Annotated in this window: 43 protein-coding genes; 16 read left to right on the top strand and 27 right to left on the bottom strand. The window is 58.9% G+C overall.

What is annotated here, in order from left to right:
* The coding region (locus PL640_RS24390) for an AGE family epimerase/isomerase (RefSeq protein WP_271363778.1) at positions 1-502 on the top strand (502 nt) is incomplete at its 5' end.
* Positions 503-554: 52 nt separating this feature from the next.
* Here the strand turns inward: PL640_RS24390 and PL640_RS24385 are convergent.
* The 5 genes from PL640_RS24385 to PL640_RS24365 are packed head-to-tail and all read right to left on the bottom strand — an operon-like array spanning position 555 to position 6,000.
* A complete protein-coding gene (locus PL640_RS24385; protein ID WP_269699414.1) occupies positions 555-1,517 on the bottom strand; it encodes a glycoside hydrolase family 26 protein in 963 nt (320 codons plus the stop codon).
* A gap of 13 nt (positions 1,518-1,530) precedes the next feature.
* Positions 1,531-2,034 (bottom strand): DUF995 domain-containing protein, encoded by a 504-nt coding sequence (locus PL640_RS24380; RefSeq protein ID WP_271363777.1) that lies wholly within the window; start codon positions 2,032-2,034, stop codon positions 1,531-1,533.
* Between the two features lie 15 nt (positions 2,035-2,049).
* The gene (locus PL640_RS24375) at positions 2,050-3,996 is read right to left on the bottom strand and encodes a glycosyltransferase family 2 protein (RefSeq protein ID WP_271363776.1); all 1,947 of its coding nucleotides are present in this window, start codon (positions 3,994-3,996) and stop codon (positions 2,050-2,052) included.
* Positions 3,993-4,976, bottom strand: coding sequence for a UDP-glucose 4-epimerase GalE (gene galE, locus PL640_RS24370; RefSeq protein WP_271363775.1), 984 nt, complete (start codon positions 4,974-4,976; stop codon positions 3,993-3,995). The genes PL640_RS24375 and galE overlap by 4 nt, the downstream gene beginning before the upstream one ends.
* Position 4,977: 1 nt before the next feature.
* The gene (locus PL640_RS24365) at positions 4,978-6,000 is read right to left on the bottom strand and encodes a UDP-glucuronic acid decarboxylase family protein (protein ID WP_142842695.1); all 1,023 of its coding nucleotides are present in this window, start codon (positions 5,998-6,000) and stop codon (positions 4,978-4,980) included.
* A gap of 396 nt (positions 6,001-6,396) precedes the next feature.
* Here PL640_RS24365 and PL640_RS24360 point away from each other — a divergent pair, with 396 nt between their 5' ends.
* The gene (locus PL640_RS24360) at positions 6,397-6,747 is read left to right on the top strand and encodes a hypothetical protein (RefSeq protein ID WP_271363774.1); all 351 of its coding nucleotides are present in this window, start codon (positions 6,397-6,399) and stop codon (positions 6,745-6,747) included.
* Between the two features lie 59 nt (positions 6,748-6,806).
* On the opposite strand, the gene PL640_RS24355 is transcribed toward PL640_RS24360, so the two are convergent.
* Complete coding sequence (locus PL640_RS24355) at positions 6,807-7,577, bottom strand: helix-turn-helix transcriptional regulator (protein ID WP_271363780.1); 771 nt, start codon at positions 7,575-7,577, stop codon at positions 6,807-6,809.
* A 905-nt stretch (positions 7,578-8,482) separates the two neighbouring features.
* Here PL640_RS24355 and PL640_RS24350 point away from each other — a divergent pair.
* From PL640_RS24350 to PL640_RS24330, 5 genes are all read left to right on the top strand, one after another.
* Positions 8,483-9,442, top strand: a complete 960-nt coding sequence (locus PL640_RS24350; RefSeq protein WP_142842692.1) for a fibrinogen-binding protein — start codon at positions 8,483-8,485, stop codon at positions 9,440-9,442.
* A gap of 150 nt (positions 9,443-9,592) precedes the next feature.
* Positions 9,593-11,611 (top strand): hypothetical protein, encoded by a 2,019-nt coding sequence (locus PL640_RS24345; protein ID WP_271363773.1) that lies wholly within the window; start codon positions 9,593-9,595, stop codon positions 11,609-11,611.
* Positions 11,612-11,692: 81 nt separating this feature from the next.
* Positions 11,693-13,900: a type I secretion system permease/ATPase gene (locus PL640_RS24340; RefSeq protein WP_271363772.1), complete on the top strand. Its 2,208-nt coding sequence runs from the start codon at positions 11,693-11,695 to the stop codon at positions 13,898-13,900.
* Between the two features lie 8 nt (positions 13,901-13,908).
* Positions 13,909-15,267 carry an HlyD family type I secretion periplasmic adaptor subunit gene (locus PL640_RS24335; RefSeq protein ID WP_269699406.1) on the top strand — a complete coding sequence of 453 codons (1,359 nt, stop codon included), beginning with the start codon at positions 13,909-13,911 and terminating at the stop codon, positions 15,265-15,267.
* Positions 15,268-15,352: 85 nt separating this feature from the next.
* On the top strand, positions 15,353-15,847 hold the full coding sequence (locus tag PL640_RS24330; protein WP_142842688.1) for a hypothetical protein: 495 nt from the start codon (positions 15,353-15,355) through the stop codon (positions 15,845-15,847).
* On the opposite strand, the gene PL640_RS24325 is transcribed toward PL640_RS24330, so the two are convergent.
* The 4 genes from PL640_RS24325 to PL640_RS24310 form a co-directional block, all read right to left on the bottom strand.
* Positions 15,844-17,112 (bottom strand): O-antigen ligase family protein, encoded by a 1,269-nt coding sequence (locus PL640_RS24325; RefSeq protein ID WP_271363771.1) that lies wholly within the window; start codon positions 17,110-17,112, stop codon positions 15,844-15,846. The two genes, PL640_RS24330 and PL640_RS24325, sit on opposite strands and share 4 nt — an antisense overlap.
* A 7-nt stretch (positions 17,113-17,119) precedes the next feature.
* Positions 17,120-18,379 (bottom strand): polysaccharide biosynthesis/export family protein, encoded by a 1,260-nt coding sequence (locus PL640_RS24320; protein ID WP_271363770.1) that lies wholly within the window; start codon positions 18,377-18,379, stop codon positions 17,120-17,122.
* 185 nt (positions 18,380-18,564) lie between these two features.
* A complete protein-coding gene (locus PL640_RS24315) occupies positions 18,565-19,245 on the bottom strand; it encodes a sugar transferase (protein WP_142842685.1) in 681 nt (226 codons plus the stop codon).
* Positions 19,246-19,864: 619 nt separating this feature from the next.
* Positions 19,865-20,413: a cupin domain-containing protein gene (locus PL640_RS24310; RefSeq protein ID WP_142842684.1), complete on the bottom strand. Its 549-nt coding sequence runs from the start codon at positions 20,411-20,413 to the stop codon at positions 19,865-19,867.
* Between the two features lie 146 nt (positions 20,414-20,559).
* Between PL640_RS24310 and PL640_RS24305 the strand changes: the two genes are divergently transcribed.
* Both PL640_RS24305 and PL640_RS24300 read left to right on the top strand, forming a co-directional pair.
* Positions 20,560-21,894 carry an aspartate aminotransferase family protein gene (locus PL640_RS24305; RefSeq protein ID WP_271363769.1) on the top strand — a complete coding sequence of 445 codons (1,335 nt, stop codon included), beginning with the start codon at positions 20,560-20,562 and terminating at the stop codon, positions 21,892-21,894.
* Positions 21,895-22,039: 145 nt separating this feature from the next.
* Positions 22,040-23,860: a methyl-accepting chemotaxis protein gene (locus PL640_RS24300; protein ID WP_271363768.1), complete on the top strand. Its 1,821-nt coding sequence runs from the start codon at positions 22,040-22,042 to the stop codon at positions 23,858-23,860.
* Between the two features lie 73 nt (positions 23,861-23,933).
* On the opposite strand, the gene PL640_RS24295 is transcribed toward PL640_RS24300, so the two are convergent.
* The 4 genes from PL640_RS24295 to PL640_RS24280 form a co-directional block, all read right to left on the bottom strand.
* Entirely contained in the window at positions 23,934-24,719 is a 786-nt protein-coding gene (locus tag PL640_RS24295; RefSeq protein WP_046801347.1) for a L,D-transpeptidase, read from the bottom strand.
* 19 nt (positions 24,720-24,738) lie between these two features.
* Entirely contained in the window at positions 24,739-25,794 is a 1,056-nt protein-coding gene (locus PL640_RS24290; RefSeq protein WP_161991425.1) for a L,D-transpeptidase family protein, read from the bottom strand.
* 175 nt (positions 25,795-25,969) lie between these two features.
* Positions 25,970-26,755: an SDR family oxidoreductase gene (locus tag PL640_RS24285; protein ID WP_271363767.1), complete on the bottom strand. Its 786-nt coding sequence runs from the start codon at positions 26,753-26,755 to the stop codon at positions 25,970-25,972.
* Positions 26,752-27,135, bottom strand: coding sequence for a hypothetical protein (locus PL640_RS24280; protein WP_271363766.1), 384 nt, complete (start codon positions 27,133-27,135; stop codon positions 26,752-26,754). The genes PL640_RS24285 and PL640_RS24280 overlap by 4 nt, the downstream gene beginning before the upstream one ends.
* A gap of 97 nt (positions 27,136-27,232) precedes the next feature.
* Here PL640_RS24280 and PL640_RS24275 point away from each other — a divergent pair, with 97 nt between their 5' ends.
* Positions 27,233-27,823 carry a DNA-3-methyladenine glycosylase gene (locus PL640_RS24275; protein ID WP_271363765.1) on the top strand — a complete coding sequence of 197 codons (591 nt, stop codon included), beginning with the start codon at positions 27,233-27,235 and terminating at the stop codon, positions 27,821-27,823.
* On the opposite strand, the gene PL640_RS24270 is transcribed toward PL640_RS24275, so the two are convergent.
* The 3 genes from PL640_RS24270 to PL640_RS24260 all read right to left on the bottom strand — a co-directional run bounded on the left by PL640_RS24270 (position 27,820) and on the right by PL640_RS24260 (position 29,588).
* Positions 27,820-27,978, bottom strand: coding sequence for a hypothetical protein (locus PL640_RS24270; RefSeq protein ID WP_080842802.1), 159 nt, complete (start codon positions 27,976-27,978; stop codon positions 27,820-27,822). The two genes, PL640_RS24275 and PL640_RS24270, sit on opposite strands and share 4 nt — an antisense overlap.
* Positions 27,979-28,202: 224 nt before the next feature.
* The gene (locus tag PL640_RS24265) at positions 28,203-28,400 is read right to left on the bottom strand and encodes a hypothetical protein (protein WP_035243556.1); all 198 of its coding nucleotides are present in this window, start codon (positions 28,398-28,400) and stop codon (positions 28,203-28,205) included.
* A gap of 174 nt (positions 28,401-28,574) precedes the next feature.
* A complete protein-coding gene (locus tag PL640_RS24260) occupies positions 28,575-29,588 on the bottom strand; it encodes a substrate-binding domain-containing protein (RefSeq protein ID WP_269699397.1) in 1,014 nt (337 codons plus the stop codon).
* A 267-nt stretch (positions 29,589-29,855) separates the two neighbouring features.
* Here PL640_RS24260 and PL640_RS24255 point away from each other — a divergent pair, with 267 nt between their 5' ends.
* The 6 genes from PL640_RS24255 to PL640_RS24230 all read left to right on the top strand — a co-directional run bounded on the left by PL640_RS24255 (position 29,856) and on the right by PL640_RS24230 (position 35,928).
* Positions 29,856-31,121 carry an ABC transporter substrate-binding protein gene (locus tag PL640_RS24255; RefSeq protein ID WP_271363764.1) on the top strand — a complete coding sequence of 422 codons (1,266 nt, stop codon included), beginning with the start codon at positions 29,856-29,858 and terminating at the stop codon, positions 31,119-31,121.
* Positions 31,122-31,185: 64 nt separating this feature from the next.
* Positions 31,186-32,160, top strand: coding sequence for a carbohydrate ABC transporter permease (locus PL640_RS24250; protein WP_137004722.1), 975 nt, complete (start codon positions 31,186-31,188; stop codon positions 32,158-32,160).
* Positions 32,157-32,990: a carbohydrate ABC transporter permease gene (locus tag PL640_RS24245; RefSeq protein ID WP_003523786.1), complete on the top strand. Its 834-nt coding sequence runs from the start codon at positions 32,157-32,159 to the stop codon at positions 32,988-32,990. The genes PL640_RS24250 and PL640_RS24245 overlap by 4 nt, the downstream gene beginning before the upstream one ends.
* A gap of 10 nt (positions 32,991-33,000) precedes the next feature.
* Positions 33,001-34,029 (top strand): ABC transporter ATP-binding protein, encoded by a 1,029-nt coding sequence (locus PL640_RS24240; protein WP_142842676.1) that lies wholly within the window; start codon positions 33,001-33,003, stop codon positions 34,027-34,029.
* A 57-nt stretch (positions 34,030-34,086) separates the two neighbouring features.
* The gene (locus PL640_RS24235) at positions 34,087-34,872 is read left to right on the top strand and encodes a ThuA domain-containing protein (protein WP_046801358.1); all 786 of its coding nucleotides are present in this window, start codon (positions 34,087-34,089) and stop codon (positions 34,870-34,872) included.
* A gap of 6 nt (positions 34,873-34,878) precedes the next feature.
* Positions 34,879-35,928 carry a Gfo/Idh/MocA family protein gene (locus tag PL640_RS24230; protein ID WP_142842675.1) on the top strand — a complete coding sequence of 350 codons (1,050 nt, stop codon included), beginning with the start codon at positions 34,879-34,881 and terminating at the stop codon, positions 35,926-35,928.
* Between the two features lie 242 nt (positions 35,929-36,170).
* On the opposite strand, the gene queE is transcribed toward PL640_RS24230, so the two are convergent.
* The 10 genes from queE to PL640_RS24180 all read right to left on the bottom strand — a co-directional run.
* Positions 36,171-36,926: a 7-carboxy-7-deazaguanine synthase QueE gene (queE, locus tag PL640_RS24225; RefSeq protein WP_271363763.1), complete on the bottom strand. Its 756-nt coding sequence runs from the start codon at positions 36,924-36,926 to the stop codon at positions 36,171-36,173.
* On the bottom strand, positions 36,923-37,279 hold the full coding sequence (gene queD / locus PL640_RS24220) for a 6-carboxytetrahydropterin synthase QueD (protein WP_271363762.1): 357 nt from the start codon (positions 37,277-37,279) through the stop codon (positions 36,923-36,925). The genes queE and queD overlap by 4 nt, the downstream gene beginning before the upstream one ends.
* Entirely contained in the window at positions 37,279-37,989 is a 711-nt protein-coding gene (gene queC, locus PL640_RS24215) for a 7-cyano-7-deazaguanine synthase QueC (protein ID WP_271363761.1), read from the bottom strand. The genes queD and queC overlap by 1 nt, the downstream gene beginning before the upstream one ends.
* A gap of 143 nt (positions 37,990-38,132) precedes the next feature.
* Positions 38,133-39,266, bottom strand: coding sequence for a Gfo/Idh/MocA family protein (locus tag PL640_RS24210; protein WP_271363760.1), 1,134 nt, complete (start codon positions 39,264-39,266; stop codon positions 38,133-38,135).
* 23 nt (positions 39,267-39,289) lie between these two features.
* Complete coding sequence (locus PL640_RS24205; protein ID WP_269699390.1) at positions 39,290-40,054, bottom strand: sugar phosphate isomerase/epimerase family protein; 765 nt, start codon at positions 40,052-40,054, stop codon at positions 39,290-39,292.
* A gap of 56 nt (positions 40,055-40,110) precedes the next feature.
* Positions 40,111-41,199 (bottom strand): ABC transporter ATP-binding protein, encoded by a 1,089-nt coding sequence (locus PL640_RS24200; RefSeq protein ID WP_271363759.1) that lies wholly within the window; start codon positions 41,197-41,199, stop codon positions 40,111-40,113.
* Between the two features lie 5 nt (positions 41,200-41,204).
* Positions 41,205-42,146: a carbohydrate ABC transporter permease gene (locus PL640_RS24195; RefSeq protein ID WP_003525110.1), complete on the bottom strand. Its 942-nt coding sequence runs from the start codon at positions 42,144-42,146 to the stop codon at positions 41,205-41,207.
* Positions 42,139-43,041, bottom strand: a complete 903-nt coding sequence (locus PL640_RS24190; RefSeq protein ID WP_142842667.1) for a carbohydrate ABC transporter permease — start codon at positions 43,039-43,041, stop codon at positions 42,139-42,141. Before PL640_RS24190 ends, PL640_RS24195 begins: the two co-directional genes overlap by 8 nt.
* A gap of 143 nt (positions 43,042-43,184) precedes the next feature.
* Positions 43,185-44,417: an ABC transporter substrate-binding protein gene (locus PL640_RS24185; RefSeq protein WP_142842666.1), complete on the bottom strand. Its 1,233-nt coding sequence runs from the start codon at positions 44,415-44,417 to the stop codon at positions 43,185-43,187.
* A gap of 270 nt (positions 44,418-44,687) precedes the next feature.
* Positions 44,688-44,832 (bottom strand): hypothetical protein (locus PL640_RS24180; protein WP_271363779.1); only part of this gene is annotated, 145 nt, incomplete at its 5' end.

Here is a 44,832-nt window from a genome sequence, read left to right as displayed (position 1 = left end):
CTTCGAGCATGACTGGACGCCGCATAAGAGCGACAAGGGCCGGATCATGGAGCCGGGCCACCAGTTCGAATGGGCATGGCTTCTGGTGCGCTGGGGCAGCCTGCGCAACAACGCTGAGGCGATCGACAAGGCCAAACGCCTGTTCGAGATCGGTGAAGAGCATGGCATCTGCCCGCGCCGCAAGGTGGCGGTGATGAGCCTCTACGATGATTTTTCGGTGCATGACGGATTGGCCCGGCTATGGCCGCAGACGGAATGGCTGAAGGCGGCCGTGCGCCTTGCCAGCGTCACCTCCGGCGAGGAACGGCAGCGTTACCTCGCTTCGGGCCTCAGGGCCATCGGCGCGCTGCAGCCTTTCCTCGACACGCCGGTGAAGGGTCTCTGGTTCGACAAATGGCCGGCCAACAGGCCGATGCTCGACGAGCCGGCACCGGCCAGCACGTTCTATCACATCGTCTGCGCCATCTATGAGGCTGAGGCCGTGCTGGCGGTCAGTGGATAATGTCCGGGCGGGCGAGCGGGCCGGGCGTCCGCTCGGCCCGCTCCGGCCTCAATCAAGCCTTGGCCGGGCGCACCACGCGCCAGTCGGGCTTGCCGAGATTGTGCGGCCAGGGGTGCACGTCCTTGTCGTTGAAATAGACGACTTCTTCCAGCCTCGGAAAATCCGCCTGTTTCAGCGTTACGTCGTTCATCCATGGACGGACATAGGAATCGCCGCCTTCATAACCGAGTTCTGCGACCCAGACCGGTCGGTTGAAGGTTTCGACAAGTCCGTATCCCTTGCGCAGCAGATCGGAGAACGTCTTCGGTCCGCCATATTCGATCTTGTCGTAATCTTCGAGACCGAAGACCGAAAGGCCGACGAGATCGGCGTAGTTATCGCCGGGATAATAAGCCCGAAGGCCATCAAGCCCCTTGGGCGACCACATAACCTTGACACCGGGAACCGCCCTGCGGGTCATGTCCACCATGCGTTTATAGGCGGTGATGTAGTCCCGAGGGTTCCAGCCGGACCATGAGAAGCGGCCGGACGTGTCTTCCATTTCCTGACCCCAGCGCAGGATCAGCGGGCTCTTCATCGCCGACATGCGTGCGGCTATCGCCTGCATGTTCTTGTCGTAGTCGCCTCCCAGCACCTTGCGGCGCAACTCGTCGGAGGAAAGCCGCCAGTTGACGTCCCATGACCACGGTTCGACGGTGATCAGCACATTGCGCTTGCGCTCCAGGGCATAGGCGTCCGCGAGCGCAAGACTGTCGAGATCCACGTCTTCCCAGGGCAGGAACAGATGCTCCGTCGCCACCCCGGCCTGTCCAGTGAAATCACCATGCGGATCGTAAGCGCCGAAACGGATACCATCCGCATGCAATGTCGGACGTTTGTCGGCAAGCGTCTTCATGCCCGTGGCGCCCATGGGTGCAACACCCTGCGCATCCAGTTTGAACATGGGGTACATGCTGGCCGAAAAAGCCACTGCCGCCCCGCTTGCAAAGAGAAGTTTTCTTCTTGTTATCTGCATGACACTTTCCTCCCTACCGCGTCGCCGTCATCGCCTTGCCATAGGCGGCGATCTGCGGGGTGACGTCGTCCTTGCGGACAAGTTTCAGGAATTCATCGCCGGGCCTTGCCGGGTTGTGCCGGAACACGTACCACTGGCCGCCCTGCTTGCGCTGATAGAGCACCTTGCCGATGCGGCCATGGTCGAAGCAGGTATCGGCCTTGCCGCTGCCATTATCGGCTTTCCAGGTGGCGCGCATGCACAGCGTGCCTTTGGCATCGACGGTCCAGATGCCCTCACCGACGGATTTTTTGCCTTTTTCTTCCGTCAGGGCGATGAATTTGCGGCCATCGGCAATGAAGCGTCCGCCGCCCGTATCCCATTTCCAGGTCTTGTCGAAGTACATTTCCACGACTTCGCTGGTTCTGAGCGGTTTCGGCGTCTTCGTGCCGCCTGCGGCGTGGACGGCACTGGGCGCGATCACCGCAAGGCAGAGTACGAAAGCGGAGAATCCGCAGTTGCTTATTGTTGTTCTCATCACAGCCTCCTCCTTCTATTGTCCGACCCTATTGTCGGCCAGCATGATTTCTCCGGTTGCCACTGTCGGCGACGGTGCGACGGCCGGTTCCGCCTGCATTTCCCGATGACCGGGCAAGCCCGGCAGGGTGATGCGCAGCTTCACGCGCACCGATCTCGCGCCCTCCACACCCGCACCGGCAACCGTAAAACGCGTTTCGGTGAAGGTGACGTAAGGCTGTCCGTGCGACAGGGCTTCAAGCCCACCGATCGCATGCGAGCTGAGTTCCGCGGCGCTGCCGGCGACGAGCAACAGTGAACAGGCCGCAGCGGTTGCGCCGCCGCGCATGGCCGGCAATCGCGGCAAGCCGTTTTCCATCGCGTGGCGGATGAGCAGGAACACGGAAAGTCCCGCATAAATCGCCACATTGATCGCCCCGAAAATGAAGAAGCCTTCCGCTCCGCTATCACGTGGCGCCAGCACCATGGCGAGAAGGCTGACCGCCGCCAGAACCATGTACGGCACGATCACCCGCAGCGGCAGCGGCGGTTTGGCCTGCGTGCCCTTGGGCGTGATGCGGAAGTCGACGAAGTCACCGCGGATGGTGTCGCGGATCGCCGCCAGCACACCCATCAGCGACCAGGGCCAGCGCAGGAACAGGAACACCATGGCTTCCCAGCTGAAAAGCTTCGCATCATGAGGGCGGAAAGCCCCCGTTGCCCGCCAGAAGAAGGCGAACAGGATCATGATCAGCGAAATGGGCAGGAAATGCGCCAGGAACGCCGGATAGGACGCATTGACCAGCACTTGCCCACGCAACAGGGCAACGACGGGAAGCACGAACATCAGCGCCATGAAGCCGGAAAACAGCGGATACCAGAGCTGCGAAAACAGGAACTGGAATTTCAGCCGCAAAGGCAGCTTCGGCACATAATGCCGTGAATATTGCAACAGGATTGTCATCAGGCTGCGTGACCACTGGAATTCCTGCACGATGAGATCGGCAAAGGTCGCCGGCCCGTCGCCATGGGCTATGGCGTTGACGGCATGGACACCGCGCCAGCCACCGGCATTCATCAAAAGCGTGGTGGAATGATCCTCGGCAAGCTCGGGGCCGAGACCGCCCACCTCACGCAGCGCTTTCGTGCGCACGGCGTAGTGAGAGCCGATGCAGAGCGGCGCCCAGCTATTGTTGTAACCGAGCTGCAGCGCGCCGTGCAGGCTTGCCTCCGCATAAAGCCTGCCGCGCGCGGCCCAGCTCTCGCCGGCATTGGCGTCGCAGATGCTTGGGGCGGAGACATATCCAACCGACGGATCGGTAAAGGGACGGATGATCTCGCTCAGATAATCCGGTTCCGGCACATGATCCGCGTCGAACTGTGCGACGAAATCATAACGCTCATAGCCATAATGATCGTAGAAATAAGCGAGATTGCCTTCCTTGCAGCGGGTGCGGCGCGGCCAGGTCTTGCGGTGATAATCAGCGACACCCTTCCGGGTCGAGACGAAAACACCATGTGCCCCACACCAGGCAAGCGTCTGCGCATCCGGATCTTCATCCGCAAGCCAGACGTCGAATTCCAGGCCCTTCTGTTCCATGCCCCTTTGATCCAGCATGGCCAGCAGCGTCTTGCGCACCACGGCGAAAGGTTCCGACGGGGCCTTGGTAACGACCATCGCCACCCGGCCCTTGGGCAAAGGGGAGCGCCGGTCGACCACGCGGGCGTTGAGGAATATGAAGATGAAATAGGACGGCAGCAGTGTGATCCACGCCAGCGTCAGGGTAACGACGGTGTAATAGGGCCAGTCGATCACCCGGTCACGGTCGAGCCACCAGACCCAGAAATAGCCAAGCGTCACCAGCCAGCCGCCGATGCCCAGACGATAGGCCATGCGGTTCCAGCCGGTGAAGACCGGTCGCATCCGCAATGTGCCTGTGGCAGCACGTACAGGTTGGACGGAAGGAGTGGAGCGCGCCGTCATGATCGCACCTCCAGTCCGAAACCGGGACCGGCCGTGCGGATGATCGTGTCGATATCGGAATGTTTCGGCGCAAAGCCGAGCGTCTGCCTTGCCCTTTCAATATCGGCGAACAGCGCCGGCGGATCACCTTCGCGCCTTGCGCCGAAATGCACTGGCACTTCCTGACCCGTAACGCGATGGATAGCCCGGATGATATCGCCAACCGAGGTGCCGTGGCCCGAACCAAGATTGACACGCAGCGTCTCCCCGCCATCCGCCAGATAATTGACGGCGGCCACATGGGCATCGGCGAGATCGCTGACGTGAATATAGTCGCGAATGCAGGTGCCGTCCGTGGTGTCGTAATCCGCGCCGAAGATATCGAGTTGCGGCAACCGCGCCGCAGCCGCCATCAGCGCCCGTGGGATCAGGTGGGTCTCCGGCTCATGGCGTTCGCAAAGCTCGCCATCCGGATCGGCGCCGGCCGCGTTGAAATACCGCAGCGCCACGAAACGCAGGCCATAGGCCGCGGCGTAATCATCCAGCGCCATTTCGAAAATCAGCTTGGTGCGCCCGTAAGGATTGACCGGCATCTGCACGGTTTCCTCGCGGATTGGCAATTGTGGCGGCACGCCATAGGTGGCGCAGCTGGAGGAGAATACCAGCCCGCCAATATTCTGGTCGAGACAGGCATCCAGCAGCGAAAGGCTGCCGCCGACATTGTTGCGGTAATATTTGCGCGGATCTTCGACGGATTCGCCGACATAGGCGTTGGCGGCGCAATGGATGACGAAGGCCGGCTGGAACTCCCTGAGCGTGGCCTTCAGCAGGTCACGATCAAGAATGTCACCCTCGATGAAAGGCCCCCAGCGAACCGCATCCGCATGGCCGGTCGAGAGATTGTCATATGCGATGGGCTTGAAGCCGGATTTTGCCAGCGCCTTGCAGATGTGGCTGCCTATGAATCCGGCCCCGCCTGTGACGAGGATTGCGCGGGCCATCTCATACGGCCTCCGCCACTTTCCTGCCGGACAGCAAAGCATCGAAGTAGACGATGGTTTTTTCCAGTCCGATTTCGAGCGGCACGCGCGGTTGCCATCTCAGCTGCTCGTTGGCCCGCGAAATATCCGGGCGGCGCTGCTGCGGATCGTCGATCGCAGCCGGCAGATGCACGATGCGCGAGCGGGAACCCGTCATGCGAATGACGATATCGGCCAGTTGCCGCACCGGAATTTCGCTCGGATTGCCGAGATTGATCGGCCCGGTGCAATCCTTCGGCTTGGCCGAAAAACGCAGGAAACCATCAATCAGGTCATCGACATAACAGAAGGAGCGTGTCTGGCTGCCATCGCCATAAATGGTGATGTCGGCCCCCTTCAGTGCCTGGACGATGAAGTTGGAAACCACACGTCCATCATCGGGGCGCATGCGCGGCCCATAGGTGTTGAAGATTCGTCCCACCTTGATATCGACGCCATAAAAGCGATGATAATCGAAAAACAGCGTTTCGGCGCTGCGTTTGCCCTCATCGTAGCAAGCTCGCGGTCCGATTGTATTTACATTGCCGAAATAGCTTTCCGGCTGGGGATTGACGAGTGGATCGCCGTAGACTTCCGATGTCGAGGACTGCACTACGGTTGCACCGCATCTGCGCGCGACCTCCAGCACATTGACGGCGCCAAGCACATTGGTGAGCAAAGTGCCGACGGGATCGCGCTGGTAATCCGGCGGCGAAGCCGGCGAAGCGAAGTTGAAGATCAGCGAGACATCGATATCATAGGGTTTGCGCACATCGTGCTCGACCAGCAAAAACCGCTTATTGTCCCGTAAATGCTCCACATTCGCCGTCCGCCCGGTCGAAAGATCGTCGAGACAGATCACTTCGTGGCCGCAGGCCAGCAGACGCTCGCAAAGATGGGAACCAAGGAAACCAGCGCCGCCATTGACGAGAACACGCTGGCCAGGACGCCATTCCGAGTAGATCGTGACGCCATTATCATGCTCGTTGGGAACGAAATTACGCATTACACACTCCTCCCCATGAGGAATCAGCCCGGCTGATTCATCTTGAACTGGATCAAACTCCCGATTGTGCGGTATCTTGAATATCATCCTCCGGTTTTTATTTCTTCTGGAGGTTTTAATATTTCGATTCGATAGTTTTCAACTTTTATGATAGGCGCGGTGAAAAACAGGTCAACTTCATTTTGTCGAAATATTACAATTGATTACCCTGAATTACTAAAAATAGCCCTTGGTTTAATACTTTTTAACTACGCCTCCTTTATGCCTTTCTTATTGAGCATTAGCGCAAGCTTCGCTCAACCAGTCGGGACTATCCTGGTTTTGTAAGGCTCGGTCCACCGGGACAAAACCGCCCGGCGAGATGCGACAGACAGTCGATTTCAGGGGACATACACGATGAATGAAATGCCTTATTCCAAGAGTGGCAAAGCAGCCAGACGCAATCATTTTGCGCTCGTTGCCGCAGCCTTTGCAGCACTCACTTTCGCGACGGCCTCGTGCGCCGTGGTCGAAGACGCTGTTTTCATCAAGACCGCATCAGCGGATACGACGACAATGAAGACGCGGGTTACTCCAACCAGGGCTTCCTACGGCTACGACAAGACAGGCAATGCCGCCGTGACACTTGTTGCCGACGCGTCGTCCGAGGCACCATCGATATCGCGACATTCCTATTCCGGTTCTTCTCCCTATATTTGCTCGCCGAGCGGATTTGGCCAGAAGTCCCGCTGCTTCCTGAGACCGTAAGTCTCGGGCCGGAACATCGGCGGAAACTGGCGCCCGGGCGGCCTCGGCCTGCCTGACCCTCAGTTCTTCCAGCCGGATAAGGTAGCGTCGTCGTCCTTGTTGAAGAAGCGCGATGCTGCCTCCGTTCGGTTGCGCACGTTCATCTTCTTATAGATGTTGCGAACGTGAACCTTCACGGTGTTTTCGGACAGATGCAGCCTGTCAGCAATGATCTTGTTTTGCGTACCCTTGCAAAGCAGGTCGAGGATTTGCACCTCCCGTGTCGTCAGCGCCGCCATTTCACCCCTGTTTGCCGCAAGGGCATCGGCGCGGTTGGCAATAACGGCGCTCGTCTGAACGCTCTTGCCGCTGACGGCCTGGGAATAGGGTGTGAGCTTGCCGAGGAGGGCCGCGGGAAAATGTTCTCCGCCCTTCATCAAAAGGTCAACAGCCGCCATGAACACGTCAAGCCGCAGATTGAGCGGCAACACGCCGTCGATGACGCGCATTCCCACCAGCTGCTTCAACGGCTCCTCAAACTTGTCGATGGTTTCGACCACCAGTGCGATCGGCGCATCCGGATGCTTTTCGTGGATTGCCGCAAGAAGATTATGGAGCCGCTCGCCGGACATGCGATAAGGCAGCACCAGCCGGACATTCGCCCCGTAGTCGTCGTTAATAGTCGACGACGAGGTAACGCTCACCACCGCGAATGTGGGGAACTTTTTGCCCAACGCCTCCACGAGGCACTCGGAAAACAGGTCCGGATCCGCTATGATCAATAAAGTTCCATTTATAGGTGAAACGGCGTTTTTTTGTTTTGCCGCATAATCTGAAGTTCCCATGAACATTGACGCCTCCCTAAAGCGCTTACGCATTACATTCTTTTTGGTGTGCCGTCTGTCGTCCGCCAGGACGCCCCCAAGACCATGGGGGACAACTCCTGCCTCAAGCCATGTCAACTATCATTAATTACCTGTTAATTTAGGAGGCTAATACGAAAAGCTGTGTAAATAAATGGCCCATACGGGTTATTTTTTACATTAGGCATACAAAATTGATTACGGTGAGAGAAAATCATTCACTTGGAAATCATCAAGGAAACAAAGGCGTTAGAAATGCCTCCGCTCCGGTTTTGTATTCCAAGAAAATATAACTTTTAGTTGAAAGACCTTTTCATATCTCGCATGCAAACGATCCCGGACGATGTGCCGTTTCGGGATAACGCCCTTTTCCCTGGCAAAAGCACGATGGTTTTAAGAGGCCGGTTTTTTGCCGCCAAATCTGCGGATATTTGCTGCAGCGGCCGCGAAAACGAGCCTTGGCCTACCCCTCCGGCATATATATTCCGGTTACGGGTGCCGATATGTTTAGCCCGAATTGATAGCTAGAAAGTGCAATTTTTCTGCGGCACAGTCTGACCGTCGCTGAACGGCGGCCGATGAAAAGACTATCCCGGCCTTAACGTGTGTTTGCCAACGCCGGTTCCTTTTCAAGAAAACACGCAAGCAAAAAGACGAAGCCACCGCGCTCCCCATTGGAGCGAGGAACGGATTTGTGCGCCTTTTTACCGAGTAGCGCACAGGGGCTGAACGAAAAGAGCCCGGTCGCGGGCCGATGCCGAACCGCAGATGAAACGTACCGAGTGCATCTGCAAACATCAATCTTTGTGCAACACGGAGCAAGCGCGAAAAAATCCCGTTTGAGATGAGAGGGATTTCGAAAGCTGCTCCGAGCTTTTTCGGAGGAAATCGAAATGGGTTACAATTCACAGCCAGCCGGCGACGACATCACCAAGATCGGCGCTCTTTCCGAGGGTTTTGCCAACACCTCGACCAATGACGCCAAGGTGGAAGACAGCAATGTCGGCACCGCAAACGGTGAAAACCGCAACAACGACAACAGCGACAACAGCACCAATGTGGATGTTGACGCCAAGATCGATGTAGCAGTCGGCAATGGCGACAATCGCGACAACGACTATGACTGGAGCTATGACAGCAAGTCGTACAGCGACAACGACACGACCACCAAGACGAGCACCGAAACCAACACTGATATCAAGACGGATTACGACTGGAGCTACGAAAGCAAGTCGTACAGCGACAATGATACCAATGTGAAAACGATCACGGACACGGACAACAAGACGTTCTCCTACTCCGACAACGACACCTCCACCAAGACCACGACGACCTCCGACAGCTTCAACTCCGCCGACAGCTACTACAAGTCTGATGACGACTTCGGTAACATCGCCGGCGTCAAGGATGTCGGCAATCTCGGCATCGCAGGCGGGGACCTCACCTTCAACCTGGGTGACGACTTCTCCTTCACGCTCGATGTCGACAACATCCTCAACAGCTCGCTCAACGGCGACGGCAATGACACCGGCTTCAGCATGGTGCAGGCCAACCACCTGGCAGACCAGGATCAGGCCTACGACATCAAGATGCAGAATGGCGGTGCGGAAAACCACCTGAGCGCCAATGCCGGCGACGCCTATGGCGCGGAAGGCATGGACGGCAAGGGATGGGACCTCAAGGCCGGCGACGACGCAGCAGGCACCAGCACTGCGGATGCATCGGCAATCCTTGCAAATTCCGGCTTCCATCTGGAACTGGTGCAGGGCGCCAACATGCTCTCCAATGCCGTTGACGTCACGATCACAGGCGGTAACTCGCATGTATCCGATGTCGGTGAGGATCACTCCTGATACCCACCTCTTGACGAAAAGAGCTGCACCGGCACCCGCCGGTGCAGTTCGCGGTTGAAGGACCGGTCTGCGTAAGACGAAGCACCGCCTTTGAGACGGGTGCCCTGCGCAGCCTCAGGCTCTGCCGCGATGATCAGGGAGGGACCTTCAATGCATATCGACAAGATTTCCGACATGATCGCGCATTTCATCGGCATGTTCGACACGGTGGTCGAGGAAGCGCGTCTGAGAAGCAACTATAGCGAAGGCCCGGCGCATTCCGATCCGGACCGACTGCCGGACGATGAGGCAGCAAGGCTGCTCGACAAGAACTATGACGTCCCGCTCGAGGATTACGATCCCGGTGTCAAATATCGCTCCGGCTATTACGATTTCGATTACATGCGACCGCATTTCGCCCGCGCTGTCGAATACGACATGCAGCAGCTTGCAAATGCCATCCCGGTCGATATTTCCGGCGCGCATTTCCGTTTTCCCGGCCGCCTTTCCTTTGATGAGCGCGAACTGGTGGTTCATACGGGTCCAGGCTCGGTAGCCGGCCATCTTACCCAGGTCAATATTCTCCAGGACGATGACTATCTGAACATGACGGACGGCCCGAATGTGGCGCGCGACACGACCTTCGTGACCGAGCGCACCGTCGAATTCTACAACGAAGCCGCCGTCTTCACGCCCTTTTCCACCTTCCAGCGCACCGATAATTACGACGCGCTGCAGGCGCTTGCCAAATCCGCGCACGACTATATCGAACACGCCCGCGACAATGACGTGACCTCGCTTGGCACCGGCGCGGACCAGGATTTCGTTCTGGCCGGCAACGATATCAACGGTCTTTATATCAATGGCGCGGTGGCCTACGACAAGCCGACGCTCGACGACTTCATGCCGGACCGCGGCATTGCCAAACCCGCCGAGGCACCGGAAAAAAGCGACGTTTCCCTGCATGAAGACAGCCCGGCCGGCAACAGCCTCGATATCGCCGCTGGCGCCAATGTCGTCGCCAACATCGCCACGCTGGTCAATACCGGCGTCATGACCTCGGTCACCGCCGTCATGGGCGATTATCACCAGATCGACGCCATCACCCAAGCCTATATCTACAGTGACCGGGACGAGATTTCTTCCGTCTTCACGCACTCGGAGGATCAGGCGGCAACGGCCGCCTACAACATCGCCAGCTTTCAGCGCAGTGTCTATCCGGGCGCGGAAAATGCCGCGGCGGACAGCCATGAGAGCGGCGAGCCGCCGATATTCCCCACCGCCTGGCGCGTCAGCGTGCTGGAAGGGGATGTGTCCTTCGTACACTGGATCGAACAATACCAGTTCATCAGCGACAATGACACGATGACCATCACCACCTCGGGCGCGAGCGTCAGCCTTTTGACCGGCGGTAACGCCGCGCTCAACATCGCCAATTTCCTCGGCATCGGCATGCAGTACGATCTGATCATCGTCGGCGGCAATGTGCTGGACATGAACCTCATCAGCCAGATTGCCGTGCTTTACGACAATGACTGGGCCCGCGCCAATCCCGATGCACCTGGTGGCGCCACCATCCAATCCGGCAATAACCTGCTCTGGAACGATGCCAGCATTCATAATGTAGGCAGCAACGACCGCTTCGAGACCATGCCGGACTATATGCACCAGACGGTGAACGCGATCAACGAACGCGATCCCAACATGCCGGATGCGCTTGCCCACGACGCCAACTTCGCCGGCTATCAGGGACTGAACGTCCTTTACATCACCGGCAACCTCTATGATGTCAGCATCATCAAGCAGGTGAGCGTGCTCGGCGATTCCGACGACGTAACCCAGGCCGCCGCCAAGGTCCTCGAAAACAACGACAATGCCACGGTTCATGTCGATACCGGCAGCAACGCCGTCGTCAATATCGCACAGATCATCGATTACGACAGCTTCGGCTCCACCACCTATGTCGCCGGCGGCGTTTATTCCGATGCCATTCTGATCCAGGGCGGCATTATCGAAAACGACACGTCGCAGCCGACACAGCACGGCCAGCTGGCAAACGAGGTCATCGCCTTTCTTCACGACGATCCCGCCACCATCCAGAACGAATCCGACGGCGTCATCAATGGCGGTCACGACCTCTCATGGTCCAACGCCCACCCATCCGACGTCATGCAGACGGTCGTTGCGTAACGTCCGGCGGGCGGGGCGGCAAACACGCCCCGCAATAGCCGAACCCGCAAACGCCGCAAGATCACCGGGGACCGATATAAAATGGATCATATCTCAAGGAAAACGATTGCCGACGGACGCTCGCTGGATTTGCCGCTGGATCAGGAAGCGGAAGACAGCAAACTGACGGACGCCTGTATTTCAGCCATTAACGAAGCCGTCGAAAATCTGCGCCAGTTATCCGGCGCGGAACAGGCGGCAAAAACCATTACATCCCCCACCCAGCCAACACCCCCGCAAACTCCTTCCGAACCGCTTGCAAAAACGGCACATCCCGAACAATTGCGGGACGTTCCCCCGGTAAGGCCGGTGCCACAGCCGGAGCGGCAACCCGCCTCCCCGGCGCAACCGCAAGCCAAGATTGACAATACAGAGCTGCCTTTCGTCAAAACCATCGACAATAATGACGGGCCGATCCGCGAAAACGAACGCCGCCCGGTGACGGGTGGTGGCGGCAAGGAGCCGACCGACAATGGCGGCGGTGGTGGTGGCGGTGGCGGTGGCGGCGGAAGCCAGAGCGGCTTCCACAAGCGCAGCGAGCCGATCAATTTCGCCGCAAGTCTTGCAAAGGGCATCGCCGCCGTTCGCCGCAACATGGTGGTGGTGATGCTGTTCACCATCGCCATCAACATCCTGCTGCTCGCCATCCCGCTTTATCTGTTCCAGATATCAGACCGGGTGCTGACCAGCCGCTCGATGGATACGCTTGTCATGCTGACGGTGGCCGTGCTTGGCGCGGTTCTGCTGCAGGCCTTCATGGACGCCATCCGCCGCTTCATCCTGATGCGCACCGCCGTTGAGCTTGAAGTGCAGCTTGGCGCGCCAATCCTGTCCGCTGCCGCCCGCGCCTCCCTGCACGGCAACGGCAAGGACTACCAGATCCTGCAGGATCTGCAGCAGCTGCGCTCCTTCCTGACGTCAGGAACACTCATTGCATTTCTCGATGCGCCGCTGATGCCGCTCTTCATCGTGGTGGTCTATCTCGTCCATCCGCATCTCGGCATCATCATCATGGTCTGCTGCGCCGTGCTGTTCATCATCGCCTGGCTGAACCAGCGTTTCACGGCAAGGCAGTTTTCCGAAGCCTCGGGTTATCTCAGTCGCGCCAATTTCCACCTCGATTCCATGTCGCGCAATTCGCAGATCATCAATGCACTCGCCATGATACCCGAGGCGGTGAAGATGTGGGGCCGTGAAACGGCCGGGTCGCTGAAGTCGCATGTGGCGGCTCAGGATCGCAACATCATGTTCTCCGGCGTCTCCAAGGCGGCCCGCATGATCACCCAGGTGGCGCTTCTGGGCTGGGGGGCGCATCTGTCGCTTTCCGGCGAATTGACCGGCGGCATGGTCATCGCGGCCTCCATCATTTCCGGCCGTGCGCTGGCGCCCATCGAAGGCGCGATCGAAGGCTGGCACCAGTTCAACAAATCCGCCGCCTCCTATGGCCGTATCAAGCAGCTTCTCATCAGCTCGCCGCTGAATTTCCCGCGCCTGCGCCTGCCCAATCCGGAAGGGCGTCTGGATGTGGAACGTATTCTCTTCGTACCGCCGCCGCAGAAGAAGGTGATTTTGAACGGCATTTCCTTTTCGCTGAAAAAGGGGGAATCGCTTGCCATCATCGGTAATTCCGGTTCCGGCAAAACGACGCTCGGCAAGATGCTGGTCGGCTCCATCCTGCCCACCTCAGGCAATGTGCGCCTCGATCTCATGGACCTGCGCAACTGGGACCAGCGGCAATTCGGTGAAAGCATCGGTTATCTGCCACAGGACGTGCAGCTTTTCCCCGGCACCATCAAGGCCAATATCTGCCGCATGCGCGACGATATCGACGATCGGCAGATTTACGAAGCGGCAGTGCTGGCCGATGTGCATGAGCTGATCGCCGGTTTTCCGCAGGGTTATGAAACCGTGGTTGCCGCCGATGGCGCACCGCTTTCGGGCGGCCAGAAACAGCGCATCGCACTTGCCCGCGCCTTCTTTGGCGATCCCAAATTCGTGGTGCTGGATGAGCCCAACTCCAACCTTGATACGCAGGGCGAACAGGCGCTGGCCAAGGCGCTGCTGCACGCCAAGAAACAGGGCATCACCACCGTCACCATCACCCAGCGCCCGGCACTTTTGCAGTGTGTCGACAAGATCATGGTGCTGAAAGACGGATCACTCGCCATGTTCGGTGAAAGGATCGAGGTGCTGAAAGCACTTTCCGGCAATGGCCGTCCGGCCAACCAGTCCCCGCAGATCGAGGGTTGAGGTTCGTCATGTTCAAGAAGAAAAACGCCATTGCCGAAATCAAACCGCAGGGCCAGCTGGAATGGTATAGCGAAGTGCCTCGCTCCATCCGCCTGCATAGCTCCATCGGGCTTGCCGTGCTGCTCGCCTCATTCGGCGGCTTCGGATATTGGGCCGGCACCGCACCGCTCTCTTCCGCCATCATTGCCCAGGGCAGCTTCGTCGCCACCGGCAACAACAAGATCGTCCAGCATCTGGAAGGCGGCATCATCAAGGAAATGATGGTCAGTGAAGGCGACACGGTCAAGGAAGGCGACGTGCTGCTGACGCTCGACAAGACGACGGCGCTTGCCAATGAACGCATGTTGCAGCTGCGGCGTCTTCGCCTTGAAACCATCGTGACGCGCCTTCGCGCCGAAGCGCAGGGCGAAAAGACTTTCAAGGTGCCCGAAATCGTCATGAAAGAGGCCGGCGATCCTGACATCAACTCCATCATCCAGAGCCAGAACATCGTGTTCCACAGCAAGATCGTCAAGCTCGACGAGCAGCTGAACCTGATCGAAAAGAATATCCGTTCGCTGGAGTTCCGCTATGCGGGTTATGACGGGCAGAAACAGTCCTTCGACCGGCAACTCGCCCTTCTGACGCAGGAGCGCGATTCCAAGGAAAGGCTCGCCAAGGACGGCGTCATCCGCAAGACCGATATGCTGGCACTGGAACGCGCCATTGCCGACGCCATGGGCGATATCGCCCGTCTGACCGGCGAGATGAACCAGAGCGAGGCGGAAATCGCCAAGTTCAAGCAGGAAGCGATCATTGCCGTCAACGCCAACAAACAGGCGGCGCTCGATGCGCTGGAAACGGCTGAATCCGATCTCGACAGTGTCCGGGAACAGGTGCGTGGCGCTGCCGAAGTGCTGGAACGCACCGTCATCCGCTCCCCCGTCAACGGCACGGTGGTGCGGGCCTATTATCATACCCCCGGGGGCGTCATCACCACAGGCAAGCCGATCATGGAAATCCTGCCCGCCCATGTTCCCCTGATCCTTGAGGCGCAGGTGCTCAGAACCTCCATCGATCAGCTACATGAAGGCCAGACCGCCGCGATCCGTCTGTCAGCGCTCAACCGCCGCACCACACCGGTTCTGAACGGCAAGGTGTTTTACGTTTCCGCCGACAGCATCGAGGAAAATGCCGGCCTGCAGGTCAAGGACGTCTATATCGTGCGCGTGCAGGTTTCCGACGACGAGATCGCCAAGGTCCATAATTTCCATCCCGTGCCCGGCATGCCGGCCGATGTTCTGATCCAGACCTCGGAGCGCACCTTCTTTGAATATCTGACCAAGCCGATCTCCGACAGCATGTCCCGCGCCTTCAAGGAAAGATGAAGAAATATCAGTAACCTATACTGTCTTTTCCGCAGCGCTCAGCATATGATATCCGAATATATTTCGCCGGGGCGGGAGAAGCAGCATGGCGGTGATGTCGGATGTGTTGCTACTGGTCGGCAGGCTGAATTATGTGTGGACGAACACTGAAAGCCTGATGATCTATCTGATCGTCCATCTCCTGAAAGTGGAGAAGGAAGCGGCCATCGTCGTGTTTCTGACGCTCAATACCACACGGGCGCGCATGGACCTCATCGAGCGTCTGGCGAAACTCCCCTCAACGCCGACGCCGGACCGCAAGACCATTCTCTCCATCATGGCGCGGCTGAAGAAAGAAGCGCGGACGCGCAACAAATACAATCATTGCATCTATTCCTTCGACGAAAAGGGCGAAATCGCCAGCACCCAGCTGATGCGGCTGGTGGAGGACGACAGCAAGGTTCGTTACGGCAAGGTCGAACGCATGGACGAGAAGGAAATCGAGCACCTGGAAAAGTCGATTGCCGATATCGTTGATGTCAGCAAGGACATGTGGAAATTCATCCACGCCAGCCCGCATGTCTCGGCGGATTATCTCTAGGCTCTCGTCTGCAACCGCATACCGATCGCCGGGTGAGTTTCACCATTCTGCGCTGCCTTCACTGGCAGGCACAGCTTGCCGGCAGCGAAATAAAGCAGGAACGAGCCGATCTGGTAGGGGAAGATGATATCGATCTCCACGAAGGAGCGCACCACGAACAGCGCACAGATCGCAAAGAGAATAACGCCCTGCGGATCGCTCCTGCGCATCAGCACCGAGCGCAGATGCCCGAGCAGCGTTCCGTAAAGCACCATGCCGAGCAGCACCATGCCGACGATGCCGTTTTCCACCACCGTCTCGATATAGGTATTATGGAAATGGAAGCCGGTGCGGCCGGTAATGAAGAAGTCGTTCCACAGGCGTTCGGCATCGGCAAAACCCGCCACCCAGAAACCCTGATAACCGACACCGAGGATCGGCGTCTGTTTTGCCGCCTCTATGCCCTGCTGCCAGAGATAGGTGCGGCCGGTAAGCGTCGAATCCTTGCCGAAAACACCAAGAATGGCATCAAGCAGGCCGAATTGCAGGGAAGCGACCACAAGCAGCCCGCCCAGGCCGCCGAGCACGAAAAACGTCATCTTGCGGTTGGCGGGAGACAGCATGCCGATAGGGATGAAGCCGATTATCAGTGCAACCACCGCCGCGGTGGTGATGGTGGATGTCGCCGATTGCGATGCAAGGAGGCTATAGGCCGATAAAAGTCCGGTCACGCCGGCGATTGGCAGCCAGATGCCTCTCTGTTTGAGAACCAACACGGAGGCGGCTGCAAAAATGACTCCGAGAGAGGCATAAAAACCGAGCTGGTTCTTCGACGAGAAGGCGCCGACGAAACTATACGTGCCATCCAGCGCATCGAAGAGATAGATGCCGAACAGCAGCGAATACAAAAGAACCACGGCGATGCCGATCAGCGCGCCGCGCGTCAGCGTTCGAATGGATATCACCCGCATGGCGATCAAGGCGCAGACGATATGCGTCATGTACTGGATGGAGGCGCGCATGGTCACCGATGCTGCCTCCGACCAGAAGCTGGACAGCACGGTGAGGATACCGAAGGCGAAGATCCACAGATAACGCGGATAATTGCCAAGCACCTGCCGGTAGTTGACCACCACCAGCGGCAGCCACATGCCATAATAGGCCAGAACCGAGATCTGCCCGAAACGCGACGAGTAGGCGAACACGAAGAATGACAGCGCAACAGCCGCTATTCCGAAGATTTCATTGCGTTCGGGATCGATCAGCGCCGATTTGGCAATCCGCATGCGAACCTCACTGCATCAGGATTTCGGACGAAACCTTGATGACGTCGCCGGGCTGAAGCAGGGTGTTTTCATCCACCTTCACTTCCTTCGGTTTGCCGTTTTCCTCACGCACCACGAGATAGGTGATGGTCGCGGATTTACCCGACGGATCGAAACGGATCGCTTCGGCCGATTGCGCCAGCGCCTCCGACATCAATTCGCGGCTGGTGGTCAGCTGCAGATTGAGCTTGTCGAGTTCCGCTTCGGTATCCTGCAATTCCTTGGAACGCTGTGCCACCCAGTCGTTGCGCAGGTTGATTTCGTCCTGGGTCGCCTTGTTGATATCCTGCTTGGCGCGCAGCGACTGCGTGTCGATATCAAGCAGGGTGGATTCCACCTCCGCCGCGCGTTCTTCCGCCGAGATGCGCCGCTGTGACAGTGCAAGCCCCTGCTCGTTCAGCCGGTTGACGCGGTCGCGATCCTCGTTGGCGAGCTGGAGCTGACGGTTCTGTGTTTCCGATTTTTTATTCAGCGATTCGACTTCGCTCTGCAAAAGGGCATGCAGATCCGTCAGCGCCTTCAGCTGAAGCGTATAACGCTCGGTACGGGATTTCATCAGCGCGCTTTCGCTGGCCAGAAGCGTATCGATTTCGCTGATCTTTTCCATTTCTGGCGTCTTGGCGATGGCCTGATCGCCCTTGATCTCGGCAACCAACCGCGCCTGACGGGCGAGCAGCCTTGCCCGCTGGTTGTCATAGACCGCGGCATCGCCGCGTGCATTGATGAAGTCACGGGCAAAACGTTGGCCGGCATCGGAGCGACGCAGGCCGCCGGCAAGGCTGACGGCCTTCAGCACCGTGAGATTGGCGGCATAGGGATATTCTCCCGGTGTCTGCACGTCGCCGCTCAGAAAGATCGGCCGAAACTGGGCGATTTCGACAGAAGCCGAAGGCAGGTTGCGAAGCGCGAATTTGCTCTGAAGCTGGGCGCCGATCGCCTCACCGACTTCCGAAGGCGTTTTCCCCGAAACCTCCAGCTGGCCGATAAATGGCAAGGACAGCGCGCCGGATGGGCCGACGGAATAATCGCCGTTGATGACGTCCCAGTTGCGTATGCTGCCATCGGCCGGCTGCCATTCGGCGACACGGATGCGCAGCTTGTCGGCGGTGCCGAGCTTATATTGCCCACCCTCTGCCGCCAATGCGCAGAGCGGTGCGGCCAGGGCGACGGAAGCGGCAAGCACGAGGGCGGCAAGCGGACGGCGGGGGGTGGCAAAAAGGCCGTTCATCGGGAGACTCCCTGTTTGCTGAGCGCCATGCAGGCGATCAGACGATAGGCAACCGGGCAAGGCCGGCTGCGCAGCGCCGCAGAAGCGGCCGCTATTGTTAGCACCAATGACGCACCCGAAGACCGGACTTGGGATCCCGGTGCGTGTCGAAACGAAAATCGATAAAGCCGAACTCAATATTGATTTCAGTAGCTGCCGCGCGACAGGCACACGGCGGGAATGGTCTTGACGATGATGAACACATCCTGCCGCATCGACCAGTTCTGCACATATTGCGTGTCGAAAGCCACGCGGGTCTTGTAGGAGACGTCGTTACGGCCGCTGATCTGCCACAGGCCGGTCAGGCCAGGGCGGGTGCTGAGATAATAAGCGGCAGCGCTTTCATAATAGCTCAGTTCCTCGTCAACGACGGGGCGCGGGCCAACCACGCTCATTTCACCACGGATGATGTTGAGGAGCTGCGGCAGTTCATCAAGGCTAAGCTTGCGCAGCACGGCGCCGACAGCGGTGACACGCGGATCGTTCTTGAGCTTGCGGGTCGCGCGCCATTCTTCGGCGGCTTCCGGATTGGCGGCAAGATATTGCCGCAACATCTCGTCACCGTTCATCGCCATCGTCCTGAATTTCAGGCAATGGAAATAGCGGCCATTATGTCCCACACGCCGGTGACCATAAAAGATCGGGCCGGGATCGGAAAATTTCACCAGAGCGGCGATCAACAGGAAAATCGGGCTGAAGATGAGCAGCGCAAGTGCAGCCGATGCCATATCGAAACTGCGTTTTGCGATGCCCCCGATAGGGAAACTGACATCGAAATCTTCGGAACTGCTGAGTGTCTGTTCAGCCGATTGGGTCGCGGACTTCATAGAGTGAACTCCATTTATGTTTTGCGATTGGTCGGTGCCCGAAGGCGCGTATTTCCGTCTAAAGGAGATAACAAGTCTGTGTTCGGAATTTGATGCTAATGGATTTTTTGTAAGGCACATTACCCATGACCGTCTATGCGATTTCTTGCGGTGGCGGTCGATCAACCCCAGGGCAATATTAAGGGTTGCATAAAAAAGAAACAAATGCGCCTGCGGCCATGTGCACAGAGCATGGGTGGCCTCCCGGCATGTATTGTATTTTCGACCACCTGCAGTCTTTTCTTATATGTTTCTTATGACTTAATCGGATGAGACAGGAACGCCAAGAACAGCCATGCGTGTAACAGACTATTAAATTTTTTTGCGGCGCAGCAAGATTGCGGCAATGCATATAAAATTTGACATATTAGCCGGGATTTTTTTACCCGACACTCGGGCTTCGCCAAGAAAAAGCGATGGAAAAATTGCAAGAGCGGCGCAAAAGCGGCAAAACAATGGCAAAAATCCGTGCTTGAGCCGCGGAATATCTTCAAAATATTCGAGCCCCAACCCGGATTCGGCGCTGCCTGCGATAAGCAGAGCGCTTTCAGACCCTCACATCAAGCAAAACGCGGTGGAATCAGAAGGTGGGCGGCGTACAGGCGCTGATGACTTCGCACGGGACCGGCCCGATGCAACGGAAGCGATGCGGCCTGCGGCTTTCGAAATAATAGGCATCGCCCGGCCCCAGCACCCGCCGCTCCTCATCAACCGTCACTTCCAGACGCCCGGAGAGGATGATGCCCCCCTCCTCGCCATCATGCACCAGTGGCACCTTGCCGGTATCGGCGCCCGGCTGGTAACATTCCTTCAGGATTTGCAGGCTGCGACCGAAGACATTATCGCCCACCTGCCGGAAGGAGATCGGCCCCTTGCCGATCTCGACCAACTCATCCGCCCGATAGAAGGCCTTGCGGTTCGTCTCCGGCTCGAAGGCGAAAAATTCGGCAAGACCAATGGGTATGCCATCGAGAATACGCTTCAGCGCGCCGACGGACGGGTTGGAGGTGTTACTCTCGATCAGCGAAATTGTTGAATTGGTCACGCCGGCGCGCCTTGCCAGTTCACGCTGGGAAATGTTGTGACGCAACCGCAAATGGCGCAAACGCCCGCCAATATCCACCGACATGCTGCTGCCCCCGTTATCGTTGTTCGAAATATCGAAAATACTGCATTTCGCCTACAGTATTTTCAATGACTTGGCCACAGAGAGAAAAGGGCTTGTTCAGTCTGAAAAATAGCTTTCAATCATCGGCAACGAACAGGAGAACCATTATGGACAACCCCAGCCGATCCAATTCCACCTCGCTCGACAGCTACTGGATGCCGTTTACCGCCAACCGGCAGTTCAAGGCCAATCCCCGCCTGCTGACGAGCGCCGAGGGCATGTATTACACCAGCAATGACGGCCGTCAGGTTCTCGATGGCACGGCTGGCCTGTGGTGCGTCAATCTCGGTCATGGCCGCCAGCAGATCGCCTCCGCCGTCAAACACCAGCTTTCGACCATGGATTACGCGCCCTCCTTCCAGATGGGCCACCCCGTCGCCTTCGAATTCGCCGAGCGGCTGGCGGAAGTCGCGCCCGGCCCGGAAGGGGCAAAGCTTGATCGCGTCTTCTACACCGGCTCCGGTTCTGAATCGGTCGATACGGCGCTGAAGATCGCCATCGCCTATCAGCGCGCCATCGGTCAGGGCACCCGCAGCCGCCTGATCGGCCGTGAGCGCGGTTACCACGGCGTCGGTTTCGGCGGCATCTCCGTTGGCGGCCTCGTCAACAATCGCCGGGTTTTCCCGCAGATACCGGCCGACCATCTGCGTCATACCCATGATCCCGCAAAGAACAGCTTCGTGAAGGGTCAGCCCGAGCACGGCGCCGAGCTTGCCGACGATCTGGAACGGCTGGTCGCCCTGCATGGCGCTGAAACCATCGCTGCCTGCATCGTTGAGCCGGTGGCCGGCTCCACCGGCGTGCTGGTGCCGCCGAAGGGTTATCTGGAGCGCCTGCGTGCCATCTGCGACAAGCACGGCATTCTCCTCATTTTCGATGAAGTCATCACCGGTTTCGGCCGCATGGGCTCATCCTTCGCCAGCAACTATTTCGGTGTTACGCCTGATATCGTCACCACCGCCAAGGGGCTGACCAATGGCGCGATCCCCATGGGTGCCGTCTTCACCAGCCGTAAGGTGCATGATGCGCTGATGCATGGCCCGGAAAGCCAGATCGAGCTGTTCCATGGCTACACCTATTCCGGCCATCCCGTCGCCTGCGCCGCCGGCATCGCCGCGCTCGATATCTATCGCGACGAAGGCCTTTTCACCCGCGCATCGCAATTGCAGGATGACTGGCACGATGCCATCCATTCGCTGAAGGGTCTGCCAAACGTTATCGACATACGCACCATCGGCCTCATTGCCGGCATCGAACTGCAATCGCGCGACGGCGCCATCGGCGCACGCGCCTATGACATCTTTGTGGATTGCTTTGAGCGCGGCCTGCTTGTCCGGGTCACCGGCGATATCATCGCGCTTTCGCCGCCGCTGATCGCCGAAAAATCCCATTTCGATGACATCGTTTCGATTCTCGGTGATGCGTTGAAACGCGCAAATTAAAAGTATAAACTTCTAATATAAGAAAGGCTGCAATAGAAATTGCAGCCTTTTCTCATTTTTATCAAAAACATAGCATAAATAGATCATTTATTAAGCATGTTCTATTATTTTCCCGCAGTATAACCAACAGCGCGGGAACGTCCCCATGGCGTCGATTCAGAAAAAGATAATATTGGCAAGCATTGCGATCTTTTCCATCACCGGCGCCGCCACGGGCGTTGGCATGTGGGCAACGGAAACGCTGAACCGCAACAGTGAATATGTCGCACTTTCGGCCGAAGTGCTGCGCAACCACATGCAGGCGGACATGATGCATGATGCATTACGTTCCGACGTACTTGCCGCCATTCTCTCCACAAACGCCAGCATGGGCCTAGACCTCAAGACGGTTGAGGCTGACCTTGGCGAACATGAAGCCAGCTTCCGCGAAATGATCGAGGCCAACAGGTCCCTGTCAGCAGGCACAAACGTCAAGGCCGTGATCGACGGCGTCGAAAAACCGCTGCTTGCTTATATGGAAGCCGCCAATGCGGTTGTCGGCCTTGCGGGCTCCCGCCCGGAAGAGGCGATCAAGCTGATGCCCGAATTCATGCGGCAATTTTCGGCGCTTGAAAAAGCGATGGAAACGGCCGGCGACCAGATCGAGGCCCTGTCCGATGCCGCCTCGGCCGAAAGCGAAAAGACCAAGGCGACCATCAACCTTGCCTTGAAGGGCCTGCTGGTTCTAGCGGCAATTTTCTCCGTCGGGCTTTTCCTTCTCACCCGCAGATCGGTTATCCAACCCATCCTGCAATTGTCAAAGAATATGGAAACATTGGCGGGCGGCGATACGTCTCAGCCACCCTCCGGCATCGATCGCAGGGACGAGATCGGCTCCATGTCCGTTGCCGTCGAAGTCTTCCGGCAGGCGGCAATCGCCAACCGGGCGCTTGAAGAACAGGCGGCAGCGGCCCGCCAACAGGCGCAGGCCGATCAGGAGGCAACCCGCCAGCAGGCCGAGGAAGACGCCTCCGAACGGCTGCGCATCGCCACATCCGGCCTCGCAGCCGGTTTGAAGCGGCTGGCTTCGGGTGATCTGGCCTTCCAGCTCGATCAGGCCTTCGCCCCGCAATTTGAAGCCCTGCGGCACGATTTCAACAGTTCTGTCCGGCAGCTGGCCGAAACATTATTCGCGATTTCCGATGGCATCGGCACGATTGACGGCAGCAGCCGTGAGATTGCCGCCGGCGCCGGCGACCTTTCCCGCCGTACGGAAAATCAGGCAGCCTCCCTCGAACAGACCGCCGCAGCGCTTGAGGAAATCACGGCCAATGTTTCAAACGCCAACAAACGCACGTCCGAGGCGCGGCTTGCCGCCACCGACGCCAACCAAAGCGCCCTGAAATCGGTTGAGGTGGTCAGCCACGCCGAAGAGGCGATGCGCCGCATCGAGACATCATCGCGGCAGATTACCGGCATCATCGGCGTCATCGACGAAATCGCCTTCCAGACCAATCTTCTGGCGCTGAATGCCGGGGTCGAGGCCGCCCGTGCCGGTGAGGCCGGCAAAGGCTTTGCCGTGGTGGCGCAGGAAGTGCGCGACCTCGCCCAGCGTTCCGCAAAAGCCGCAAGCGAAATCCGCGACCATATCCGCCAATCATCAGCGGAAGTGGAAAGTGGCGTGAAGCTGGTTCTCGATACCGGTACGGCGCTGAAGGATATCGGCGAACGCATCGCCGGCATCGACCAGCACATGACCGCAATTGCGACATCCGCCGCCGAACAATCGACGGGACTTGCCGAAATCAACGCCGCCGTGAACTCCATGGATCACGCCACCCAGCAGAATGCGGCCATGGTGGAACAATCCACCGCCGCTTCGGCAACGCTTGCCGCGGAAACGGCAAAGCTGCGCGCGCTGGTTTCACGTTTCCGTCTGGATATGGAAGATGTTGGTGGCCATGACGTTATCCGTCACGTGGCCTGAGACGGGAGCATTGCGCTGCCATTCGTCCATCGTTTCCAGCCGCTGACTTCAGCGGCTGGAAATTTTTTATTTGTCAGTAGGTCTGAACCGGCTGCGACAGGCCGTCGCCAACCACGCCATTGCCATATTGGGCAACGGGCACGCCTTCCTGGCCGATCGGCACGCCCTGCTGCGCCGGGCCAAGCGCCGTCACCACGATCGGTGTACCGTCCGGCACGCGATTATAGAGATCGACGATGTCCTGGTTGATGAGGCGCACGCAGCCTGATGATACCGACTTGCCGATGGTCCACCATTCCGGCGAACCGTGCAGGCGGTAGATCGTGTCCTTGCCGTCCTTGAAAATATAGAGCGCACGCGCGCCGAGCGGGTTCTTGAGGCCCGGCTCCATGCCGCCATTTCGGCTGCTATAGGGCTCCAGCTCCGGCTGGCGGGCGATCATTTCATCAGGCGGCGTCCAGCGCGGCCACTGGCGCTTGTACTGAATGACGCCGCGGCCGGCCCATTCGAAACCCGCACGTCCGAGGCCGACGCCATAACGCATGGCCTGACCGTTCTCATAGGTGAGGTAAAGGAAATGGTTAGCCGTATCGACGACGATGACGCCGGGACGCTCGCCCGTCGGATTGGCCACCATCTGCCGCAGGAACTGGCGCGGAATCCGCTTATAGGGAATTTCCGGCAGCGGAAACTGCTCGTCCGGCTTGGGACCGTACATCAGCGCATACATCGGATCTTCCGCGGGGGCGGCCGGCCGTGCGGCTTCACGCGCCGTGGTGTTGCAGCCCGCAAGGCCGGCAAGCGCCAATCCACCTGCTCCAAGCAGGAAACCCCGCCGGGTCGTTGTCGTCTCGTTCAATTGAAAAACCTCATTTACGTCATCTCACACTGGCAAAGGGGTCTGCCAGCGCCGCATCGGGGCGGCTGATAGGGTACTTCGTGCCGGAAACCTGCGATGCCATGGACTTGGCGCCGCTGGATTTCAGAATGGCACGGAAGCTCGGATGCATGCCGCCGTCTACATACGCGCTGAGTGGGGCGGAAGTTCCCTCATTCATCGCGGCGGCAATTTTTTGTTGTTCCTCGGCCAGTTTCGATGCCACCGCCGGGTCCGGCTGATTGATGGCTGGCGGGCAGGCGGCCAGAGGATCGGCAGGTTCACCTTCGGCGAATTCGCTGTTGAAGACATAGCGCCGGCCGCAAACGGAGACCTTCGGCTGGCGGCGCGTCACTTCGAAATAGTCGTAGCCCTCCTTGAGCGTGCGCCAGAAGGGCATGTTGGGATCGTCGCGATGCGCCACCATGTTTCGTGCACTCATGCGGAAGGGATAGGCCTGCACCTGGAAACGATCCTGCCCGCCCTGCAGCGCACGCGCCACGACGGCGTAAATCTCGCCCACCTGTTGGTCGGTCATGGCGTAACAGCCGGACGACGAACAGGCGCCATGCACCATCAGCGCTTCGCCGGTGTAACCGAGCGCCGATTCCAGCCGGTTGGGATAACCGAGATTGAAGGAGACGTAATATTGCGAATTCGGATTCAGCATGCCGGCCGAGACGTGATAAAAACCTTCCGGCGCCTGCCGGTCACCAGTCTTCATCTTCGGCCCGAGCTTTCCGGACCAGCGGCACATGGGATAGGTCTTCAGCAGCGCATAGCTTCCGGTCTTGTCGATCTTCCAGACCTCAAGTTCGCTTTCCTGCTTGAAAATACGAACGAGGACCGGGCTTTCCGGCCGCATGCTCTTGGCGGACATCTGCGCCATCATCTTGGACGACAGCTTCGGCGGGTCCTTCTTGACGCTATCGAGACCCATGGAGGTGCACGCGGCAAGACCGCCGCCGATCGCGACGACCGCAGCTACTCTTACCCCCGCCATCACCTTCAGCCGTAACCCCGCAACTGCGAAATCCAGCAATGCCTTCATGTCCATGGATCGTTCTACCCGCCTGATTTGCCCGCCTTTCCGGCAGACGCTTAACTAGCGAAGGTGGCCATAACGCGGCAACCTCGCACATGGACAAAGTCTCGTGAACAGACGTTACCCTTTCGTTAATCATAGGGACACAAGCCCGTGAGGCACGCGTCAGCAGGGCAAATGGATCAACTTATCGAAGCAGCCCCTGCCCGCCATCGATCCATACCGGCGTGCCGGTAATGTGGCGCGATGCGTCCGATGCCAGAAAACCGATCAGCGCGGCGACATCGTCGCTCGACCCCGCCACACCGCCGGTCACAGGAATATCGCCGGTCGGAAACCGAACCGGCACCTCGGTCTTTTTGCGTCCGCGTATATCGGTGTTTTCGTCGATTGCCGTTTCGATCTCGCCCGGACACACGGCATTAACGCGGATGCGGTGACGCCCAAGCTCCAGCGCCAGTTGCTGGGCCATGGCAAGCTGCCCCGCCTTCGTCACGGAATAAGCCGTAGCACCGGGGGAGGTAAAGGTTCGTGTGCCGTTGATCGAGGAGACGATCACGATGGAGCCGCCACCGGCCGCCTTCAGATACGGAACGCTGGCATGCACGGTGAGATAGGTGCCGCGCAGGTTGATGCGGATCGTGTCGTCCCACTCGGAAGGCTTCAACTCATCAATGGGCGCCCAGACACCGTTGACGCCGGCATTGGCCACCACGACATCAAGGCGACCGAAATCCTCCGCGAGCGCTGCGACCGCGTGTCGCATGGCCGCCTCGTCCGAAACATCGGCGAGAAGAACTTTGGAAGAGCCGGATGCGGTCTTTATCTCCTCGGCGACGGCCAGCAATTCGGATTCGGTGCGGCCTAGCAAGCCAACCGAAAAACCAGCGGCAGCCAGATGCAGGGCGGCGGCACGTCCGATGCCGGAACCTGCGCCGGTGATGAGGGCAACTTTGCGATGAGCCAATGTCACACCCCGCCTTTTCTCGAGGCTATCGAGGTGACGGTGGCCGAAACCGGATCGCTGGCTGGAAAGCTGTCTTCCAGTCCCTCGTCCAATTCCTCTTCCAGAATATCGCGATCCTTCGCGGTGCGGGCGCTGGCCTGACCATGCGGACCATCATCCTGCGCCGTTCCAAGCGCTGAAAACTGCGACGACGCATCAGCGCCGTGGCGGGTGCCGAAAGCCGTCAGCTGAACCATCACTGCACTGGCGCGCTTGATGGCCTCCGCATCATCAATGCCTTCCAGCCCATCGGCGAGACGGACGGAGACCTGGTCACCATCGCTGCCGACGAACTCGACGGATATGACACCGTTATTGCGTTTTACATAGGTCGTGGAAAGTTGCATGACATGCCCTCCGATTTGACAAACATCGGCCTATCAATCCGATGCGGTAACACTGAAACCTGAATTCACAACGATGGCAGAGCGGAAGGGGTTCCAGATGAATCAGGCCTTTAGCCCGGAAATGCAGGCGAGTTTCTTCAAGCGAGACGCGCTGGATGTCGCCCGTGCGCTCATCGGCGTGGAATTTCGCGTCGGCAATGCCGGCGGCATCATCGTGGAAACCGAAGCCTATCATCCCGACGACCCGGCGTCCCACGCCTTCAACGGGCAGACGCCTCGCAACAGGGCAATGTTCGGCCCGGCCGGCCATCTCTATGTCTATCGGTCGTATGGCATTCACTGGTGCGCGAATTTCGTCTGCGCGCCCGGCTCAGCGGTGCTTCTGCGCGCCATCGAACCTCTGAGCGGTCTGGACATGATGAAACTGCGGCGGGGAACCGACAAGCCAAAACTTCTATGTTCCGGCCCCGGCAGGCTTTGTCAGGCCATGGCGATTACCGGCGACATGGACGGCATGCCGCTCGACGCCCCTCCGTTTTTTCTGCGTTTGCCACAGGAAGCCGCCGCAGTGACCAGCGGCAGGCGTATCGGCATCAGCCGCGCGGTGGATTATCCGTGGCGCTTCGGGCTTGCAGGCTCGGCCTTCGTCAGCAAGAAGTTCGAAAATCCGGGAACGCAGGACGTTTAAAGCACTTTCGGCGGCTGATCGTTTTCGTCGGGATTGGGGGTTGGAATTTCATCCGGCAGCCTGTCGGGTTCGGGCTCTTCCACCGGCGGAATATCCGGCTGCGGCGGCACCGGCATTGGCGGTTCGGGATAGGGTTCGACGGGAACGGTCGACATCGCGGCCTCCTGATATAAATGCGCGACCCAGACCGGATTGCGCTTTCATCTATCGGGACAACGCGCCTGCGCCGTCGCCATTCAGGCGGCGCAACACACAAATTCGCCCATCGGTCATATGTCGATCAGGTCCCTCCGGTCCGGTTGCGCCGCCCCGTGGTTGTACAGGGAAAACGCCGGGACCGACGGTCCGTTCCGTTTTTTGAAGAAGCTTTTTTTACGGCTCAGGCAAAACCGAGCGCGCTACGGGAGATATCGCGGTTTTCGCAATAGTCGCGGGAGTGGGCCTCATGGCCATGCTCACGGGCGGTCGAACGGGTCAGTTCCGGGCTTGGAACATTGAGCAGCGCGTCGGCATAGGTGCCGGTCGCTTCCACGTCATCGATCACTGGCTGCTGTTGCGGTTTTAAAAATTCAAACATCCATCGTCCTCCTTCGACACGTCCCCTCAACGCGCCGGCCCAAGTCCTGTTCCATAACGAACACGACTGCTTCGATTATACATGAGATGTCGCCGCCGTATAGATGACGAAAGGCGAACGCTATCAACTGACGTTCACAAAATGGAGTGGAATCAGTGAGCTATGCCGACAAGTTCAGGCAGGCCCGACCGACTCCCGTAGGATCAGCTCCACCGGCCACAATTCCTGCACTTCGCGCACCGGCCTGCCGCCGATGATCTGCAAAAGCAGGTCGGTCACCCGCATGCCGGCCATACGCATGGGAGAACGGGTGGTGGAAAGCGGCGGCAGCATGCTTCCCGGGGTGAGGTAGGGAAACACGTCATCATGGGCGATGACGGAGACGTCCTTGCCGATCGTCAGCCCCATCTGGGTTGCCGCACGATATACACCCTGCGCCGTCATCATCGCACCCGCAACGAAGGCCGTCGGGCGCGGCGTCTGCTCCAGAAGCGAGCGGGCGAAGCGAAACGCCGTCTCCTCGCTGAAATGCTCGCTGATCATGAAACGCGGATCCGGCGTGATGCCGTGGGTCGCCAGCGCATCGCGAAAACCCTGTTCCCGATCCTGCACGAAAGTACGGCCGACCGGACCGTTGATAAGGGCAATCCGCCTGTGCCCACGCTCCAGAAAATGGATCGTCGGACGATAGGTCACATCATGATTGTCGATATCGAGCCAGGCATGTTCGAACGGTGTCTTCGAGCGGCCATGCACGATGAACGGCACACCCAGCCTGTTGAGCAGCGCAATGCGCTCATCCTCCGGGCGCGGTGAATGCACGATGATGCCATCCACCCTTCCGCTCGACGCAAGTCGGCTGAAAATCGCCAGTTCCTCGTCAAGATCATTGTCGACAGTGACGCTGACGAGGATGTCGGTCTCTTCCCCTTCCAGCCGGGTCGCCATTCCACCCATGAACTCCGAGAAGAAATGCCCGCCGCCTGAACGGCCCATGACGACACCGATGGCACCCGCCCTGCCGGTTGCCAGCCTGACCGCGTTGGCATTGGGCCGGTAGCCGTATTTCAGCGCAGCCTCCATCACCCGCTGCCGCGTTTCCTCGCGCACCTCGGGGTAGCCGCCAAGCGCCCGGCTGACGGTGGTGGGCGACAGCCCGACCTTCTCTGCGAATTCCTTGAGCTTCATGTTTTTTGCCAATTTGCCCCTGCATGCGTCGCCGCTGCGGATTTTTCAAGCCGACAAAAATTGAAAACGATTTCAATTTTCCCCCACCTGAAACCTTACAGTTGGCTTTCCTGAAAGGCAAAGCCGAAAAATTCCAGACGAAAAACCCCAATTTTCGCTCAATTAGAAAGAGTATTGACAGATTGTCCAGCTTTTGCGAGCTTTCCGTCAGTCAAAAGCGCTTTCAATTTTGAGGATAATTGGGAGCGTCAACGGAGGAGTTTGACAATGAATATTTCCATGAAGACTTTGTTCCTGTGCGGAGTGGCGTTTTCTGCCGCTGTTTCCGCGCAGGCAGCTGAACTTTCCATCGCCGCCAATTCGACCGGCAAGAACGTCGCGTTCTTCCGCGAACGCATCGCCGCCTTCGAGAAAGAAACCGGCCACAAGGTCAATCTCGTCACCATGCCGTCGTCTTCCAGCGAGCAGTTCAGCCAGTACCGGCTGTGGCTTGCCGCCGGCAACAAGGATGTCGACGTCTACCAGACGGACGTGATCTGGGCGCCGCAGCTGGCCGAGCAATTCGTGGATCTGACCGCAGCGACCAAGGATGTCATCGGCGATCATTTCCCCTCCATCGTCGCGTCGCAGACGGTTGACGGCAAGCTCGTCGCCATGCCGATGTTCACCGACGCGCCGGCACTGTTCTACCGCAAGGACCTTCTGGAAAAATACGGCAAGCAGCCGCCGAAAACCTGGAAGGAACTGAGCGAGACCGCCAAGGAAGTTCAGGACAAGGAACGCGCAGCCGGCCAGAAGGACCTCTGGGGCTTCGTTTTCCAGGGCAGCGCCTATGAAGGCCTGACCTGCAACGCACTGGAATGGATCGCATCGGCCGGCGGTGGACACATCGTCGAAAGCAACGGCGATATCTCCATCAATAACGAGAAGGCTGCAGCCGCCATCGAAACAGCCAAGGGCTGGGTCGGCACCATCGCGCCGCAGGGCGTGCTTGCCTACAAGGAAGAGGAAGCGCGCGGCGTCTGGCAGACCGGCAATTCCGTCTTCATGCGCAACTGGCCCTATGCCTATGCGCTTGGAAACGGCGCCGACAGCGCCATCAAGGACAAATTTGGCGTCACGCCGCTGCCGGCAGGCGAAGAAGGTTCGGCCCCTGCCTCCACACTTGGCGGCTGGAACCTTGCCGTTTCGAAATATTCCGACGACCAGGAAGCCGCCATTCAGCTCGTGAAATTCCTGGCATCAAAGGACACCCAGAAGCTGCGCGCAATACAGCTTTCCAACATGCCGACGATCGCTTTGCTCTACGATGACAAGGATGTGGCCGAAGCACAGCCCTTCATGCCGACATGGAAGCCGATCTTCGAGACCGCTGTTCCGCGTCCTTCCGCCTCGGCCAAGGTGAAATATAACGAGGTTTCGGCCAAGTTCTGGGGTGCTGTGCACAACACGCTCTCCGGCAACGGCACGGCGGCGGAAAATCTCGAACTTCTCGAGGTTGAACTGACCGATCTCAAAGGCAACGGCTGGTAATCCGGCCCGCGCGGGAGATGGTCTGGCCTGATCGTTTCCCGCGCCCCAACCGCGAGATATCCCCATGAACGACATCGCCCTTCAAAGACCGGTCGCGGCAGCCGGCACCGGCTCCGATCTGCAGTCGGAACGTCTGAAATCCGCCTGGCTGTTTCTTGCCCCCACATTTCTGGTGCTGGCGCTGGTGGCGGGCTGGCCGCTGGTGCGCACCGTCTGGTTCAGCCTCACCGACGCTTCGCTCACCAATCTCGAGGGTGCGCAGTTCGTCGGCCTCAAGAACTACCTCACCTGGATCACGCTCAGCAGCGGCCGCACCATCTATCGCGGCCTGCTTGCCGATCCCGCATGGTGGGGCGCGGTTCTCAATACGCTGAAATTCACCGTCGTCTCCGTCAGCCTTGAAACGGTACTTGGCCTCATCGTCGCGCTGGTGCTGAATGCCGAATTCAAGGGACGCGGCCTCGTGCGCGCCGCCATTCTCGTGCCCTGGGCCATTCCGACCATCGTCTCGGCGCAGATGTGGGCGTGGATGCTGAACGACCAGTTCGGCATCTTGAACGACCTGTTCCTCAATCTCGGGCTGATCTCCAACAAGATCGCCTGGACCGCCAATCCTGAAACCGCGATGGTGGCCGTGCTGATCGTCGACATCTGGAAGACGACGCCCTTCATGGCGCTGCTCATCCTTGCCGGCCTGCAGATGGTGCCGAAGGACATGTATGAGGCGGCCAAGGTGGATGGCATTCATCCGGTCAAGGTGTTCTTCCGCGTCACCCTGCCGATGATCCGACCCGCGCTCATGGTCGCCGTGATCTTCCGCATGCTGGATGCGATGCGCGTATTCGACCTCATCTACATCCTGACGCCGAATAATGCCCAGACCCGCACCATGTCGGTGCTGGCACGCGAGAACCTGTTCGATTTCGACAAGTTCTCCTATGGCGCCGCCGCCTCCACCATGCTGTTCCTCATCATCGCCTCGATCACGGTCATCTATATGTGGCTCGGGCGCGTCAACACCGATGGAGCCGCGCGATGACCCTGCCAAGTATCCTGAAAACCACCGCCTTCTACGCGCTTGTCGCCATCATCATGGTGATTTCGGTATTCCCGTTTTATTACGCGATCCTGACGAGCCTGAAATCCGGCTCGGCGCTGTTCCAGGTCAATTATTGGCCGCGTGACTTCTCGCTGACCAATTACAGCTTCGTCATCGGCAACGGCACTTTCCTGCGCAATCTCGGCAATTCGCTGTTTGTCGCATCTTCCGTTGTCATACTCTCGCTGTTCCTTGCGGTAACGGCATCCTATGCTCTCGCCCGCGTCCGCTTCCGTGGCCGCGCGCTGCTGCTGCTCACCATCCTGTCGGTTTCGATGTTTCCGCAGATCGCCGTGCTCGCCGGCCTGTTCGAACTGATCCGCTGGGCGGGCATCTTCAACACGCCGCTGGCGCTGATCTTTTCCTACATGATCTTCACCCTGCCCTTCACGGTCTGGGTGCTGACAACCTTCATGCGCGACCTGCCGATCGAGATCGAGGAAGCGGCGATCGTCGATGGCGCGACGCCGTGGGTCATCATCACCCAGGTGTTCATGCCGCTGATGTGGCCGGCGCTCGTCACCACAGGGCTTCTCGCCTTCATCGCGGCGTGGAACGAGTTCCTCTTCGCGCTCACCTTCACCTCATCGAACGAGCAGCGCACGGTGCCTGTCGCCATCGCGCTCCTGTCGGGCGGCTCGCAGTTCGAAATACCCTGGGGAACGATCATGGCGGCCTCCGTCATCGTCACCGCCCCGCTCGTCGTCCTCGTTCTGATCTTCCAGCGACGTATCATCTCCGGCCTTACCGCCGGCGGCGTCAAAGGCTAGGAGAAACATCATGACCACCATTCAACTGCGCGATCTTCGCAAATCCTTCGGCGCCTTCGACGTCATCAAGGGCATCGACATGGACATCCGCTCCGGCGAGTTCATGGTTTTCGTCGGCCCTTCCGGCTGCGGCAAGTCCACGCTTTTGCGCCTCATCTGCGGGCTGGAGGAAATTTCCGGCGGCACGCTCTCCTTCGATGGCGAGACGGTCAACCGCCTGCCGCCCGCCAAGCGCGGCGTCGCCATGGTCTTCCAGTCCTATGCGCTTTATCCGCATATGACCGTGTTCGAAAACATGGCCTTCGGCATGAAGCTATCAGGCGCGGACAAGGAACAGCGCAAAAAGCGCGTCGAAGCGGCAGCCGAGATGCTGCAGCTCACGCCCTATCTGGAGCGCCTGCCAAAGCAGCTTTCCGGCGGCCAGCGCCAACGTGTCGCCATCGGCCGTGCCATCGTGCGCGATCCGAAGGTGTTTCTGTTCGATGAGCCGCTTTCCAACCTTGATGCGGCATTGCGCGTTGCCACGCGTCTGGAAATCGCCAAGCTGCACCGCTCGATGCATGACACGACGATGATCTACGTTACCCACGACCAGGTCGAGGCAATGACGCTCGCCGACCGCATCTGCGTGCTGCGTGACGGCCGTGTCGAGCAGATCGGCACGCCGCTGGAGCTTTACGAAAGTCCGGTCAACACCTTCGTCGCCGGCTTCATCGGTTCGCCGAAGATGAACTTCCTGTCAGGCAAATATGCCGAGACGGAAGGCGCAAAAACCATCGGCATCCGCCCGGAGCACATCACCATCACCACCGACGGCAGCGGCTGGAGCGGCGAGATCGTGCATTCGGAAATGCTCGGGTCGGACAGCTACATCTATGTCGAGATCGGCGCCGGTGAACCCGTCGTCGTTCGCGAAGAAGGCGTGACCGACCGCAAGGCGGGCGAGCGTATCGCCCTCGTGGCGGATGCGACACAGATCCATCGTTTTGACGCCGAAGGCCGGGCGCTTGCCCGCAACCCCGCCCGGGGCGCTGCCTGAAAATTCAACTTTCGCCGGGATCACCCAAGGTCCCGGCTTTCACCGAGGAGCATGAAAATGACCATCAACACCGTTGTATGGGGCGAAAATATCCACGAACACATCAATGAGACGGTGCGTTCGATCTATCCAAACGGCATGCACAACACCATCGCCGATGCGCTGAACCAGAACCCCGAGATCAATGCCACCACCGCCACGCTGCAGGAGCCGGAACATGGCCTGTCGCAGGAGCGCCTCGACAAGACCGATGTGCTGGTCTGGTGGGGCCACAAGGACCATGGTGCGGTGCAGGACGAGATCGTCGAGCGTGTTGCCAAACGCGTCTGGGAAGGCATGGGCCTCATCGTCCTGCATTCCGGCCACTTCTCCAAGCCGTTCAAGCGGCTGATGGGCACACCCTGCGCGCTGAAATGGCGTGAGGCGGGTGAACGCGAGCGTCTGTGGACCATCAATCCGCGCCACCCGATTGCCGCCGGTCTGCCTGAGCATTTCGAGCTGGAAAACGAGGAAATGTACGGCGAGCAGTTCTCCGTGCCGGAGCCGCTGGAAACCGTGTTCATCTCCTGGTTCCAGGGCGGCGAAGTCTTCCGTTCCGGCCTCACCTGGCGTCGCGGCGCCGGCAATATCTTCTATTTCCGCCCCGGCCACGAGACCTATCCGACCTATCACGATGCCAATGTCCAGAAGGTCATCAGCAACTCGGTGAAATGGGCCTATAATCCGGTTGGCGCACTGAAGAGCATTCACGATGCCCCCAATGTTCCCGTCGACAAGGCGCTGGAGCCGATCGAAGAACGCGGCCCCAAGCTGCACAAGGCAGGCGAAGCAGGTTACAGGTAAAAAGCCATGAGACTTCTCATTCTCGGAACCGGCGGCATGGCCAACAACCATGCCACCTATTTCTCGCAAATCCCCGGCGTCGAACTGGTCGCGGCGGTGGATGTGGACGATGTGGTGGTGCGCGGCTTTGCGCTCCGCCACAACATCCCGCTCTCCTTCACCTCGCTGGATGACGCCATTGCCTGGGGTGAATTCGACGCGGCAGCGAATGTCACGCCGGATGCCATCCACCATCCCACCAGCCTGAAACTGCTGGCGGCCGGCAAGCATGTCTTCTGCGAAAAGCCGCTGGCGGAAAACTACGCCAAGGCCGCCGAAATGGCCGATGCCGCCGAAAAAGCCGGCCTCGTCGCCATGGTCAACCTAACCTATCGCAACGTCGCCCCCTTGCAGGCGGCACGTGAGATGGTGCTGGCAGGCAAGATCGGCAAGGTGCGGCATCTGGAAGCCTCCTATCTCCAGAGCTGGCTCGTTTCCAAGGCCTGGGGCGACTGGATGACGGAGAGCAAGTGGCTGTGGCGGCTTTCCACCAAGCATGGCTCCAACGGCGTGCTGGGCGATGTCGGCATCCACATTCTCGACTTCGCCTCCTATGGCGCGGGCAGCGATGTGGAACGCATCTTCACGCGGCTGAAGACCTTCGACAAATATGAAGGCAATAAAATTGGCGTCTACGACCTCGACGCCAATGACAGCTTCACCATGACCGCCGAGCTGGAAAACGGCGCCATGGGCGTCATCCATGCCAGCCGCTGGGCGACGGGGCACTTGAACGAGCTCCGCCTGCGCATCCATGGCGACAAGGGTGCGCTGGAAGTCATCCACACGCCCGACTATTCCAGCCTGCGTGCCTGCATCGGTGAAGATGTAGAGAAGGCAATCTGGAAGACGATCGATGTCGACCCCGTGGCAACGAATTACGAAAAATTCGCCAAGGCCGTCATGGAAGGCGGCCCCGCCGATCCGGACTTCCGCCACGCCGCCAATCTGCAGAAGGTGCTCGATCTATCGATCATCGCGGATCGGGAACGGCGTGAGGTGGCTGTTTCGGCTTGATATGAAAGAACAACATGCGGCAAAACGTTGCCGCATGTTTCTTCTCCCCGAGGGGGAGAAGGTGGCCCGAAGGGTCGGATGAGGGGGCAACGTCCCCGGATTTCGGCGAGCAAGCCCCCTCATCCCGCTGCCGCGACCTTCCCCCCCTCGGGGAGAAGAAACAAGCAGCTTCCACTCGCTAGATACATTGTGCGCTTCTTAATGATGCGAACTGCGGTGTGGAATTTCACTCCCACGCAGCGTCAAACCCCGCGCTTGTTCCCCCACAACAGCACATGCAGCTGCGGCAGTACCCGCGCCGAAAACCAGCGGTCTTCGCTGACCTTATCCACCAGCCACAACATCCGGTCCATCACCCCGTCGATATCCACACGCGCATCGTCATCATCGGGCGGCGGCGGGGTATGGTTGCCGGGCTGCAGATAGACGGGCAGATGCGGGAAGCGCGCGGATGCCGCCTTGGCATAGGCATAATCCGCATCGTCGAACACCACGATCTTCAGCGCCACCTGCGGCCCCTCGCCGGCGGCGGCAAGACAGTCCTCGAAAGCCCGCCAGTCCGTTTCCATGCCGCTTGATGGCGGCTTGGGGCTTAAAACCAGATGGTCGAGATCGGCAAACCAGTCTTTCGCGATGCTGCCCTGCGTTTCCAGCGCGAAGCGATACCCCTCACCGTGCCCCCTGGCGATCAAAGGCCCGAGCGGCTGGATGGCAGGGTTGCCGCCGGAGAGCGATACCGTGAGCGGCACGCCGCCCGAAAGCCGCCGTACCTCCTGCCAGATCGCCTCGACCGACAGCGGTTTCCACGTGTCGCGGTAGTCGCTATCGACCGCATGCAGCGTATCGCACCAGGAACAGCGGTAATCGCAGCCGCCGGTACGCACGAAAACCGTTGGCAGACCAATCAACAAACCCTCTCCCTGAATGGTCGGGCCGAAGATTTCGCTGATGCGGATCGTGGTTTCCTTGGCTGCAATCTTGTGTGCAGCCACCGTCATGGCCGGTATTCCGCCCAGGTCTTGGCGGTTTCGCTCACCCGAACCGCACTGGTTTCCGGCAGGCGATCCTTGCACCAGTCATAAAAATGCTTCGCCAGGCATTCCGCTGTCACCCGGTCATGGCCGAGAACGTCGTTCAGATGGCGATGGTCGAAATGATCATCGATATAACGCTTCAGCGGCGAAAGCTCGTGATAGTCGCGCACGAAACCATGCTCGTTCAGGGCTTCGCCCTTCAATTCCACCTCAACGATGTAATTATGGCCGTGCAGACGGTTGCACTGGTGATCGGACGGCAGACTTTTCAGCTGATGCGAGGCGGAGAAGTGAAATTCCTTGGTAATGCGAAACATCAGCGCACCTCCTGTGCCGCAAAGGCATGGGTGGCCGCTACCCAGAAATCCGGATCCTCATAATCGGTCGGATCGGTAACACCCGCCAGATGAAAGGCCTCGCGCCGCTCCACGCAGGTGCCGCAGCGGCCGCAATGACGCAAGCCGCCCTTGTAACAGGACCATGTTTCGCCAAACGGCGTGCCGTATTTCACCGCATCGGTAACGATTGCCGCCTTGGAAACCGTGACATAGGGCGCAAACAGGGTGACATCGGCATAACCTTCCAGCGCATGCGCCTGCATGGCATTGAAGCTGTCGATGAAGCCCGGCCGGCAGTCGGGATAGATGAAATGGTCGCCGCCATGTACGGCAATCGCCACCGCATCCGCCTGCTGCGCGGCAGCAAGGCCGAAGGCGATGGTGAGCATGATGGCATTGCGGTTCGGCACCACGGTGGAGCGCATGGTCTCTTCCGCATAATGGCCATCAGGCACGTCGATATCGTCGGTAAGCGCCGAACCGGTGAGATGCGCCCCGATGGGTCTGATATCGATGACATGATGCGGCACGCCAAGCCGTCTGGCACAATCGGCGGCAAAATCCAGCTCCTTCCTGTGGCGCTGGCCATAATCGAAGGAGACGAGAGCGAGAAGTTCATGTTCCGCCGCGATTTTATGCGCAAGCGAAACGGAGTCCAATCCGCCGGAGCAGATGACGATGGTTTTCATAATTTTGGATCCCTTGTTTTGACCGGGTGGGCTGCGACCGGATACGGCGCGGCTTTAAACCAAAGCGAAGGGATTGTGAAGGGCTGCAGCAAAAACAGGAAAGCGGCGAAGTCACCCTCGCCGCTTTCCTGATAGTGAACGCGTCAACGCAGCAGCGCCTGCGCCTCCTCAATGCCGAGTGCCGCAGGCTGGGTGCAGGTCGTCGTCATCTCGATGAAACGGCCTTCTTCACCCGACTTCAGGATAGAAGTCATCACGTCGATGCCATGCAGGGAGCGATCCAGCGAGCAACGGGCGTCACGGCCTTCAAGGATGGCAATCGCCATATCGGCAAGGCCGGCGGTGCGGTAATTGGCGCGCGGGCCGTTCGGGCTTTCCTGATTGGCGACACCGAAGGGATGCGCCCAGTCTTCCAGCGGCTGGATGTTCTTGTCGCGGCCGCTGGCCTCCACCACCCCGCCGAAGAAGTTCGGATCCGGCACGTAGATCGAGCCTTCCGTGCCGTAAAGCTCCATATTGGCGTGGCGATGCGACCAGACGTCCCAGCTGGCCGAAAGCGTGATCGTCGCGCCGTTCACGAATTCCAGCAGCGCGTGGATATTGGTCGGCGTTTCCACCGGAATGATCTCGCCGTTCATCGGCTGGCTGGTCACCGTGCGGGTGGGATTCGCCATCGTCGTCAGCGCTCCGACACGTTTGACCGGGCCGATGAGGTTGATGAGATTGGCAACGTAATAGGGGCCGAGATCGAGGATCGGCCCGCCGCCCTTCAGGAAGAAGAAGCCCGGATTGGGGTGCCACATCTCCATGCCAGGGCTCATCACATGGCACGTGCCTGACGTGATGCGGCCAACCTTGCCGTCATCGATATATTGTCGGGCAAGCTGATGCGCACCACCGAGGAAGGTATCTGGTGCGCAGCCGACGGAAAGCTTCTTTTCGCGGGCGATGCGCCGTAGTTCTTCGCCTTCCTCAAGCGATAGCACCAGCGGCTTTTCCGAATAGACGTGTTTGCCTGCCTCGAGCGCCGCTTTAGATACCGGAAAATGCGCGGCGGGAATGGTGAGGTTCACCACCACATCGATTTCGGGGTTGGCGAGCAGTTCCTCGATGGACTGCGCGACGACACCGAATTCTTCCGCCCTCAGCTCCGCCGCATTGCGGTTGAGGTCGGCGCAGGCGAGCACCTTGATGCCCTTGAAGAGCGGTGCCAGCGAAAAGTAAGCAGACGAGATATTGCCGCATCCAATGATGCCGACGCCAAGATCTCTGGCCATGATGAAACTCCGAAATGTGAGACTTAGTAGGTTTTAAACGAGGCGATCGAGCGGGTGATCAGCCGGTCGATGTCTTTTGGATTGTCGTGTTCGACCACGAAATGTTTCGTGGCGGATTTGGCCTTCAGCGCCGCGACAAGGCCCTTCCAGTCCACCGTGCCATGGCCGACATCCGCCCAGCCGTCCTCATCGGTGTTTTCCCCAGATGGTGCGATGTCCTTTACGTGCACGGCGGTGATGCGCTTGCCATAGCTTTCGATCCAGGCGAGCGGATCGGCATTGCCCCTGATAATCCAGGCGATATCCGCTTCCCATTTCAGGTCCGGTCCGCCGGCAAAGATCTGTTCTTGCGGGGTGGAGCCATCGGCAAGCGCCTTGAACTCGAAATCGTGGTTATGCCAGCCGAAGGTCAGCCCGGCATCCACGAAGGGTTTGCCGGCTTCCTGCAGCCGCTTGCCGAAGGCGAACCAGCCTGCGGCATCCGCCGGGCGCTGGTCGGGCATCAGGTACGGGCAATAGATCGCCTCCACACCCAGAACCTTGGCAATATTGAGCGCCTTTTTTGGATCGCCTTCCAGAAGATCGAGGCCGAAATGGCCTGTTGGCATGGAAAGACCGTTGGCATCAAGTTCGGCGCGCAGGCCCTTCAAACCGGCATCATCCAGAGAGGCATACATGGCGCCATAACCTTCGACCTGTTTGTAACCCGCCGCTGAAAGCTTCTTCAGAATGTTGGAAAAAGGCTGGAAATTGCGGGCGCTGTAAAGCTGGAAACCGAGTTCTGTCATTGTCTCCTCCATAGAGATGTTGGTCTTGGGATTGTGTGTGGGGAATAATCGCGCGCTTAAAGCCGATCCTCGCTCCCGGCGTCGAACAACGAGGCCATGGTCAGGTCGAGGCCGAGGCGAACCTTGGTGCCGGGCGAAAACCGCCGGTGACCGCCGACGCGCACCGACATGGTGTGGCCGGCATGTTTCAGCCAGATCAGATTGTCGGCACCCATCGGCTCCTCGATATCGACGATCGCCTCATGCACCTCGCCACCGACGATATCGGCATCGACACGCACATGTTCGGGGCGAACGCCGAGAACCACGGCGCGGCCCGCGGTGAGCGGTGCTTCCGGCTGATAACCGTCCAGCGAAAAGGTGACGCCGTTGGTGGCGAAGGCCACCTTGCCGTCCTTCTCGATCAGCTCGCCGCGCAGGAAATTCATTGATGGCGAACCGATGAAGCCGGCAACGAAGAGGTTCTTCGGCTTGTTGTAGATGGTAACGGGATCGGCAAGCTGCTGGATGACGCCGCTTTTCATGATGGCGATGCGATCCGCCAGCGTCAGCGCCTCGATCTGGTCGTGCGTCACATAGATCATGGTGTTCTTCAGCGACTGGTGTAGCCGCTTGATTTCCACACGCAGTTCCGAGCGCAGCTTGGCATCGAGATTGGAGAGCGGTTCATCGAACAGGAACACGTCAACATCGCGCACCAGTGCCCGGCCGATCGCCACGCGCTGGCGCTGGCCACCGGAAAGCTCGGCCGGCTTGCGCTTCAGCAGCGGCTCGATCTGCAGGATGCCGGCCGCCCTTTTGACGCGCCGCTCGATTTCCTCTTTCGGAATTTTCGCGACCTGAAGGCCGAAGGACAGGTTCTTCTCCACTGTCATCTGCGGATAAAGCGCATAGGACTGGAACACCATGCCGATGCCGCGATCCTTCGGCTCCTCCCAGGTGACGTTGCGGTCCTTGATGAAGATCTGCCCGTCGGTTGGCTCCAGAAGGCCGGCGATGCAATTAAGAAGGGTCGACTTGCCGCAGCCGGAAGAGCCGAGCAGGACGAGGAATTCGCCGTCGTAAATATCGAGATTGAGGTCTTTCAGCACAGTAACGGCACCGAAGGACAGGGAAAGATCGCGGATGGAAACGCTTTTGTTCATATAGCTCAACCTTTTACTGCGCCTGCGGCAATGCCGCGGACGAAAAGCCTGCCGGAGACGAAATAAACGATCAGCGGCACGGCACCCGTCAGAAGGGTTGCGGCCATGTTGACGTTGTATTCCTTCACGCCCTGCACGGAGTTGACGATATTATTGAGCTGCACCGTCATCGGGTAATATTCCGGCCGCGTGAACACCACGCCGAACAGGAAGTCATTCCAGATGCCGGTCACCTGCAGGATCATCGCGACAACGAAGATCGGCAGCGACATGGGCAGCATGATGCGGAAATAGATCTGCCAGAAATTGGCGCCATCAATGCGCGCCGCCTTGAACAATTCTTCCGGCAAAGAGGCGAAATAATTGCGGAACAGCAGCGTCAGGATCGGCATGCCGAAGATGGTGTGCACGATGACGAGACCGGTCAGCGTGCCATAAACACCCATTTCCCGCAGTACGATGACAATCGGATAGATCATCACCTGATAGGGGATGAAAGCGCCGATGATGAGGATGGAGAAGAACAGCTCCGACCCCTTGAACTTCCAGTTGGCCATGGCGTAGCCGCTGACGGAAGCAACGACGATCGAAATGACGACGGAAGGAACGAGAATGCGCACCGAGTTCCAGAAGCCGCGCGAAAGTCCGTCGCAGTTCAGGCCCGTGCAGGCATTCGCCCAGGCTTTGACCCAGGGTTCGAAAGTGATCTCCACCGGCGGTGCGAAAATATTGCCAAGCCGGATTTCCGGCATGCCCTTCAGCGAGGTGACAACCATCACGTAAAGCGGCAGCAGGTAATAGGCAGCGGCCACAAACAACGTGCCGTAAAGAATGATGTTGCGGCGGGAAAAGGTTTTCCTCGGCTTCCTGCCGCGCGGGCCGGAAAGGTCTTTGGCAACCGCATCGGTGGCGGCCACGACCGTATTTAATGTGCTGATATTAGCCACGCTTCTTGCCTCCGAATTCGAGGTAGGCCCATGGAATGACGATGATCGCGACAGTCAGAAGCATCATGGTCGAGGCGGCAAAGCCCTGCCCCAGGTTCTGCGCCTGGAACATGTAGTCATAGACATATTTCGCCGGCACTTCAGATGCGATGCCCGGCCCGCCGCTCGTCTGCGCCACGACAAGATCGTAGACCTTGACGATGCCGCTGGCGATGATGACGAGGGTGGTGATGAAGACAGGCCGCATCATGGGAATGATGATGAGAATATACGTCTTCCACATCGGGATGCCGTCAACACGCGTCGCCTTCCAGATATCCTCGTCTATGCCGCGAAGACCCGCCAGCATCAGGCACATGACGAGCCCAGTGCCCTGCCAGAGCGCCGCAATCAGGATGCCGTAGATGACGATCTGCGAATTATAGAGCGGATCGAAGGTGAAGCTTTCCCAGCCCATCGAGCGGACCACGGACTGGATGCCGAATTCCGGGTTCAACAGCCATTGCCAGACAAGGCCGGTAACGATGAAGGACAATGCAAAGGGATAAAGGAAAATGGTGCGGAAGGTGTTTTCGAACCGGATTTTCTGGTCCATCAGCGCCGCCAGCACGAAGCCGATGACGAGACTGAAGATCAAAGACAAAATGCCATAGATCGCCAGATTCTGGATGGAAACGATCCAGCGTGGTGCTGCCCAGAGCCGCTCATACTGATCAAAACCGATGAAGCTTGCCCGCGGCAGAAGCTTGGAATTGGTGAAGGAATAAATCACCGTCCAGACCGTGCCGCCGAGGAAGATCACCATGGCGGTCAAGATCATGGGAATGGAGGCAATCTTGGAATTGAGATTGCGAAAAAGCTGATTAGGACGCCTGGAGCGCGTTTGACCTGCCATGTTACCTCCTCCTGTAACGTTACAGTAAACGGTCAGGCAAAAGCCTTACCGCATGAAACCCCTGCCCGCACTGGTAATTATCGCACGGACCGGACGTTGGAGCGGGGAGCAGCGAACCGCTCCCCAACCCGGAGAGATCACAATCAGTCAGCGGAACCGATGAGGTCCGCGAAGCGCTTCTGGCCATCTGCCGCCGACATCGAGCCAGCGAAGAATTCCGCCATCAGGTCTTCCTTCTGTTTCTGCGTATCGGCAGAAATCAGCTGGTCGGTGCTGGTGAGCGCATTGCCCTTGGCCAGAATTGCCAGACCCTTCTTCATGCAGTCATTGGCGGCGTTGAGATCGACGTCGCCGCGGATCGGCAGCGAGCCTTTCTTCAGGTTGAAGGCGACCTGCGTTTTCGGATCGACGATGGTTTCAGCCAGCACGTCCTGCGCCTTGGTTTTCGCCTCGTCCTTCAGGACCGGGAAATAAAAGGCGTCACCACCGGTGGTGATGTAGTCATTGAGACCAAGACCCGGCAGGCAGGAATAATCCGTACCGGCCTTCTGATTGGCCAGCTGGAATTCACCCTGTGCCCAGTCACCCATGATCTGGCCGCCGGCCTTACCGGTTATGACCAGGTTGGTCGCCTGGTTCCAGTCCTGAACATTGGTGCCCTTGGCCATATCGCGCGCCTCGACGGCTGCCGCGAAAATCTTCGCCATATCAGGGCCGGCTGCCGCTTCGGCATCCTTGTCGCCATAGACTTTCTGGTAGAGATCCTTGCCGCCAATCGAAAGCGTCAGCGTGTCGAACAGGCCGTTGGCCTGCCATGCCTGTCCGCCAAGGGCGAGCGGCTGGATACCGGCCTTTTTCAGCGCCGGTGCGGCTGCAACAAATTCCGTCCAGTTCTTTGGAACCTCAACGCCCGCCTTCTTGAAGGCTTCATTGGAAAGCCACAGCCATTGCCAGGAATGAATGTTGACCGGTGCGCAATAGATCTTGCCATCAATGGTGCAGCTATCGAGCAGGCTTGCGGGCTTGATGACCTCTTTCCAATTGCCCTTTTCGGCAACATCGGAAAGGTCGCGCATCAGGCCGGCCTGCACCAGCTCTTCCGCCTGCCGGCCGTGGTTGAACTGCGTGGCGCCCATCGGGTCACCGCCGGTGATGCGGCTGATCATGATCGGACGGGCCGTACCGCCCGAACCGGCAATTGCGCCATCCACCCATTTATTGCCGGTGGCATCGAAAGCCTTGGCAAGCTCGGCCACCGCTGCGGCTTCGCCGCCCGATGTCCACCAATGGGTCACCTCAAGATCGGTAGCTCCGGCCATGCCCGCCGGTATCATGACACTGGCCAAAAAGGCCGCAGAAATAACACGCATTCGCATGAGTCTCCTCCCTCACTGAAACGTTGCAGTTGGAACGTATGCGAAGATTTTTGATTAGGCAACCGCCTAAAATACGAATCTATTCAGGTTCATTTCGGGGCTTTTACAGGCCGGGAAACCGTGCGGGCCGGCGCCGGGGACTGGAGGCGGCGATGTTTTCCCATGCCTTTGCCCATTGCGTAACCGCACTGGCATCGTGAACGGGAAAAGGCGAGCCGGACAGCAGTCCGACTCGCCTTCGATCATACGGATTTCATACGGCCGGCGATATTATTGCCGCTTGTAATCATCCTCGATGCGGATGACATCATCCTCGCCGATATAGGCTCCGGTCTGGATTTCGACCAGCTCCAGCGGGATCTGCCCCTCATTGGCCAGCCGGTGCGGCTGGCCGATCGGGATATAAACCGACTGG

Origin of the sequence: Agrobacterium sp. ST15.16.024, assembly GCF_027956545.1 — a bacterium.
Classification (GTDB): Bacteria; Pseudomonadota; Alphaproteobacteria; order Rhizobiales; family Rhizobiaceae; genus Agrobacterium; species Agrobacterium cucumeris.
The sequence above is the reverse complement of the archived record's forward strand: the minus strand, read 5'-3'. Positions and strand labels throughout refer to the sequence as shown.

What these genes read in the sequence shown, in the direction of transcription:
- PL640_RS24385 (WP_269699414.1), bottom strand. Translation starts at nt 1,517, where the DNA reads ATGCAGATAACAAGAAGAAAACTTCTCTTTGCAAGCGGGGCGGCAGTG.
- PL640_RS24380 (WP_271363777.1), bottom strand. Translation starts at nt 2,034, where the DNA reads ATGAGAACAACAATAAGCAACTGCGGATTCTCCGCTTTCGTACTCTGC.
- PL640_RS24375 (WP_271363776.1), bottom strand. Translation starts at nt 3,996, where the DNA reads ATGACGGCGCGCTCCACTCCTTCCGTCCAACCTGTACGTGCTGCCACA.
- galE (WP_271363775.1), bottom strand. Translation starts at nt 4,976, where the DNA reads ATGGCCCGCGCAATCCTCGTCACAGGCGGGGCCGGATTCATAGGCAGC.
- PL640_RS24365 (WP_142842695.1), bottom strand. Translation starts at nt 6,000, where the DNA reads ATGCGTAATTTCGTTCCCAACGAGCATGATAATGGCGTCACGATCTAC.
- PL640_RS24360 (WP_271363774.1), top strand. Translation starts at nt 6,397, where the DNA reads ATGAATGAAATGCCTTATTCCAAGAGTGGCAAAGCAGCCAGACGCAAT.
- PL640_RS24355 (WP_271363780.1), bottom strand. Translation starts at nt 7,577, where the DNA reads ATGTTCATGGGAACTTCAGATTATGCGGCAAAACAAAAAAACGCCGTT.
- PL640_RS24350 (WP_142842692.1), top strand. Translation starts at nt 8,483, where the DNA reads ATGGGTTACAATTCACAGCCAGCCGGCGACGACATCACCAAGATCGGC.
- PL640_RS24345 (WP_271363773.1), top strand. Translation starts at nt 9,593, where the DNA reads ATGCATATCGACAAGATTTCCGACATGATCGCGCATTTCATCGGCATG.
- PL640_RS24340 (WP_271363772.1), top strand. Translation starts at nt 11,693, where the DNA reads ATGGATCATATCTCAAGGAAAACGATTGCCGACGGACGCTCGCTGGAT.
- PL640_RS24335 (WP_269699406.1), top strand. Translation starts at nt 13,909, where the DNA reads ATGTTCAAGAAGAAAAACGCCATTGCCGAAATCAAACCGCAGGGCCAG.
- PL640_RS24330 (WP_142842688.1), top strand. Translation starts at nt 15,353, where the DNA reads ATGGCGGTGATGTCGGATGTGTTGCTACTGGTCGGCAGGCTGAATTAT.
- PL640_RS24325 (WP_271363771.1), bottom strand. Translation starts at nt 17,112, where the DNA reads ATGCGGATTGCCAAATCGGCGCTGATCGATCCCGAACGCAATGAAATC.
- PL640_RS24320 (WP_271363770.1), bottom strand. Translation starts at nt 18,379, where the DNA reads ATGAACGGCCTTTTTGCCACCCCCCGCCGTCCGCTTGCCGCCCTCGTG.
- PL640_RS24315 (WP_142842685.1), bottom strand. Translation starts at nt 19,245, where the DNA reads ATGAAGTCCGCGACCCAATCGGCTGAACAGACACTCAGCAGTTCCGAA.
- PL640_RS24310 (WP_142842684.1), bottom strand. Translation starts at nt 20,413, where the DNA reads ATGTCGGTGGATATTGGCGGGCGTTTGCGCCATTTGCGGTTGCGTCAC.
- PL640_RS24305 (WP_271363769.1), top strand. Translation starts at nt 20,560, where the DNA reads ATGGACAACCCCAGCCGATCCAATTCCACCTCGCTCGACAGCTACTGG.
- PL640_RS24300 (WP_271363768.1), top strand. Translation starts at nt 22,040, where the DNA reads ATGGCGTCGATTCAGAAAAAGATAATATTGGCAAGCATTGCGATCTTT.
- PL640_RS24290 (WP_161991425.1), bottom strand. Translation starts at nt 25,794, where the DNA reads ATGGACATGAAGGCATTGCTGGATTTCGCAGTTGCGGGGTTACGGCTG.
- PL640_RS24280 (WP_271363766.1), bottom strand. Translation starts at nt 27,135, where the DNA reads ATGCAACTTTCCACGACCTATGTAAAACGCAATAACGGTGTCATATCC.
- PL640_RS24275 (WP_271363765.1), top strand. Translation starts at nt 27,233, where the DNA reads ATGAATCAGGCCTTTAGCCCGGAAATGCAGGCGAGTTTCTTCAAGCGA.
- PL640_RS24270 (WP_080842802.1), bottom strand. Translation starts at nt 27,978, where the DNA reads ATGTCGACCGTTCCCGTCGAACCCTATCCCGAACCGCCAATGCCGGTG.
- PL640_RS24265 (WP_035243556.1), bottom strand. Translation starts at nt 28,400, where the DNA reads ATGTTTGAATTTTTAAAACCGCAACAGCAGCCAGTGATCGATGACGTG.
- PL640_RS24260 (WP_269699397.1), bottom strand. Translation starts at nt 29,588, where the DNA reads ATGAAGCTCAAGGAATTCGCAGAGAAGGTCGGGCTGTCGCCCACCACC.
- PL640_RS24255 (WP_271363764.1), top strand. Translation starts at nt 29,856, where the DNA reads ATGAATATTTCCATGAAGACTTTGTTCCTGTGCGGAGTGGCGTTTTCT.
- PL640_RS24250 (WP_137004722.1), top strand. Translation starts at nt 31,186, where the DNA reads ATGAACGACATCGCCCTTCAAAGACCGGTCGCGGCAGCCGGCACCGGC.
- PL640_RS24245 (WP_003523786.1), top strand. Translation starts at nt 32,157, where the DNA reads ATGACCCTGCCAAGTATCCTGAAAACCACCGCCTTCTACGCGCTTGTC.
- PL640_RS24240 (WP_142842676.1), top strand. Translation starts at nt 33,001, where the DNA reads ATGACCACCATTCAACTGCGCGATCTTCGCAAATCCTTCGGCGCCTTC.
- PL640_RS24235 (WP_046801358.1), top strand. Translation starts at nt 34,087, where the DNA reads ATGACCATCAACACCGTTGTATGGGGCGAAAATATCCACGAACACATC.
- PL640_RS24230 (WP_142842675.1), top strand. Translation starts at nt 34,879, where the DNA reads ATGAGACTTCTCATTCTCGGAACCGGCGGCATGGCCAACAACCATGCC.
- queE (WP_271363763.1), bottom strand. Translation starts at nt 36,926, where the DNA reads ATGACGGTGGCTGCACACAAGATTGCAGCCAAGGAAACCACGATCCGC.
- queD (WP_271363762.1), bottom strand. Translation starts at nt 37,279, where the DNA reads ATGTTTCGCATTACCAAGGAATTTCACTTCTCCGCCTCGCATCAGCTG.
- queC (WP_271363761.1), bottom strand. Translation starts at nt 37,989, where the DNA reads ATGAAAACCATCGTCATCTGCTCCGGCGGATTGGACTCCGTTTCGCTT.
- PL640_RS24210 (WP_271363760.1), bottom strand. Translation starts at nt 39,266, where the DNA reads ATGGCCAGAGATCTTGGCGTCGGCATCATTGGATGCGGCAATATCTCG.
- PL640_RS24205 (WP_269699390.1), bottom strand. Translation starts at nt 40,054, where the DNA reads ATGACAGAACTCGGTTTCCAGCTTTACAGCGCCCGCAATTTCCAGCCT.
- PL640_RS24200 (WP_271363759.1), bottom strand. Translation starts at nt 41,199, where the DNA reads ATGAACAAAAGCGTTTCCATCCGCGATCTTTCCCTGTCCTTCGGTGCC.
- PL640_RS24190 (WP_142842667.1), bottom strand. Translation starts at nt 43,041, where the DNA reads ATGGCAGGTCAAACGCGCTCCAGGCGTCCTAATCAGCTTTTTCGCAAT.
- PL640_RS24185 (WP_142842666.1), bottom strand. Translation starts at nt 44,417, where the DNA reads ATGCGAATGCGTGTTATTTCTGCGGCCTTTTTGGCCAGTGTCATGATA.